The sequence below is a fragment of the Pseudomonas sp. NPDC089401 genome, assembly GCF_044749485.1.
Lineage (GTDB): Bacteria > Pseudomonadota > Gammaproteobacteria > Pseudomonadales > Pseudomonadaceae > Aquipseudomonas.
In genome coordinates, this window is the sequence record NZ_JBIVIA010000015.1 from 86,468 (window position 1) to 129,659 (window position 43,192).

The 43,192-nt window shown below is 62.1% G+C and carries 40 protein-coding genes and 1 other RNA gene (1 of these 41 only partly in view); 19 read left to right on the forward strand and 22 right to left on the reverse strand.

Annotated features, from left to right (window positions below):
• Nucleotides 1-717 carry the 5' portion of a carbohydrate porin gene (locus tag ACIP21_RS25845; protein ID WP_400693884.1) on the reverse strand. 636 nt of this gene lie to the left of the window's left edge, so only the first 717 of its 1,353 coding nucleotides appear in the window; the start codon lies at nucleotides 715-717; the stop codon falls past the left edge of the window.
• Between the two features lie 262 nt (nucleotides 718-979).
• Between ACIP21_RS25845 and ACIP21_RS25850 the strand changes: the two genes are divergently transcribed.
• Genes ACIP21_RS25850 through ACIP21_RS25860 form a run of 3 tightly spaced genes read left to right on the forward strand, consistent with a single transcriptional unit; the run spans nucleotide 980 to nucleotide 4,700 of the window.
• Nucleotides 980-2,494, forward strand: coding sequence for a GMC oxidoreductase (locus ACIP21_RS25850; RefSeq protein WP_400693887.1), 1,515 nt, complete (start codon nucleotides 980-982; stop codon nucleotides 2,492-2,494).
• Nucleotides 2,491-3,552, forward strand: a complete 1,062-nt coding sequence (locus tag ACIP21_RS25855; RefSeq protein WP_400693890.1) for a sugar phosphate isomerase/epimerase family protein — start codon at nucleotides 2,491-2,493, stop codon at nucleotides 3,550-3,552. Before ACIP21_RS25850 ends, ACIP21_RS25855 begins: the two co-directional genes overlap by 4 nt.
• Nucleotides 3,549-4,700 carry a Gfo/Idh/MocA family protein gene (locus ACIP21_RS25860; protein ID WP_400693893.1) on the forward strand — a complete coding sequence of 384 codons (1,152 nt, stop codon included), beginning with the start codon at nucleotides 3,549-3,551 and terminating at the stop codon, nucleotides 4,698-4,700. The genes ACIP21_RS25855 and ACIP21_RS25860 overlap by 4 nt, the downstream gene beginning before the upstream one ends.
• On the opposite strand, the gene ACIP21_RS25865 is transcribed toward ACIP21_RS25860, so the two are convergent.
• Nucleotides 4,623-5,591: a LysR family transcriptional regulator gene (locus tag ACIP21_RS25865; RefSeq protein ID WP_400693896.1), complete on the reverse strand. Its 969-nt coding sequence runs from the start codon at nucleotides 5,589-5,591 to the stop codon at nucleotides 4,623-4,625. The genes ACIP21_RS25860 and ACIP21_RS25865 overlap by 78 nt on opposite strands.
• Nucleotides 5,573-6,478, reverse strand: coding sequence for a LysR family transcriptional regulator (locus ACIP21_RS25870; protein WP_400693899.1), 906 nt, complete (start codon nucleotides 6,476-6,478; stop codon nucleotides 5,573-5,575). The genes ACIP21_RS25865 and ACIP21_RS25870 overlap by 19 nt, the downstream gene beginning before the upstream one ends.
• Nucleotides 6,479-6,641: 163 nt before the next feature.
• On the opposite strand from ACIP21_RS25870, the gene ACIP21_RS25875 reads away from it, so the two are divergent.
• Entirely contained in the window at nucleotides 6,642-7,268 is a 627-nt protein-coding gene (locus ACIP21_RS25875) for a TetR/AcrR family transcriptional regulator (RefSeq protein WP_400693902.1), read from the forward strand.
• A gap of 95 nt (nucleotides 7,269-7,363) precedes the next feature.
• Entirely contained in the window at nucleotides 7,364-8,596 is a 1,233-nt protein-coding gene (locus ACIP21_RS25880) for a multidrug effflux MFS transporter (RefSeq protein WP_400693904.1), read from the forward strand.
• Between the two features lie 58 nt (nucleotides 8,597-8,654).
• Here ACIP21_RS25880 and ACIP21_RS25885 read toward each other — a convergent pair whose 3' ends face one another.
• From ACIP21_RS25885 to ACIP21_RS25915, 7 genes are all read right to left on the reverse strand, one after another.
• Nucleotides 8,655-9,878: an MFS transporter gene (locus ACIP21_RS25885; protein ID WP_400693907.1), complete on the reverse strand. Its 1,224-nt coding sequence runs from the start codon at nucleotides 9,876-9,878 to the stop codon at nucleotides 8,655-8,657.
• A gap of 101 nt (nucleotides 9,879-9,979) precedes the next feature.
• The gene (locus tag ACIP21_RS25890; protein WP_400693910.1) at nucleotides 9,980-10,372 is read right to left on the reverse strand and encodes a DUF6379 domain-containing protein; all 393 of its coding nucleotides are present in this window, start codon (nucleotides 10,370-10,372) and stop codon (nucleotides 9,980-9,982) included.
• An 11-nt stretch (nucleotides 10,373-10,383) separates the two neighbouring features.
• Nucleotides 10,384-11,394: a sugar phosphate isomerase/epimerase family protein gene (locus tag ACIP21_RS25895; protein ID WP_400693913.1), complete on the reverse strand. Its 1,011-nt coding sequence runs from the start codon at nucleotides 11,392-11,394 to the stop codon at nucleotides 10,384-10,386.
• 21 nt (nucleotides 11,395-11,415) lie between these two features.
• A complete protein-coding gene (locus ACIP21_RS25900; RefSeq protein ID WP_400693915.1) occupies nucleotides 11,416-12,183 on the reverse strand; it encodes a hydroxypyruvate isomerase family protein in 768 nt (255 codons plus the stop codon).
• A 111-nt stretch (nucleotides 12,184-12,294) separates the two neighbouring features.
• Complete coding sequence (locus ACIP21_RS25905; protein ID WP_400693917.1) at nucleotides 12,295-14,766, reverse strand: beta-glucosidase; 2,472 nt, start codon at nucleotides 14,764-14,766, stop codon at nucleotides 12,295-12,297.
• Nucleotides 14,759-15,379 carry an NADPH-dependent FMN reductase gene (locus ACIP21_RS25910; protein ID WP_400693920.1) on the reverse strand — a complete coding sequence of 207 codons (621 nt, stop codon included), beginning with the start codon at nucleotides 15,377-15,379 and terminating at the stop codon, nucleotides 14,759-14,761. Before ACIP21_RS25910 ends, ACIP21_RS25905 begins: the two co-directional genes overlap by 8 nt.
• Nucleotides 15,380-15,394: 15 nt before the next feature.
• The gene (locus ACIP21_RS25915) at nucleotides 15,395-16,492 is read right to left on the reverse strand and encodes an LLM class flavin-dependent oxidoreductase (protein ID WP_400693923.1); all 1,098 of its coding nucleotides are present in this window, start codon (nucleotides 16,490-16,492) and stop codon (nucleotides 15,395-15,397) included.
• A 389-nt stretch (nucleotides 16,493-16,881) separates the two neighbouring features.
• On the opposite strand from ACIP21_RS25915, the gene ACIP21_RS25920 reads away from it, so the two are divergent.
• Nucleotides 16,882-18,414 carry a hypothetical protein gene (locus ACIP21_RS25920; protein WP_400693925.1) on the forward strand — a complete coding sequence of 511 codons (1,533 nt, stop codon included), beginning with the start codon at nucleotides 16,882-16,884 and terminating at the stop codon, nucleotides 18,412-18,414.
• A 186-nt stretch (nucleotides 18,415-18,600) separates the two neighbouring features.
• A complete protein-coding gene (locus ACIP21_RS25925) occupies nucleotides 18,601-20,346 on the forward strand; it encodes an OPT family oligopeptide transporter (RefSeq protein ID WP_400693928.1) in 1,746 nt (581 codons plus the stop codon).
• A 357-nt stretch (nucleotides 20,347-20,703) separates the two neighbouring features.
• Here the strand turns inward: ACIP21_RS25925 and ACIP21_RS25930 are convergent, their stop codons facing one another.
• The 6 genes from ACIP21_RS25930 to ACIP21_RS25955 all read right to left on the reverse strand — a co-directional run bounded on the left by ACIP21_RS25930 (nucleotide 20,704) and on the right by ACIP21_RS25955 (nucleotide 27,818).
• Entirely contained in the window at nucleotides 20,704-21,417 is a 714-nt protein-coding gene (locus ACIP21_RS25930; protein WP_400693931.1) for a DUF4225 domain-containing protein, read from the reverse strand.
• Entirely contained in the window at nucleotides 21,414-21,899 is a 486-nt protein-coding gene (locus tag ACIP21_RS25935) for an Hcp family type VI secretion system effector (RefSeq protein WP_400693934.1), read from the reverse strand. Before ACIP21_RS25935 ends, ACIP21_RS25930 begins: the two co-directional genes overlap by 4 nt.
• Nucleotides 21,900-22,236: 337 nt before the next feature.
• Nucleotides 22,237-22,785 carry a GNAT family N-acetyltransferase gene (locus ACIP21_RS25940; protein WP_400693937.1) on the reverse strand — a complete coding sequence of 183 codons (549 nt, stop codon included), beginning with the start codon at nucleotides 22,783-22,785 and terminating at the stop codon, nucleotides 22,237-22,239.
• A 98-nt stretch (nucleotides 22,786-22,883) separates the two neighbouring features.
• On the reverse strand, nucleotides 22,884-23,270 hold the full coding sequence (locus ACIP21_RS25945) for a cupin domain-containing protein (protein ID WP_400693940.1): 387 nt from the start codon (nucleotides 23,268-23,270) through the stop codon (nucleotides 22,884-22,886).
• 72 nt (nucleotides 23,271-23,342) lie between these two features.
• Nucleotides 23,343-24,152, reverse strand: a complete 810-nt coding sequence (locus ACIP21_RS25950; RefSeq protein ID WP_400693942.1) for an AraC family transcriptional regulator — start codon at nucleotides 24,150-24,152, stop codon at nucleotides 23,343-23,345.
• 72 nt (nucleotides 24,153-24,224) lie between these two features.
• The gene (locus ACIP21_RS25955) at nucleotides 24,225-27,818 is read right to left on the reverse strand and encodes an AAA domain-containing protein (protein WP_400693945.1); all 3,594 of its coding nucleotides are present in this window, start codon (nucleotides 27,816-27,818) and stop codon (nucleotides 24,225-24,227) included.
• 192 nt (nucleotides 27,819-28,010) lie between these two features.
• On the opposite strand from ACIP21_RS25955, the gene ACIP21_RS25960 reads away from it, so the two are divergent.
• Together ACIP21_RS25960 and ACIP21_RS25965 are read left to right on the forward strand one after the other, a co-directional pair.
• On the forward strand, nucleotides 28,011-28,649 hold the full coding sequence (locus ACIP21_RS25960; RefSeq protein ID WP_400693947.1) for an EcsC family protein: 639 nt from the start codon (nucleotides 28,011-28,013) through the stop codon (nucleotides 28,647-28,649).
• A 103-nt stretch (nucleotides 28,650-28,752) separates the two neighbouring features.
• Nucleotides 28,753-29,265 (forward strand): hypothetical protein, encoded by a 513-nt coding sequence (locus ACIP21_RS25965; protein ID WP_400693949.1) that lies wholly within the window; start codon nucleotides 28,753-28,755, stop codon nucleotides 29,263-29,265.
• A 300-nt stretch (nucleotides 29,266-29,565) separates the two neighbouring features.
• Here ACIP21_RS25965 and ACIP21_RS25970 read toward each other — a convergent pair.
• Both ACIP21_RS25970 and ACIP21_RS25975 read right to left on the reverse strand, forming a co-directional pair.
• An RNA gene (locus ACIP21_RS25970) (hammerhead ribozyme type II) lies at nucleotides 29,566-29,633 on the reverse strand.
• Between the two features lie 51 nt (nucleotides 29,634-29,684).
• Complete coding sequence (locus ACIP21_RS25975) at nucleotides 29,685-29,909, reverse strand: hypothetical protein (RefSeq protein WP_400693952.1); 225 nt, start codon at nucleotides 29,907-29,909, stop codon at nucleotides 29,685-29,687.
• A gap of 192 nt (nucleotides 29,910-30,101) precedes the next feature.
• On the opposite strand from ACIP21_RS25975, the gene ACIP21_RS25980 reads away from it, so the two are divergent.
• From ACIP21_RS25980 to ACIP21_RS26005, 6 genes are all read left to right on the forward strand, one after another.
• On the forward strand, nucleotides 30,102-31,265 hold the full coding sequence (locus ACIP21_RS25980; RefSeq protein ID WP_400693955.1) for an AAA family ATPase: 1,164 nt from the start codon (nucleotides 30,102-30,104) through the stop codon (nucleotides 31,263-31,265).
• 130 nt (nucleotides 31,266-31,395) lie between these two features.
• On the forward strand, nucleotides 31,396-31,695 hold the full coding sequence (gene hxsD, locus ACIP21_RS25985; RefSeq protein ID WP_400693958.1) for a His-Xaa-Ser system protein HxsD: 300 nt from the start codon (nucleotides 31,396-31,398) through the stop codon (nucleotides 31,693-31,695).
• A complete protein-coding gene (hxsB, locus tag ACIP21_RS25990; RefSeq protein WP_400693961.1) occupies nucleotides 31,692-33,179 on the forward strand; it encodes a His-Xaa-Ser system radical SAM maturase HxsB in 1,488 nt (495 codons plus the stop codon). The genes hxsD and hxsB overlap by 4 nt, the downstream gene beginning before the upstream one ends.
• The gene (gene hxsC / locus ACIP21_RS25995) at nucleotides 33,179-34,414 is read left to right on the forward strand and encodes a His-Xaa-Ser system radical SAM maturase HxsC (RefSeq protein WP_400693963.1); all 1,236 of its coding nucleotides are present in this window, start codon (nucleotides 33,179-33,181) and stop codon (nucleotides 34,412-34,414) included. Before hxsB ends, hxsC begins: the two co-directional genes overlap by 1 nt.
• The gene (gene hxsA, locus ACIP21_RS26000; RefSeq protein ID WP_400693965.1) at nucleotides 34,411-35,019 is read left to right on the forward strand and encodes a His-Xaa-Ser repeat protein HxsA; all 609 of its coding nucleotides are present in this window, start codon (nucleotides 34,411-34,413) and stop codon (nucleotides 35,017-35,019) included. Before hxsC ends, hxsA begins: the two co-directional genes overlap by 4 nt.
• 94 nt (nucleotides 35,020-35,113) lie before the next feature.
• The gene (locus tag ACIP21_RS26005; RefSeq protein ID WP_400693968.1) at nucleotides 35,114-35,797 is read left to right on the forward strand and encodes a hypothetical protein; all 684 of its coding nucleotides are present in this window, start codon (nucleotides 35,114-35,116) and stop codon (nucleotides 35,795-35,797) included.
• Here ACIP21_RS26005 and ACIP21_RS26010 read toward each other — a convergent pair.
• From ACIP21_RS26010 to ACIP21_RS26020, 3 genes are all read right to left on the reverse strand, one after another.
• The gene (locus ACIP21_RS26010; RefSeq protein ID WP_400693970.1) at nucleotides 35,794-36,447 is read right to left on the reverse strand and encodes a hypothetical protein; all 654 of its coding nucleotides are present in this window, start codon (nucleotides 36,445-36,447) and stop codon (nucleotides 35,794-35,796) included. The genes ACIP21_RS26005 and ACIP21_RS26010 overlap by 4 nt on opposite strands.
• 475 nt (nucleotides 36,448-36,922) lie before the next feature.
• Nucleotides 36,923-37,831 carry a glutaminase B gene (glsB, locus tag ACIP21_RS26015; protein WP_400693973.1) on the reverse strand — a complete coding sequence of 303 codons (909 nt, stop codon included), beginning with the start codon at nucleotides 37,829-37,831 and terminating at the stop codon, nucleotides 36,923-36,925.
• Between the two features lie 537 nt (nucleotides 37,832-38,368).
• Nucleotides 38,369-38,866, reverse strand: a complete 498-nt coding sequence (locus tag ACIP21_RS26020) for a hypothetical protein (protein WP_400693976.1) — start codon at nucleotides 38,864-38,866, stop codon at nucleotides 38,369-38,371.
• 362 nt (nucleotides 38,867-39,228) lie between these two features.
• On the opposite strand from ACIP21_RS26020, the gene ACIP21_RS26025 reads away from it, so the two are divergent.
• Nucleotides 39,229-39,609: a nucleotide pyrophosphohydrolase gene (locus ACIP21_RS26025; protein ID WP_400693979.1), complete on the forward strand. Its 381-nt coding sequence runs from the start codon at nucleotides 39,229-39,231 to the stop codon at nucleotides 39,607-39,609.
• Nucleotides 39,610-39,637: 28 nt separating this feature from the next.
• The gene (locus ACIP21_RS26030) at nucleotides 39,638-41,554 is read left to right on the forward strand and encodes a DNA/RNA helicase domain-containing protein (RefSeq protein ID WP_400693981.1); all 1,917 of its coding nucleotides are present in this window, start codon (nucleotides 39,638-39,640) and stop codon (nucleotides 41,552-41,554) included.
• Nucleotides 41,555-41,637: 83 nt separating this feature from the next.
• Here the strand turns inward: ACIP21_RS26030 and ACIP21_RS26035 are convergent, their stop codons facing one another.
• The gene (locus ACIP21_RS26035) at nucleotides 41,638-41,835 is read right to left on the reverse strand and encodes a DUF1737 domain-containing protein (protein WP_400693984.1); all 198 of its coding nucleotides are present in this window, start codon (nucleotides 41,833-41,835) and stop codon (nucleotides 41,638-41,640) included.
• A gap of 421 nt (nucleotides 41,836-42,256) precedes the next feature.
• Here ACIP21_RS26035 and ACIP21_RS26040 point away from each other — a divergent pair, with 421 nt between their 5' ends.
• Both ACIP21_RS26040 and ACIP21_RS26045 read left to right on the forward strand, forming a co-directional pair.
• The gene (locus tag ACIP21_RS26040; RefSeq protein WP_400693986.1) at nucleotides 42,257-42,499 is read left to right on the forward strand and encodes a hypothetical protein; all 243 of its coding nucleotides are present in this window, start codon (nucleotides 42,257-42,259) and stop codon (nucleotides 42,497-42,499) included.
• Nucleotides 42,500-42,652: 153 nt separating this feature from the next.
• Nucleotides 42,653-42,919 carry a DUF3077 domain-containing protein gene (locus ACIP21_RS26045; protein ID WP_400693989.1) on the forward strand — a complete coding sequence of 89 codons (267 nt, stop codon included), beginning with the start codon at nucleotides 42,653-42,655 and terminating at the stop codon, nucleotides 42,917-42,919.
• Nucleotides 42,920-43,192: the final 273 nt, after the last annotated feature.

Here is a 43,192-nt window from a genome sequence, read left to right on the forward strand (position 1 = left end):
ATGGTTGTACCAGCGCTTGCTGCTGTCGCGGAAGGTGACATCGAAGGCCGGCGTGGGCGCATTCAGGCTCAGGCCCACCTGCACCGGGATCACACTGGTCGGGCCCAGCGCCGCGGACGCCGAGTTGCCGCCCAGGATCATGCCGTAGAACTGGCGGATCAAGGGATAGAAGCCGTATTGCAGTTCCAGCCTGCCATCGTTCAACGGCTGGTTCACGGCAAGGATCGCCACGTTGTTCAGGCGCGGGTAGCCGGCCTCGTAGCTGGACGTCTGCCATTGCGGGTTGAAGGTCAGTTGCGCGCCTTTGCTGAAACCGATGCGTTCCAGGTCATAGGTCAGGTTGAGCGACAGGCTCTGGTTCCAGGTGAAGTTCTGCCCGCCGTATTCTTGCGGGTTGCGGTTCTGGCCCTTGAGGTCGTACATGCCCATCGGGTTCCAGCTCAGCTGCAGGCCGATACCGTGATCGGCAAGGTCGGAGCGCAGCCCACCGACATCGCCCAACAGCGACTCGCAGACCGAAGGCGCACGAATGACCGCGGTGGCCCGCGGGCTGAACTGGTCGAAATACTCGCAGCTGTGGCGTGCAGGAGGCTCGGAGGCCTGCACGGTCGTCTCCGCTTCTTCGCTGGAGACCGCGAAAACAGCAGTGGCGAACAACGATGACCCGAGCAGTACGGCAAACGATGGCAGGCAACTGCCCATTGGACTTTTAAGCACGTCATGACTCCCGAAGTTCTTGTAGTTTTTACGGAAACCGCCGCAACTTGCGGACTTGCGGCATTAGTAGTTCACAGCCGCCGACAACTTAGAAATCGTTTATGACGAGCACTCGCTATCTCGATTGTTTATGCCTCGCATCTTTCAATCAGGTAATCGGATAACGCCGTATCGATATTTATCATGCCCCCCGACAACGCTTCGCTGCGCATACTTCCAGGCTGTTAGCCACTCGCGGAGAATTCCAATAATGCGTAACGCGATGATCGATGTAGATGTGCTGATCGTGGGCAGCGGGCCGGTTGGCGCGACGTGCGCACGCCTGCTGGTCGACGATGGCCAGCTCAATGTGCTGATGGTCGATGCCGGCCCGGCGCTTTCCGGGCGCGCCGGCGAGCATGTGCGCAACCTGCCTGAGCCGGCGCGTGTCGAAGCCCAGGTCGCCGCCCAGGGGCCGACCGCCTTCCGCTACGCCGTGCCCGGCATGCCCGAGCGCGCCAATGCCGCGGTGTCGGGTGACTACCGCCTCGAACACCTGGTGCGGCCTGGCACCCACCTACCCAATGGCGAGCGCTGGGGTGACCTGCCGGCCGCCGCCTGCTCGACCAACGTCGGTGGCATGGGCGCGCACTGGACCTGCGCCTGCCCGACACCGGCCGAGGGTGAAGCGATCGGATTCATTCCCGCCGAGCAGATGCAGGCCGCACTGGCCAAGGCCAGGGAGCTGCTGCAGGTCAGCGCCAGCGCGTATCCGGACACCCCGGTCAGCCAGCGCCTGCGCGAGCGACTGGGCAGCGCCTTTGCCGATGTCACCTCGGCCAGCCGCGCGGTGCAGCGCATGCCCCTGGCGTGCAGCAGCGACCAGGGTCAACGCCGCTGGAGCGGCAGCGATACCATCCTCGGCGCGCTGGCGGAGCCGTCGGGCCGGCCCGAGCGGTTCGAGATCCGCCACGACACGGCCTGCCTGCAGCTGATCGTCAAGCACGACCGCATCGTAGGCGCAGACCTGCTGGACCGCACCAGCGGCACCCGCTACCGGGTCGACGCGAAGACCGTGATCGTCGCCGCCGATGCCTTGCGCACCCCGCAACTGCTGTGGGCCTCGGGCATCCGCCCGCAAGCCCTGGGCCGCTACCTCAACGACCAGCCCCAGGTGGTGCATGCCGTGCGCCTGGACGCCGACGACTGCGGCATCAACCAGCCCGGCGCCGACCCGACCGTTGGCGTGTACTGGGTGCCCTACGACCGCGAGCACCACCCGTTCCACGGCCAGGTCATGCAGATGGAAGCCTGCCCGGTGGCCCTGGCCGACGAGGCCCAGGCGGACGTCGAGCACATCGTCGCCATGGGCTGGTTCTGCTGCAAGCAGGACATCCGCGCCGAAGACCGCGTGCGCTTCAGCGACAGCGAAAAGGACTTCCTCGGCCTGCCGGCCATGACCCTGGACTACAGCCTGACCGCCCGCGACCTGGAACAGGTCGGCAAGGCGCGTGACTTGTTGCAGCGTGCCGGCAAGGCGCTCGGCAAGCCGCTGGGCGAGGCGCCACTGATGCTGCCGCCGGGCAGTTCCCTGCACTACCAGGGCACCACGCGCATGGGCGAGGCGGACGATGGCACCAGTGTCTGCGACGACCATGGCCAGGTGTGGCGCTACCAGAACCTGTACGTGGCCGGCAACGGCGTGATCCCCACCCCCACCGCCTGCAACCCGACGCTGACCAGCGTCGCCCTCGCCGTGCGCGCCTGCCAGCGCATCCTCAAGGAGTGCCGAGCATGATCACCCTCAAGGGCCCTTCGCTGTTCGTCGCGCAGTTCCTGGGCGACAGTGCCCCCTTCGACACCCTCGACAACCTCGCCGAATGGGCCGCCGGGCTGGGCTACAAGGCGTTGCAGCTGCCTTGCGACCCGCGGCTGTTCGACCTGCAGCAGCTGGCGAGCAGCCAGGCTTACGCCGACGACCTGCGCGGCCGCCTGGACCGCCATGGCCTGGTGATCAGCGAGCTTTCCAGCCACCTGCAAGGCCAGCTGGTCGCCGTGCACCCGGCCTACGACAGCCTCTTCGACGCCTTTGCCCCCCGAGCGGTGCGTGGCAACCCCGGCGCCCGTCGGGAATGGGCCACCGAGCAGGTGGCGCTGGCGGCGCACGCTTCTGGCCGCCTGGGGCTCACGGCCCATGCGACGTTCTCCGGGTCGCTGGCCTGGCCCTACCTGTACCCCTGGCCACAGCGCCCGCAAGGCCTGGTCGAACTGGCCTTCAAGGAGCTGGGCAATCGCTGGCGTCCGCTGCTCGACAGCTTCGACCGGCATGGCGTGGACGTGTGCTTCGAACTGCATCCGGGTGAAGACCTGCACGACGGGGTCAGCTTCGAGCGGTTCCTGGAGGTGGTCGAGCAGCATCCGCGGGCGAAGCTGCTGTACGACCCGAGCCACCTGCACCTGCAGCAGATCGACTACCTGGCCTTCATCGACCACTACCATGCGCGCATCGGCGCCTTCCACGTCAAGGATGCCGAGTTCCGCCCCGATGGTCGCCAGGGTGTGTATGGCGGCTATGGCGACTGGGTTTCGCGCGCCGGCCGTTTCCGTTCGCTGGGCGACGGGCAGATCGATTTCAAGGCGATCTTCTCGCGCCTGGCCGCCAACGACTATCCCGGCTGGGCCACGCTGGAATGGGAGTGCTGCCTCAAGCACCCCGAGGACGGCGCCCGTGAAGGGGCGCGTTTCATCGACGAACACATCATCCATGTAGCGGAGCACGCCTTCGACGACTTTGCCCGCAGCGCCGTCGACCAGGCGGCCCTGGCGCAGTTGCTGGGCATTGGCGGTGGACGATGAGTGCGCTGGCACGGCGCCTGCGCCTGGGCATGGTCGGCGGCGGTGACGGCGCCTTCATCGGCGCCGTGCACCGCATGGCCGCCAGGCTCGACGACCGCTTCGAATGGGTGGCGGGCGCCTTCAGCCGCGACCCGGCCCGGGCCGCCGCCAGCGCCCGGGCGCTGTTCATTGCCCCCGAGCGCAGTTACCCCGACTGGCAGGCCATGGCCCGCGCCGAGGCGGCGCGTGACGATGGCATCGACGCCGTGGTCATCGTCACGCCCAATCATCTGCACATCCCGGTGGCCTCGGCGTTCATCGCCCAAGGCATCGACGTGATCTGCGAAAAGCCGCTGGCGCGCACCTATGCCGAGGCCCATGCCCTTGCGCACAGCGTGCGCGCGAGCGAGCGCATCTTCGCCGTCACCCACCCCTACAGCGGCTACCCCATGGTGCGCGAGGCGCGCCGGCTGGTGGCGGCCGGCGCCATTGGCGAGGTGCGCGTGGTGCAGGTCGAGTACGCCCAGCAATGGCTTGCCGAACCGGTGGCCAGCCCCCAGGCGAGCTGGCGTGACGACCCCGCCCAGGCCGGCCCGGCCGGTGCCTTGGGCGATATCGGCAGCCATGCCCTGCACCTGATGGAATTCGTCAGCGGTGTGGCGCTGAGCGAGGTCTGCGCGGACTTGGCCTCGATGGTGCCAGGGCGGCGCCTGGACGATCAGGTGCAGGCCTTGCTGCGCTTCGAAAACGGCGCGCGCGGTGGCCTGTGGGCCTGCCAGGTGGCGCCCGGCCAGGACAACGGCCTGCGCTTGCGACTGTTCGGCAGCAAAGGCTCGCTGGTGTTCGATCAACAGCAACCGGAGACGCTGCTGGTGACGCCAAGCGGCCAGCCCACGCAAATCGTCAAGCGCGGGGCGGGAGAACATGGCCGGCAGCGCGATGCATTGCTGCGCCTGCCCGCAGGCCACCCGGAGGGGTTCATCGAGGCCTTTGCCCAGCTCTACTGGGACTATGCCGAGCGCTGGGCCGCCCGTGCAAGCGGGCGCCCCGCCACCCACGCCAGCCTGCTGTTGCCAGGCTTCGAGGAGGGGCTACGCGGGCTCGCGGCCATCGAAGCCATGCTGCGCAGCCACGCCCTGGGCAGCCAGTGGGTGAAGCTGGAACACTGACTGGCCCTCGCCGGCCGGTGCCTGCAGCAACTCGGCTGCACAGGCGAGCAACTGCTCGCGCAGCCACGCGTGTGCCGGCTCCTGGTCGCGGTGCCTGGGCCATTGCAGCACCTGCCGGCACCGCGGCGCCTGCTGCGCGGCATTGAGCATGCGCAGGTTGGGGTAGCGCTGGCAGAAGCGGCGCGCGATGAAGTCCGGCAGCCGCACCCGCAGGTTGCTCGCCCCCAGCAGCGCCGGCAGTGCCAGCAGGTGGTCGGTGCGCCAGCCTTCGGCGCCTTTTGCCTCCAGGTCCGAGGCGAACACCTCGCCGCCGTCGGCGGGGTCGACCACGAAGCTCGGCTCGGCCGGGCGCTGGCTGACCAGCGTCGCCAACGGCACGTCGAGCAGCACCTGGCTGGCATACGCCGGGTCCTGCTCCTCGCTGGGCACGATCAGCAGGTCGGCGCCATGGCGCAGGAATGCCTCCTGGACCGCGGCCTCGCCCAACTGGGACGTCGACAACACGTCCAGGCGCGCCCCCGGCGCCAGCTTCACCAGGCGCTGGTACAGCAACGGAACGAGAAACCCGGCATACACGTCCGAGCACATCACCTTGAACGATTGACGGGTGCGGGCGGCATCGAATGCCAGGTTGCCGCGGGCTATTTCACCGGCCTGGCGCACGGCATGGCGCACCTTGTCCTGCATCTCCAGCGCCAGTGGCGTGGGGCGCATGCGCCGGCCGTCCAGCGCCAGCAGCGGGTCGTCGAAGTGCTGGCGCAGCCGCGCCAGGCCGGCACTGATCGCCGGTTGGCTGACATGCAGCTGCTCGGCGGCGCGGCTGACGCTGCAGTGTTCGAGCAAGGCATCCAGCACCACCAGCAGGTTGAGGTCTAGAGCCCGATAGCGCATGGCAGCGCTCCTGTGTCCGCCACGCGCACGCCATTGCGGATCAGCTGCCGCAGCCAGTCATGCAGCGGCTCCTGCAGGGCACCGGCGCGCCAGGACAGCCGCTGCACCAGCTTGCTCGCGGCGAAGGGCAACGGCCACACCTGAAGCGGCTTTGTCGTGCGGTACGCGCGGCTCAGGGAGGCCGGCACGCAGGCGATCGCCTCGCCGCTTTCCAGGTAGCTGTCCAGGGCCAGGTAGCCTGGCACCTGCGCGCTGATCTCCCGGGCCTCGTCACCGGCGAAGCGCTGGCCCGCCACGCGCAGGTGCGGCAGGCGGTCGAAGGTGTCCAGGCTCAGGCCGGCCTGCAAGGCGGGGTGATCGGCACGGGCGATGCAGTGCCACTCCTCCTCCAGCAGCACCTCGCTGTGGCTGCCGGCTTCGCTGGCGATCATGAAGTCGATCCGCTGGCGGGCCATCCAGGCATCGAGGTTTTCCGTGCAGCCCCTCGGCGCGGCCAGCAACTGCACCTGCATGGCCGGCGCTTGCCGGCTGATCGCCTGGATCACCTGCGGCAGCAGTTGCTGGGCCTGGTCGTCGGTGCAGGCGATGCGCACCGTGGCGTGGCATTGCGCGGGGACGAAGGTCGAGGGCAGCGCCAGCAGCCCGCCCACCGCCTGCAGCCATTGCCTGACGAGGGGCTTGAGTTCCTGGCTGAGCGCCGTGGGCAGCATGCCGTGGTTGCCCTTGACCAGCAGCTCGTCGCTGAAATGCTCGCGCAGCCTGGCCAGCGACGAACTCACCGTGGACTGGCCAAGGCCCAGGCGCTGCGCGGCCCGCGACACATTGCACTCCTGCAGCAGGATATCCAGAACCAGCAGCAGATTCAGATCCAGTCCCTTCAAACGCATGGGCATCCCTCCATCGGTTCGCGCTTTTTCTTGTTGTGGTGGCAAGCCGCACAGCTTGCAAATAGAACCATAATTCTGGTTCTATGCCTCATAGTTATTTGCCTTTTCATGCCCGTCAAGTTTTTCCTTGCGGGCCACCGGAAAAAACTCCAAGCTTGCCGCCATGACCACATCAAACGTACGCCCGCCCCAGCAAGACCGAAGCCGCCAATCCTTGGAAAAAGTGCTCGCCGCTGCGCGTCAGTTGTTGTGCGAAAGCATGACCGCGGACCTGACCCTGAGTGACGTGAGCAAGACCGCCGGGGTGTCGATCGGCTCGATCTACGGCCGCTTCAAGGGCAAGGACGACCTGCTGCAGGTGGTGTTCGAGGATGCGCTGGAGAAGATGGACCTGGAATGGCAGGCGCTGATGCAGGCGCTCGACGCCCGCCCGCTGACGCTCCCTGAGCTGCTGCCGCAGCTGGTGGACACCCTGGCCGAATTCCTCGCCCGGCATGCGGCGATCCTCAAGCCCTTCATGAACCGCGCCGGCCAAGGCGACATCGTGCGCTCGGGCAAAGAGGCCCACAGCAAGATGGCCGACGCCTTCATCGCCCGCATCAGCGCCCACCAGGATGAGATCCGCCACCCGGACCCTGAACGCGCGGTCCACTCCTGCTTCCGCATCACCTACTCCTCGCTGGCCCGCTTCCTCGGCCTGGGTTCGGCGGCGGATGCTGCCGGCGAAGGTGACTGGAACCACTTGAAAGAAGACCTCAGCACCATGAGCGTGCTGTTCCTGACCCGCTGAGCGCCCTCCCCCGACCCCACTGATCCGAGAGGGGTTGGCGTCGCCGCAAAATTAGAATTAGAATTCTTGTTTTATCCTGACTGGGAGGTAGCCCCTTGAAGGCAATAGACCCGCACGCACGCGCTTTCATCATTCTGCTGGCCGCCGTGAGCGCCCTGGGCGCGCTTGGCATCGACATGGCGCTGCCGGCCAATGGCAGCACCGCTTTCGCACTGGGCATCGCGCCGGAAACCATGGCCTGGTCACTCAGCGTGTTCCTTGCCGGATTTGCCACGGCCCCGCTGCTGGCGGGCCCGCTGTGCGACCGCTACGGCAGGAAACCGGTGCTATTGGTGTCGCTGCTGCTGTTCAGCGTGGCGAGCCTGGGCTGCGCCGGCTCCGACAGCCTGGGCACGCTGCTGGCCTGGCGGCTGCTCCAGGGCATTGGCGGCGGCGCCGGCAGGCCGGTTATCCTGGCGATCATGCGCGACTGCTTCGAGGGCAGCGCGGCACGCAGCAAGCTGTCGTTCATGGCCGCGCTGGGCATGTTGGCGCCGCTGCTGGCGCCCAGCCTGGGGTCGCTGCTGATCGGCGTTGCCCGCTGGCAGATGCTGTACGTGCTGCTGGCGGTCTATGGCGTGGTGGTCGGGCTGCTGCTGGCCCGCGGCTTCACGGAAACCCTCGCCTCGCCCCTGCCCCAGCTCGGGGTGAAGCGCTTGCTCGGCGGTTATGCAGGCGCACTGCGCGAGCCGCTGTTCGTGGCCGGCACACTGGTGACCTCGGCGTCGTTCGCCTCGATCTTCGCCTACGTGGGCGCCGCCCCGAGCCTGTTCATCGATGAGCTGGGGCTGACCCCGCAACAGTTCGGCCTGGCCTTTGGCGCCTGTTCGGCGGGGCTGATCGTCGGCGCGGTCGGCAACGGCAAGCTCAGTGCCCGGCACGTCGATGCGCACACGCTGCTGCTGGCCGGTGCCGGGCTTGCAGTCACGGGCTGCGCCGGGCTGGCCCTGTGCGCGCTGTTCGCTGCCGAATCGATCTGGCCCTGGCTGGCCAGCATCATCGCCCTGACCATGTCTGGCGGGCTGGTGAGCGGCAATGCCACGCAGCTGGCGTTGCAGCCGTTCCGCCAGCACGCCGGTACCGCCAGCGCCCTGATGAGCGCCCTGCAGATGGCCGGGGCGTCGCTGGCCGGGGCCTTGGTCGCAGGCTTCGCGGCCCTGGGCAGCGGGCCTTCGATGGTGATCGTCTGCGCCGCCTGCCAGGCCTTCATGGTCGGCGGGATCGTCTGGCTGCGTGCCCAGGCTGCGCAGGGGCGAACGGCAAACGCCCCGGCGGAACCGCTGCACTAGCCATGAAAAAAGGGCCTCCTGTTCAGGAGGCCCTTTCATGCGTCACCCGGGTGAAGCGTCAAGCCGGGACTTTGCGCAGCGCATGCCCATGGCCCGAAAGCGTGTAGGCAAAGATCGCCGCCCCCAGCACCAGGCCCACGCACCCCAGCACCGAGAACGGCACCAGGATGTTGCCATCGGCCTGCACGCGCAGCAGGTTGACGAACAACGGGCTGACGAACATCCCGGCGAAGAAGGCACTCGACCACGCCCCCATCGCCCGCCCCCGGTGCGCAGGCCCCACCAGCGACGCCACCCAGAAGATCATGGCGCTGACGGCCATGCCGGCACCGACCTGCTGCACCACGGCGCCCACGCCCATGGTCAAGGTACCCTGGGCCAGGCCGATGATGACCATGCCCACGCCGACGAACACCAGCGTGACGCTCAGCACCCGCTCCGGCGTGGTGCGGCTGGAGACGAAACCGAACACCAGCGCGCCCACCGGCACCGCCAACGCCGGCAGCGACATCAGCACACCGATACGCTGGGGCGACGCGCCATCCAGGGCATGGAAGGCACTGCCGGCGTTGATCGTGTAGACGTAGTACACCACGGCGATGACGAAGGTGATCGCGCAGATGGTGGCGATACGCAGCCAGGGGAACACGGTGTCGTCGATCAGCGGCTCGTCATCGTGGCGTTTCTCGGCATCGGGCTCGAACATCCACACCTTCATCGCCAGGCACAGCGGGAAGGCAATGGTGTAGATCCAGAACGCGCCATTCCAGGCCATCGCCGTCAGGTAGCCGGAGCTGGCAATCACCGCGGCCGCCAGCGACGGCCCGACGAAGCCCTGCAGGGTCAGCCAGAAGCGCCGGCGGCGGACGTTGAAGTAGTTGATCAGCATGGTGTTGGCCAGGGTCAGCACCACCGCCTCGGCCAGCCCCACGCCCAGGCGGCTGGCGAAGATCACCGCCAGCGACTCGCACCACAGGGGCATGGTGCCGCACAGGCCGAACAGCAAGGTGGCGCCGATCAGCATGCGTCGGCGCCCCAGGCGATCCGCCAGCAGGCCGGCGAACGGCGCGGTCAAGGCGATCATCAGCCCCGGTGCGGTGATCATCAGCGGGATCAGCACCTGGGCGTACTGCACTTGGGCGAAGTGCTCGATCAGGGTCGGCACCGCTGGGGCCAGCGAGACGATGGCGAGGATGGGCAGAAAGCCCGTCAGCACCATGATGAGCCCTTGCGCCACACCGGCGCGTTGAGCAGTTTCAGTAGCAGAAAGGGTATTTCCCACGACCTTCTCCTTCATTGTTCTTGTGGAGATGAAACAGACTGGGCACGCAGCAAGGCGAACCGGGTCGGCCCGATTCGCCTGCATTCATGTGAACATCGCGATCAGCAGCTCAGCGCGACATCCGCCTCGCAGGTGGTGGTGGGTACGAACGGCAGGTAGGAAATCCGCAGTTTCTCGGCGAGCTTCAGGCGATGCTTGCCCGCGGCCAGGCCACCGGGCCTGAGCACGATCAGCTCGGCCTTCTCGCCGAAGTTCCAGCGGTCGTCGTAGACGGTTTCCAGCTCGTCGAGGCTCCAGCTGCGGCCACGCACGCTGAAGCGGATGTCGCTGCGCTCGACCGCCTCGCCATTCACGCTGATGGCGATGTCCTCGATCATCGACAGGCCCAGGCCGCGGTAGTACGGCAGGCGGGCGAGGAAGCGGAAGCCGGTTACCTCGCCGCCTTCGACGACGTTGCTGAAACCTTCCTGGCAAATCATGTGTTTATCGAACATCGGGGCAATCCTCAGGCAGCCAGCGCGGCGGGCAGGTCTTCGTTGAGCAGTTTGCAGAACATGCGGTGTTGCAGGCGCACCTGGTGCAGGCTGTCGACCTCGAAGGCGTCCTCCACCCAGCGGTTGCCCTCGTACTCGGAGCACAGGTACCCCGCGTAGCCACCTTTTTGCAGCACACGGACGATCTCGTCGTACGGGATCGACCACTCTTCCAGGGCCTCGGTCATCTCGTAGAACTTGGCGTGGATATTGTGGATGCGCGGCATGAAATCGAGCATGCGCTTGGGTTCGAACGCCGCGTTGTGGCGCAGGGTTTCGGCCATCGCGACTTGCGGGCCCGGGCCCCATTTTTCCATCACGTCGAGGATCACGTATTCGCTCAGACGACGGTCTTCATAGCTCTTTTCGATGAAGTCGGCGGCGGCGACCGGGCAGCCATTGCGGATGAAGCGCTCTCTCCACACCCGTGGGAAACGGAACAGGAACATGCCCATGTCCGGCAGGAAGCCCAGGGCCTGGCTGCCGGAGCGCTCGTAGGCTTCGGCGTGGCGGATGATCCAGGGGTGGTCGAAGTGCAGCGGCGCGTGAACTTCCAGCAGAATCTTCAGCCCCAGCTCTTCGGCATAAGGGGCGGCGGCCACCAGCACCTCGGGCTCGACCGAGACCAGCGAACGGACATACTTCATGCCCAGGCGCGCGGCGAACTGCAGGTCGTTGCGCACGCTGCGCACCTGCTCGTCGAACGGCATCGGCCGGCCCTTGTAGCGTTTGTAGTCGAGCATGAAATCGTGGCTGACCGGCACGGTGCCGTGTTTTTTCATCAGGTGATGCCAGTGCTCGATGGCAGTGTCGGCCACGCCCTGCTCCGGCCAGCCGGCAAACGTCTGCTCGCCGACGATCTCGATGCCCAGCGCGCCCATGTCGGCGCAGTGGCGGATGCAGTCGGCCAGGTCCATCTTGCCGAGGAAGGTTTCGTTCTGGAAGCTGTACAGGCTGACGCCGCGTTTGATCTTGTTGTTCATGACGGTTTCCTGGGGGGTGGTTTACAGGCCGGTGGCGAGTCGCGCGCTGGCCAGCGATTGCAGGGAAGGCTGGGTGGGCCTGTACTCGAGGCCGATCGCCTGCTGGTAGCCCAACGCCTTGAGCCGTTGCAGCAGGTCGCTCCAGTCGAGCTGGCCGGTGCCCGGTTCGTTGCGGCCCGGCAGGTCGGCGATCTGTACGTGGCGCACCAGATGCATGCGCCCGCGCAGCACGTCTTCGAGGGATTCGTCCATCACGCTGGAGTGGTACACATCGAACAGCAGCTTGAGGAACGGGCTGCCGACTTCCTCGATGATGTCCAGGGCTTCGCGGGTGTCGTGGAGGAACATGCCGGGGTGATCGATGCGGGTGTTGAGCGGCTCGACCAACAGCTCCACCCCGGCCGCTTCGGCCAGGCGCGCGGCGTCGCCCAGGGCCTTCACCGCCGCGGCACGCTGCTCGGCATGGGGCACGCCTTCGCGGGTGAAACCGGAGGCGACGATCAGCGGTGGCGAGCCGACCTGCCGGCTGGCGGCCAGGCTGTCGCGCACCGCCTCGATGAACTCGGCATGCTGCGCCGGGTCGACCAGGCTGCGGCGCGGGTCGACGCAGAAACTGGTCAGGGTCACGCCGGTTTCGCGCAGGGCTTGCGCCACCTGCTCCATGGGTTTGTCACGCCACAGGTGGAACTCCACGTGGCTGAGGCCTGCGGCTTTCGCCGCGCGGATGCGGTCGGCGAACGCCGGGCAGTCATCCTGGAAGAGCCATTCGATACAGGCTGAGGGGTACACGTCCTACCTCCTTGTGCGGCGGTCATGCTCCGCCATTATTGTTCTGAACAAGTATTCGCGTTCTATTATTTTTTGCAGTGAGCCACAGTTTTCGCGCCGCTGCCCAATCGTTTATTTCGGGGTGGTGGTATCGCCGGCGGCAATACCTTCAGCGAACAGCGAATTCCAGGCGCCCGCGTCTACATGGCCCTTTTCGTCGACGTGCAGTGCCAGTTGCAGCCAGCCCTCGGTGCTCGAGGCGCCCAGCGTCAGGCGATACAGGCCGGGGTGCAGGCGCCAGCGCTGTGCCTGGCAATCCCAGCGGGAGAAACTGCGCGCTTCGAGCACCAGGTTGGCGACCGCCCTGCCCGCTGTCGGTACCTCCACCGCCTGGAAGGCTTCCAGGGAATAGCGAGGGGCCTGACCCTGCTGCGCAGGTGCCTGCAAGTACAGCTGGGGCACGGCTTTGCCTGGGCGAGCCGAACCGTTGAGCAACGACAGGCTCACGCTCAGGGCATCCACATGCGCGCCCGTCAGCTGGGCCACCTCAGGTTCGATCGACGCATAGCCCAGGCCATGGCCGAACGGGAAGGCAGGCTTGAGCGCATTCGCCGCAAAGTGGCGATACCCCACCCACCAACGCTCCTGGTAAAGCAGGTTGCCAGCGGAATCCGGGGTCAGCGACCAGGCCGGGTAATCGCCCTCGCGCTCGGCAAAGGTCACCGGCAGGCGCCCGCCCGGCTCCCGATCACCGGCCAGGACCGAGGCCAGTGCCGGCCCGAAGCCCTGCCCCGGGTACCAGGCGACGAGCACCGCAGCGGCGTGCCTGAGGCACGCGGTGTCCACCGGGTGCGCCACATTGAGCACCACCACCGTGCGCGGGTTGACCTCGCACACCGAGCGGATCAGCGTTTGCTGCGCGGCGCTCAGCTGGGTGGTATCGCGGTCGACGCTTTCCAGACCGGCGTCGGCGGTTTCGCCCACCATCAGCACGACGCTGTCCACGCTGCGCGCCAGCGCCACGGCTTGCTCGAGCAGGTTGCCCGGCTCGGGCGGCCGGCAACCGAACCACAGGCCATGGGCCAGGCTGCGGCCGAGGTTCATCGAGTACTCCAGCGAAACCTGCTGGCCCTCCTCGAGCGCGACATCGACCGTGGTGTGCGGGCTCTGCATCAGCTTGCCCATGATGTCGCCGGACAAGGTGACGCCATCGAAGCTGGCGTGCACCTGCCCGTCGATCGACAGGCTCACCTCGCCCGTACCGCCGAGGAAGAAGCGGTGCACGCCACTGCGCCGTGCCTGCATGACCGTGCGCGCGGTGACGTTGGCGGTGCCTTCGAGCGCCAGCAGGTCGCCCACGCCGGGCATGTGCTTGAACCAGATCAGCGATGAAGCATGCCGCGCTTCTTCATGCACCTGGCGCCCTTCGGCATCAAAGAACGTCACGTTCAGGTTCAGCGGCTCACGCCGTTCGCCGACGTCGCGGATAAGGGGTGGAATGCGGTAGTCAGCGGCCACGCCCTCGGCATACAGCACCTCGGCAAAGCGCGCCGCCAGCGAGGTGACCGGCATCTCGGTGGTCGGGTCGAGCGCCACCTTGGCGAAGGTGCCGCCCTGGAAGCAGGGCTGGACCGCATTGGGGCCAATCACCGCGATGCGTTTCTCCTTGCCCGGCTGCAGCGGCAACAGACCGTCGTTGCGCAGCAGCACCATCCCGGCCGCCGCCGCCTCTTCGAGCACCTTCCTGCGCTCGGCCTCGGCCGCGCTGCTGGTGTCGTAGGGTGCCGGGCTGGCAACGCGCTCGGCCAGGCGCTGCAGGCGCGCCGCAGCCTCGACCACCTGCTTGCCCACGGCGGCACTGCCGCCCACGGCCTCGCCCATATGGCGTGCCGGCCCGGGCATTTCCAGGTCCAGCCCGGCGCGCAGGCTGGCGCTGCCATCATGGGTGCCGAACCAGTCCGACATCACCAGCCCGTCCCAGCCCAGGTCCTTCTTGAGCCAGCCAATGGTCTGGCCCAGTTCGGCGCAGCGCACGCCGTTGACGCTGTTGTACGCGGTCAGCATGCCCCAGGCGCCGCGCTTGGCGGTGTACTCGAACGGGCGGAAATACACCTCGCGCAGGGTCTGCTCGTCGACCTCGACATTCATGTTGCGCCGGTCGGTTTCCGAGTCGTTGCACACCAGGTGCTTGATCACCGAGGCCACGCCCCGTGACTGCACGCCTTCGGCCCAGGCCCCGCCCAGGTGCGAGATCAGCAGCGGGTCTTCGCCGAACAGCTCGAAAGCCCGGCCCGCCAAGGGGCTGCGCATCAGGTTGAGGTTGGGCGCGAGCAGGCCCTGGATGCCCAGGCGCAGCGCCTCGTCGCCCACCACCTGGCCGACCTTGCGCACCAGCGCGCCATCCCAGCTGGCCGCCAGGGCCAGGCCACAGGGCGTGAGCAGGGCCAGGTCGCGCTCGTCCACCCGCCCGCCGGTGATGCCCATCGGCCCATCGGAAAAGCGCACGGACTTCAGGCCGATGGCCGGCAGCGGGTGGGTCGACCACATGTCCTGCCCCGCCGTGAGGTGCGCCAGCTGGCGCCAATCGAACGCCGGGCTACCCATGGCTGATCCTCTTTCCTGCGCCCTGATGCCGGGCCGCCATCGCCAGGCTCTGCTCGGCAAGCGTGGCCAGCGATGCGGCCACTTGCGCGTCAGTGCAACGCCCTTCGCCATCGAACAGCGCGGTGCCGGCGGTATTGAGCGTCACACCCAACGGTGTCGGCCAGCCACGCAGCGCATGGACGATGGCGCGCAAGGCGCCCAGGGTGGTGTTGCAGCCCTGCCAGCCGGCGGCCGTGACGATGCACCCCACCGCACGGCCATCGAGGTACACGCGGCTGTCCTGGCGCAAGTCTTCCAGCAGGTCGATGGCGTTCTTCACCAGGCCCGACACCCCGCCGTGGTAGCCGGGCGTGGCGAAGATCACCCCATCCGCGGCCCGCACGGCCTCGATCAGGGCCACCTCGGCCGGCGTGCGCTCGGTCACCTGCGGGTCGAAACTCGGCAGTGCCGACAACTCCGCGCCGCCGAACAACAGGGTCCGCGCGCCGAGCTGGCGCGCACGCTCCAGGGCACAGCGCAGCGCCTTCTCGGTACTCGACCCCGGCCGTGTGGTGCCACCGATGCCGACGATCAACGGCCGCTCGGCATCATGCAAATGAACGGTACGATTCATGGCTCAAGCCTCCCCTCAGCGGAATTGCGGCATGACATGGCGCGAGAACAGGTCCAGCGACTGGTTGGCAAAGCCGATGCGCTGCTCGGTCAACGGCCCGTTGGTGAAGCCCATCAGCACGTTGCCGATGCCCAGCTGCTGGTGCTTGTGCAGCTCTTCGGCGACCTGCTCCGGGGTGCCGTGCAGGCACCAGGTCTTGATCCATTCCGGGCCGAAGCAGTCCGGGTGCGGGTGCAGCGACACGCCGCTGAGCACTTCGGCGCGCTTGTTGTAGTGGTACTCACGGTCGATGGCCTGCTTGTAGGCCTTGAGGATCTGCATCAGCTCGTCCTCCGCCTGCTCGGCGGTCGGCGCCAGGTGCACGCACTGGTAGGTGTGGGTGGTCCAGGACAGGCAATGCTCGATGACGTCCGGCGCATGCCCGGCGTCGTTGAGCGCATCGCGGTAGCGATGGAAGTACTTGGTCAGTTCCGCAAACGGATCGGCACTGGCGGCCACCGGCGGGGTGAACGCCGGGATGAACGCCGGCCAGCCCGAGTCGGCGGCACGCTGCATGCTGGTTTCGCGCAGGGCCACGGGCATGATGCGGTTGAACTTCTTCTGGTAGGCGGTCGGCACGATGCGCTGCACCACGGCGCCTTTGTAGTGGGCGGTCTCGAAGGTGATCGGATCGTCCTCGATCTCCTTGTCCCAGAGCCGCTGCACCAGGTCGAGGTTTTCCTGCAGCAGGGCCGAGGCGTTCTTGTAGTTGACGCCGAAGCCGATCATCTCCTCCGGCGTGGTGCCACTGCCCACCCCTACCAGCAGGCGCCCATCGGTGAGCTGGTCGAGCAGGTTGACCCGCTCGGCGAAACGCACCGGGTGGTGCAGCGGCACGGTGGTGACCGACATGCCGAAGTGCACGCGCTTGAGTTGCGCCGCCAGGTACGCCGCGAACATGAACGGGTCGCTGGACATCGGCGCGTAGCCGGTGAAGTGGTGGTCCGGCATGAACACTGCGTCGAAGCCCAGGCGCTCGGCGGCGCGGGCGTGGTCCACCAGGGCGTCCATGACGAAACGGTCTTGCTCGGGGGCGGTCGAGCGGCCGACCAGGAAGGCGGAGAAGCGCATCATGTTTGTCCTCTTGTTGTCATGATGAGACGGCTGGGGCGAAGGTCGGTTGCAGCCCTGCAACAGAATCAGAATTCGCATTCCAGTTTTCGAAGAGTAGTCAGCAATTGGACCGGGCGTCAATCGGGGGTTAACGAAAAAGTAGCCGCTAGCGCAGGTGAAAAACGCGAAAAAGCTCGAAATAGAGAGCCCGGGCCAGATGATGATGATTACAGAATGGCCGGCGCTCGCTGGTGCTCGCGCCCGAGAGGGGCCCATCCCGGTGACTGTCGAAAACTGAAGGCAATCTAGGTAGTATTTAGTGGCCTTGTGCCATTTCATCGAACCTCGCTCTTCACTTTCGGTAAAGCGGCCCTACTTTTCTACCCATGCCCTTGGAACGGTGACACGCAATGGATGCCAGCATTCAGAAGATCGAGCTCTACGGCCAATCCCTCGACACGACGCAGAGCAAACTCGAGACAAACCGGGTCAGACAAGCATTCGCGACGATTGCCGCGACGTGGTCGCGGAAAATCAATAGTGGGTTCCACGAGCTTTTTTCCAACCTGGATAGCCTCTACGAAAGCGGCGACGACCTGGCAGACGAGATCCGCAATCAGGCAATAGGTCAAAGTATCAAGCTCACCGTGGCTCACGGTATCTACGATATTGATGAAGAACGCTTCTATGACGTCTTCATGCAGCGCTATGACTCCTGGGACGATGACTTTGGCGTACTGACGGAGCAATACGAGGCTATCGTCGAGCGCTCTGCGGAGCTGGATGCGCATCGCACCAATCGCCGCCGCAGTCGCCGCCAATGGGTAGGCTACGGTTCAGAAAAGGCGGTATACGATGCTGACGCGAAAAACCTGATGTCCAACATTGGTCATGGTGTATTCAACCTCATGGCCAAAGGGGTGAGCGCACTCGGCGACTCGTTCAAGAAAGATGAGATTTTCAAGGACCCGGCAACGCGCAGGGCTTTTGCCGACGGCGCCAGCAATATCGTCAATGCGGCCTATCTGGCGACGCTCGATGCCATCAATGCCGATTCACCCGGGAAGTTGCACGGCTACTCGAAGGATGAGATCAGAAAGTCCCAGGCGATTGCCGAGAATATTGAGAAAGGCCTGATCCCCGACGATGCAGTGCTGATGTCGGCGATCAAGGCGATCAGTGTCTACCCCTACAACGACCGGATTTACCCGATCCTGCTGCGCAAATTCGGCGGTGATCAAGGACGGCTCGACGGTGTCGTGGAGTACTTCGGCATGAGCAGCCTGCTCGGAGAAAAACAAGCGTTGATCCAGGAGCAATTGCGCCAGTGCGACCTCGGTACGATAGAAAGTTTCAACGCCCGGCGACCGGAAATCGAGCGCTATGCGCACTTCATCTGCTATGAGGATTTCAACGAACACTGTGAGCGAGTGATCGCGAAAATTGTGGCGCGTGATTCTCAGGCAAGTGCGCGCTCTGCCGACTCACCCACGGTACCGGGTATTGCGAAACACAGCGACAGCGGATCGAGCGTGGCGACTGCCACCCAAGGCTTCAGGTCCAACGCCGACCACAAGTTCTACGTGGCACCGGACCTGCCTGTAAAGAAAATCCTGGCTTTTGAATCCAAAAACGCGCTGAACATTGCCAAGGACAAAGTGGTGGCGTACTTCGACGAAACGGTGTTCGGTTCTGGCGACAAGGGCGTCCTTGTGGATCTTGAGTATGTCTACGTGTACCTGCAATTCAAAGAGTCGCACCGCGTGCTGTTGGCCGATATCACCGACGTCAGCATCAGCGGACTGATGAACAAAAAACTGACGTTGGCCAAGCGCGACGGAACCCGAGTGGATGTGGTGCTCACCCAGAGCAACAAAGGCGCGACCAGCTTGAGCGAGGTCATTCTTGGGCTTGTGCGGTTGAAGAACCTGGCGGGAAACTGATTCATCAGGCCACCACTCACGGTTGGCCTGATGCTTTTAGACAATGTGAGGGCGCGGCCTGACGCCGCGCTTCAATCAAGGCAATAGGCATATTCAGACCCGAATAGCTCCACGCAGGGAATGGCAATGAACCTTCATGGTTGCCTGGGCTCAGTTCTCCTGAGAGCCTCTCTGCAAAGGACCGCCATGCCGCACACGCCTGCCACTGCCCTCCCCCCGGTCCGCGTCGAGCGCGAACTGAGCCCGCGGGCGGTGCTGACCGGCGCATTGCTGGGCATGCTGCTCACGCCCTCGAACGTGTACGCGGGCCTGAAGATCGGCTGGTCGTTCAACATGTCGATCATCGCCCTGCTGGTCGGTTTCGCCCTGTGGCAGGGCCTGGCGGCGCGCAGGCAAGCGCGCCCGGCGTGGACGCTGCACGAGAGCAACATCAACCAGACCGTGGCCTCGGCCGCCGCTTCGATCGTGTCCGGCGGGCTGGTGGCGCCGATCCCCGCCTATACCCTGCTCACCGGCCAGCAGCTGGACCCGGTGCCGATGATGGCCTGGGTGTTTTCCGTGAGCTTTCTGGGCATCTGGATCGCCTGGTACCTGCGCCCCGCCCTGCTCAACGACCCTGACCTGAAGTTTCCCGAAGGCATGGCGACCCTGGAAACGCTGCAGCAGATCTACAACCAGAGCAGCGAGGCCATGGCGCGGATCAAGGTGCTGTGCAGCGCCGCGCTGCTGGCGGGGCTGGTGAAATGGATCGATGGATTCGTCTGGGCGATCCCGCGCTGGGCGCCCACGCCCGCGCTCGAGCGCCTGACCTTCACCTTCGACCCGTCGCTGATGCTGATCGGCTTTGGCGGCATCATTGGCATCCGCGTCGGCCTGACGCTGCTGCTGGGCGCCGCGCTGGCCTGGGGCGGGCTGGCACCCTGGCTGATCGGACATGGCCTGGTGGTGCTGGCCCCGGACACCCATGGTCCGCAGTTCGCCGCGCTGGTTGAATGGCTGCTGTGGCCCGGTGTGAGCCTGATGGTATGTGCGACCCTGACGTCGTTGGCGGTGCGGCTATTCCATTTGCCAAGGCGATCACCCAACCGCCAGGCACCACGCGCCAGGCTGCGCATTACCCCCTGGCCTGCGTCGGGGCTGCTGCTGTCCATGGCGCTGGTCGTGACGTTACAGGTCCTGCTGTTCGGCATCGACGCGTGGATGGCGCTGCTGAGCCTTCCCCTTGCGGTATGCCTGGCCGTGGTCGCCGCGCGGGTGGTTGGCGCCACCGGTATCGCGCCGATTGGCGCCATCGGCAAGTTGTCGCAGTTGAGCTTCGGCCTGGTCGCCCCGGGCCAGGTGGCCATCAACCTGATGAGTGCCAACACCGCCGGTGGCGCGGCCGGGCAATCGACTGACCTGATGAACGACTTCAAGGTGGGCCTGGCGATCGGTGCGACGCCGCACAAGCAGTTGATTGCGCAATGCATCGGGATCTTCATCGGCAGCGTGGTGGGCGTGCTGGTTTACCTGATGCTGATACCGGATCCGCAGGCCCTGCTGCTGACCGAGCAGTGGCCTGCGCCGGCGGTGGCGACATGGAAGGCGGTGGCGCAGACGTTGACCCAGGGGCTGGGGGCACTGGCGCCGGAGCTGCGCTGGGCGATCGTCGTCGGCAGTGCGGTCGGGGTACTGCTGGGGGCGCTGGACAGCCTGCTGCCGCAGCGGACGGCGCGCTGGTTGCCGAGTACGGCGGCGTTGGGGTTGGCGTTTATCTTGCCGGCTTCGATCAGCTTGATGATGGGGCTGGGGGCGGTGGTTACCTGGGTGGTCGGATGGCGGTGCAAGAGCGTGGCGGAGCGGTTTGCGATTACTGCGGCGGCGGGGTTGATTGCCGGGGAGAGCATCGTGGGGGTGGGGGCATCGTTTTGGGAGATGGTTCGGGGGATATAGATGTGGCCATGGTGTCGCATGACCCTACCCGGCGCCATCGGGAGCGCCGTGGTAGAGCCTCTTGGCATTTATCGCTCTAGTCGTTCATTCGTGAAGCGGCCGCCCACCAATGGAAGAGTATCATCGCACTGCACAGGACAATGACTACCCAAGCCTCTACGATGCTGATTGGACCATGGGAAAAACCGAACAAACCTTCGCCCCCCATAATCGCCAGATAGAAACCCATCATGAACGTAAAGTAACAAGCAGCACACGCCAAAAGCCATCTGTTAGCCAAGTCACTCAAGATGTATCTTCTCACGATCAACCTGAAGATCACGTCACACACAATAAACAATACAAAGCCGAGCAGCTTCATTTTCCGACTTCATTGAGCAGTTGCATCAATGTCACACCAGCCGTGCCACCCTCGAACAACAAGCCTCTCTTTCCCAGCTGCCTGATCTTTAGCTCCTTATCGGCTTCCAGGTATCGAAACAGGCGCCAAGCCCCATTTTTGGGAACTTTGCGTGACCACCCCCACCCCGACATCAGTAGATCCGCACTGTAGTAAGCAATATTTCCTTCACGCTCACCGTAACCCAACTTTTTGGCAGCATCTTGGTATAACTCCCTCACTGGCCCTACGACATCGTTACGATTTTCATAAAGACCCCGACCGTTTTCATAGATGTTATTACTGCCATGCGCTATCAGTGGTGCGCCATGAAATACACATGTGGCACCGAGGCTACCCACGCAACTCGTCACGCCTGTAACAACTTGCGATATGCCACCGGCCATGCCGATAACTTGTTCGGCCATGCGGGGAGCTTCGGCAAGCAGGCTTTTCCCCTCCGCCTGTATAGCCTCCAGCCCCTCCTCCGGGCTGATCCGCCGCTGAGCCACATCATCCAGCACCCGCCGCGCGTAATAAGCCAGCTCCCGGTTGAACTGCATGCGCAACCTTCGATCCTGCAGATACCGCGCACTGACGCTGCAGCCGTAACTGATCAACCCGGAAGCCGCCGCATTCACCTCCCAGTACGCATGGTCCAACCGATCCCCATATTCCTCCTGCTGCTTCATGACAGCGGTTCCCAGGACGCATGCGCAGAGGTCCCGCCAGCATGGTGAAGCCAGCTGATCGTGCGATAGCGCAGGCTTACCCGCTCCACTGCGTCCTGGTCGGACAGCAGGACCGCATGGGGAACGACCATGTCCAGTTCGACGAGCACCGCGCCTTCCAGCTTGATGGTGAAGTACTTTTCCTGGTGGCCGGCGGGGTGGGTGCGGTAGAAGTGGAATACGCAATCGAGCACTTCCTGGCTGTCCATCGCCTGGCCCAGTAACGGGCTGGCCTTGTCGATCAGCTTGGTGAACGACACCGGCTGGTGAGTGGCGCGCAGGCTGTTTTCGGTGTTGATGATGCCTTGGCTGAAGTCCAGGAGGGTGATCTCGTCCTGGTGCGCCAGCTGACAGCGGGCCCCCATGGAAGGCTCCGTGTTGCAGCCTGCCGAGATCAGGCCTTGGCGCTCGCCGCTGATGATCAGGTAACCGTTGCTAGCCATGGGCTCTACTCCTTGTAAGTGAGTGGCCAAGGCTACCGAGGGTGGGAAGGGTTGTATGTCAGACCGCGTCTGAAGTTTTCAACCGGGTTTTAAACATCGCGCTTGGTTGGGGGTTAATGACAGCGGTAAACACATCGCACGCCATCTTCTACACGCTTTGTTTGGTTGATCTGTGCATGCTCAGAGGCTTCTGCAGGGAAATTTCCTACTCCAAACTCACAGAATCAGCGGTGGGTGGCACCGGCTTTGCCGGTGTTCGCGGCTAAAGCCGCTCCTACAGGGGGAGCGGGATTGAACCGCGAACACGGGTCAAGCCCGTGCCAGCGCTGGTATAGCTTCAGCAGATAGAGGACTGCTCCCACTTGGCCCGCGTCAGCGCGTAGCACTTCCAGAGCTTGGCAGCGTTTGACAGGTTCAGCTCCGCGTCATACAGATGCTCGGCGCCCAATTTCATCGTCGCCTTCTGGGAACGGATGTTTGTCGGCGCAATGTGGAAAAACACCCGGTCATACCGCTTGAATGCGTGCTCGACCATCAACCGCTTGAGCTCACGGTTGCTGTCGCCTCCCCAATGCGCCCTCACCAGAAACGTGAAGCCAATGGCGATGCTGTCGGGTTGATCCGGCGGCGTGTAGTAACTCGATCCACCAATCACGCGCCCCTGCTGGACGTCGATCACGGCAAGCGCCTTTCCTGTGGCCAGCAGCGAGGCGAAATAGGGCTCGAACACCGCCCGCTCGAAGCGATCCCTGGACGGGTGACCTTCCCAGATCTTCGGGTCGCCGGCGGCCTCCAGCATCGCCTCGAAATGAGACTGCGCGAGCGGTTCGAGCCTGAGCGTGTTTCCCGACAGCACGGGCTGGCAGTTGAAGTCCTTGTTCGACATGGTCTGTGTACACTCGCCTGTGTGGTTGGACGGCCGAGTCTACAGCCATGGCATGCCCAGGAAAGATCCAATCAGCGGCACTTGCGGGGTGCCAACACTCAGATCCAGACGTCGTTCAACGCCGTCCGCTCTCCCCCTTCATGGCCGGTATTGAGCACACCCCGCGGCTCGATCATCATCAGCTTCGCTTCCCCCTGCGCCGCCGTCCGGTGCTCCACGCCACGCGGTACCACAAACAACTCACCCGGCTGCACCTGCACGCAGCCCTCGGGCAGGTCGATACGCAACGTGCCTTCCAGCACCAGAAACGCTTCGTCGGTTTCCGGGTGCGAATGCCAGATGAATTCCCCTTCGATGCGCACCACCTTGAACTGGTAGTCGTTCATTTCCGCGACCACCCTCGGGCTCCACTGTTGCTCGATCAGTGAGGCCTTCTGGACCAGGTTCACAGGGTGCGATGTGTGTTGCTGATGCGCGTCGGTCATGTCCGATCCTCTCTAGGTTGGAGTGATCAGCCTATCGAAGCGAAGGCAGGCGCTCTTGTACGATCCTGCAAGTCAGCGGGTAGGCCGCAAGCGCTCCAGCCAGCGCATGGGCGACACGCCATAGCTGCGGGTGAAGTGGCGCGTCATGTGGCTCTGGTCGTGAAAGCCCGCAGCGAGGGCTGCGTCGACCAGGGTGAAGCCATCGAGGATCAGCCGGCGAAAAGAGTCCAGGCGCCGCAGGGTGACGAAGCGATAGGGGCTGGTGCCGTACAACGCCCGGAAGTCCCGCGACAGGCTCCACTGTTCACGCCCGCTGGCCTGCTCGAGCATCTCCAGGGTGATGCCCTGGTGCAGGTGCTCCATGATGAACGCCCGGGCGCGCTCGGCCGAGCGGTAATCCAGGCGCTTGCGACCGCGAGGCTTGCCGCCGACGGCACGCAGCGCCATGGCCAGGTCGTAGACGGCGTCCTGTTCTTCCAGGGTTTCCAAAGGGTGGTCCAATGCCTGCACGAAGGTTTCGCTGGCGCGGTACAGGCGCGGGTCGCTGGACAGCCCGCCGGCGATGAAGGGCAACGGCTCGCCGCCGAGCACGTTCTGGATCAGCGCAGGGTCGATGTAGGCCATGCGGTAGCGAAAGCCCGCCTCGGTGCCGGCCATGCCGTCATGCACTTCGTCGGGGTGCAGCACCAGGGTGTTGCCCGGTATGCCGTGGCGCAGGGTGCCCTTGTAGTGGAAGCTCTGCACGCCGGCGAGGGTGCGGCCGATCGAGTAGGTGTCGTGGCGGTGGGGGTCGTAGCCGTGGCTGCCGAACCAGGCTTCGATGCGCTCCACGCTGCCGGGGTGGGCGCTGCGGATGACCCAGTCGGAAACGGCTTTCCCCATCGATGCAATCCTTACCCAAGAAATCGGCAAGATGCCGAACAGTAGACCGATTCAAACCGGCGACGAGCTCGCTCAGCCCATGATGCGCGCTTTGAACAATGCAATCGAATGAGGGTCACGCAACTCCACACTGGTTTCCCGCCGCAAGGTCAGATCCGGTCCATCGGGCATGGCGCAATAGCGATAGTAACTGTGCGATAGCCAGTTCCAGCTTCCCACCGTTGCTATCTGGTCGTCGACCAGAAGCAACTTCTCGTGAGTACCCTCGGGCAGACGGATGACATTCTCATCACCCAGCTTGTCGCGATAAGCCAGGATAAGACCCGGCTCTCCATCATCCGCATTTTCATGCTGAACGTGGTTGTAGCCGTAATAAACGGTGACTGCCACACCCCGTTTCCGGGCCGCATGAAGCAACGTCAGGGGCGGATGATTGGAGCTGGAACCCTGACGAATCCAGGGCACCACCACCGTGAACGAATGCCTGCTCGACGCCACCAGCGATTCGAACGCCGTGATGTGCTGGCAGTCATGGTAATGCTTGACACCCTGAGCGCTGGCCTGCTCGAAAGAGGGACTTTGATGCTCCATGCTGACCAGGAACGAGGCGGCGCACATCTCCGTCATGCGTGCCAGGGACTTGCCCGCACTCAGCAGGCGTTGCTGGTTGCCGACAACGATGAACTGCTGCTTGGCCCGCGACACTGCCACGTTGACGAGATTGGGCTTGCTGTTCTGAAATGCATCGCGGTCGGTACGCTGGAAGATCACCGGGGAGTAGATGATCACTTCGAAGCCGACACCCTGGAACTGATGCACCGAGCCGATCTTGAGCGCCTGACGATGGCCAAGGCGTTCACCATAGGCCTTGATGAGCAGGTTCTTCTGGTTCGAGTAAGGGGTGATGATGCCCACATCCCGGGTCAGGTCGTACCCCGCTGCCTCCAGCTTGTCCAGCAGCGAACCGATGGCGTCCACTTCGTCCAGGTTGGTGTTCGGCATCGGGCCACGGCGGCCTTGAACACTGTAGAACATCAGGTTGAAGCCGCCCATCCTGGCACAGGCGGCCTGAATTCTTGGGGCAGGATCTGCGGTGCGCACTTGCACACCGCTGTACTCGGCAATGCTCATGAAAAGTGCAGCGATCGGCGCCTGGCAACGTCGGTGCTCGTCCAGCACGATGCCATTGCCAATATCGGTAACGCTGCCGGTCTGGGTGCCCGCCGCGCGATGATAGGCCGTGACCAACATCGGCGAGACCGCCTCGTACAGCGTGTTGGATTCGAAATACCGGGCTTTGAGCTTTTCCGCTGACGCTTTATCCAGGGACCGTATAGGTTCGATCTGCAAAGGGTCGCCGACTACGATCGCCCTTTGACTGCGCGCCAGCAGCGGAACCAGCGACTCCACAGACACCATGCCGGCCTCGTCCACCAGGCTGAGTGGGTATGGGACGAACCCATCCAGATCCTTCAACTTGTAGCCGGCCAACTTGTGCGTCGACACCAGGGTCGATGCCATGACCGGATAAGCCAGGGTGAGCAGCCGGTAAAACTCCTCCAGCTTGTCTTTCCATCGGTAAAAGCCGCTGTCTGGTTTGCCACTGAGCATGCTGCTCCATAGCAACAGCACCTGGCGCACCGACGCCTTCTCGCGCAACAATGCCTGCCAGAGGTATTCGATTGCACACTCGAACAGCGCGCGCTGTTGCTCGATGAAGCCCATACGCAGCAATTCGAATCGATCACCCTGGGGAAACTCGCCTTGCAACGCGTGCTTCGCCTCTTCATGGCGCGCCACATTGGCATTGCGCGATGCGAGTTCGACCAGGTCGATTGAAAGCTGCTTCAATGCCTGCTCCCGCTCCCGTTCTGCCTCGGTCTGCTGCCATCCCGCGGTTTTGATTTGCTGAACGGCATCCGCTTCAGCGAGTAATGTCTTGCGGTTGCGCGCAAGCTTCGCCAACTGATCATGGCCAAGATCCTCCAAGCCATAACCCGCGAAATCTTCTGGATAGACCTTGCACATGTGGTCCCTGGCCGCTCGATGCTCGCGGCCAAAACACTTGGCGACCAACCGCCCCAGCCAGCTCGTTGGATACTCGGCAAAATGGTCTTGAAGATTTTCGCTGAGTGAACAATCCAGCCACTCGCGGTAACGTTCCAGAGGAAACGGCGCGCCCACCAATTTGCCATAGCCGCCAGACAGCCATTTGCTGGCACGTGCGAAATCGGCCTTCTGCTCGTCGATCCGGGCGATCTCAGCATCACACTGCGCAGCCATGCCGGCGTCGCTCTCGGCGGGGAAGCCCAGTGCCGAACACCGTTCGGACACATCGTCCTTGAACTGCTTCAGCTGGCACTTGTAGTGTTCGGGCGAGGTGCCCTTGAACGGCAGATTCGCCACATCGAGCTGCTTGCTCAGCGCCTCGAACAGCGCCATCCGCTCATCGATGATGCGTTTGTGCTCGACGATGCTCGCGGCCAGCTCGTCCTGCCTGGCCTGATCGTGCAGCTCGGTATCGAACTCGTGCAGCAACGCGCTGACGCGCTGCAGCTCACGGGTTGTCTGGTCCTTGTCCCCGCCCTGGAAATACAGCCAGTTGAGGTTCGCAAGCGCTGCATCGTCGCGCAGGTCGTCGATGACATTTTCCACCGCCTTCTTGGCGGTAGAGGTGACGACAAGCCCGAGATTGCGGTCTTCGCCCGCCATGCAGGCCAGTGCCCGCTCAACGATCCGGCTGGCAATCAGCGACTTGAACAAGGTGGTCTTGCCCGTGCCTGGTGCGCCCTGGACAGCCAGCAACGAAGCGCCGCCAGCGACTTGGGCAAGCGCCATCATCTGCCCACGGCCCAAGGGGTATTCCCGCTCGAAGAGGCCATAGGGATAGCGCAGGGGCGACGCAGGCTCTGGGTCGGTACCGCCAGCGCGGTGCTCGATGTACTGCTTCAGTAATGGCGTTTGCTGAAGGTCAGGGCGTTGCAGCAGCAGCTTGTAGTCTTTCAACTGCTCCCTGGTGATGAAGTCGGAGTTGACTTCCGGGCTGATCACCGCGGTAAACGCCCGTTCCAGAGAGGCCGTCGCACCTCTGCCGGTGCTGGTGCCCAGGTCATCGAGACGCTTCTTTACCCAGTGCAGGAATGCCTTGAAAAGCGCAACGAAACCCTCTGGCGCATCGCCCATGCACGCCGCTGCGATACTCATCATGTGCCGCTCGGCACCCAGCTCCTGAACGTCGATATCCAGGTACAGACGGAACGCATCGATGTTCGGTGCGACATCGGCGCCTTGCTTGACAGGTACGGTCAACGGCGGCGACTGCTCGTCGATCCAGTGGTCTGGCAAGGAAAAGCGAAACAACGGAATGAAAAAGGTTTTCGACCCCTCCACCACGCGCAGCAGCGGAAAGCCAAGCTGAAGCGGTTCGGGGTGCACTGAGCCCTGCTCATCGGTCTTGGCGAAGCGCGCCTTGAGGGTGTCGACCTGAGCGGCGGACAGGGAAAAGCAGAACCCCTGATCGTTCTCCTGCAGGCTTTCGCTCCTGAGTTTGATCTGCTGATTTTCGTGGACATCAACTTCCTTGATCCGACTCTTGGCTATCCCGGCCGCTTCGACAAACGCACGCCAACCCTCCAGAACCTCCATGTCTTGCTGCTTGCCTTGCATTGACCTCATCCGGGCTTGAGCGAATATCGACGTGGATTCTACGACAAAGCCAGCTTCGTAGCACAAGGCCAGTCCCTGCCATCGCATCGAGGTGCTGCGCGTCTGGCTGAGAAAATTTAGGCCAGACGGCTAATGCAGGTCGCTGCGCAGGCATGGCATCATAAGGCCATCATCCGCGCACTGAGACTGAACATGGAACTGATTAGTCAAGAAAAGATCATGCAAGTCCTTGATTGGGCATATGAAAGATCCGTGAATGGCTTCACCGGCCTGGACTCTGCCGAAGAGCTCGCCGCCAGCTACGCCGAAGAAGACTGCTCTGCCTACGATCAAGCCAATTCCCTGATTCGCTGGCAGAACACCAAATCGGCCACTTCCGGTTTCATTACTGGCCTGGGCGGGTTGATTACCCTGCCCGTCGCGCTGCCTGCCAACATCACCAGCGTGCTGTTCGTGCAGATCCGCATGATCGCCGCCATTGCCCACCTGGGCGGTTACGACGTCAAGGACGACAAGGTCAAGGCCCTGGTGTTCGCCTGCCTCACCGCCAACTCCGCCAAGGAAGTGCTGAAAGACATCGGTATCGTCGTGGGCAACAAGCTTGCGATGAACGCCGTGAAGTCGATCTCGGGCAAAACCCTGATCGAGATCAACAAAAAGGTCGGCTTCAAACTGTTCACCAAATTCGGTGAGAAAGGTGTGATCAACCTGGGTAAAGCCGTGCCCCTGCTGGGCGGCCTGATTGGCGGAAGTTTCGACGCCTATACCACCAACGCCATCGGCAACGTGGCGCGCGATACCTTTACACCTAAAGAAGTGGCGTCGGCCTGACGATTGCGGGTTGGTGCAGTGGCGGTGCGCCCGCTCCGCCACGGCCTGACCACAGCAAGCACTGCACGGTTACATCACCCTCTACCACGCAAGGAGCACGCCCGTGACCCTGGATGAGTTCGTACAAATTCTGGAAACCCACTTTGCCCCCAAGGCACGTGACATCACGCGTTTTGCGAGTACCGGCTACTCCTTCGAGGAGTGGTTCAACTGGGAGCTGTTCAGCGCCTTTACCGCCCGCGCATTCGGCTGCCTGCCCAAGCCGGGTTACAAGGCACATTTTGCCGAGCACGCGGCGGCCCAGTTGGGCGACCTGGTGATCCGTGCGAAAGATGAAACTCCGTGGCTGGTCGAAACATCGCTGGTGCATAAATTCACCCAAAGCAAATGGAAAGCCAAGATCACGGAAGACCGGGCAAAACTTCAAGGCGCTGTTGGCGAAGGCGTGCGGAAGGTGCAGTTGATGGTGTTGTGCAGCGATGTTGAGACCGACCTTCAGGGCAAGTGGGGCTACTGGTTCGAGGAGATGCCCTTCTGGCCCACGCCGGATGCGAAGTTGTGCTTGGGGGATGGCGAGCTGGGCGAAGTGTGCCTGCTGCTTTGGGAAGTGGCCTGACGACGTGTATAGCTGGCGGCGGTCAGATACGCGTTACCGACCCTCGCCAGCATGCAACCTTACTCTCAGTTCCCTTTTCGCTTGAGTTTCACAAGCTCTTCAGCAGGCTCTGCCTGGAAGGGAGGTAGGCCTCCAGAGACGCGATGACGCGACTCGAAGAACATTTAACGCATGCCATTGCCTCATGAATCGCCTTCTTGACCATACGCAAATCCTCCATAGTGACTGTTGACAGATAAGAAATAGCTTCCGAAATCATAAAACCTGCAAGAAAACTTGTAGGACCCATAAACAGGAAAACCAAGCCTGCCATCATCAGTCTCAGGAGGCCACCTCTGAGAGACGTAGTTGCTCAATACGTTTCGGCGTTGGGGATGTTACCAGAAGCCCCCGGTAAAACCGAATATTCAAAAAGCCCGTTACACGACACGTATCTGCGAAAAACCCAAGACCTCGGCCTGAGCCATTACTTCCTCAGGCCTGGCATCGGCGGGCGGCAGAACCAGGTTGTTCTCGCCATCACCGAAGTGCAGCAGCATCACATGAAGTGCTGCCTCGTGAAGATCCAGCGCAGCCTGCTTCAGTTCGAAGGTGTGCGTGGATGGCTGGCCATTGAGCAGGTAGCAAACGGTGAACGCAGACATGAGCACCTCGAAAAACGGATAAGCGACTCACTACCTGACCGGCTGGGCAAAAATTAATTCCGGCGACCGCGCTGCCTTGAGGTTGACCCCACTGCCCCTGATACAGTCGGATCTCAACCCGGAAGCCACGGTGGTAGCAAGGGAGGCCCTATTGATCCAGAATCGGTCACTTGGCTCTAGCAAGGACGCCCCATGCTCACCACCCTCGCCATCGGCAACTACCGCTCGATCAACCACCTGGTCCTTCCCCTGGGCCAACTCAACCTGGTCACCGGCGCCAACGGCAGCGGCAAGTCCAACCTCTACAAAGCCCTGCGCCTGCTGGCCGAAACCGCCCAGGGCGGGGTGATCGAAGCCCTCGCCCGCGAAGGCGGCCTGGACTCGACCTGGTGGGCCGGCCCGCAAGCCAGCGCGCGGATGAAGCGCGGCGAGGTGCCGATCCAGGGCCAGCACCCGAGCGAGGTCAAGCGCCTGCGCCTTGGCTTCGCCACCGAGGATTTCGGCTTCGCCATCTCCCTCGGCCTGCCGCTGCCGCTGCCCTACCCGACCGCCTTCAGGCTCGACCCCGAGATCAAGTGCGAAGCCATCTGGGGCGCCGGCGCCTACCGCCCCGCCTCGCTGCTGGTCGAACGCCGGAACGCCATGGTGCGCGCCCGCGAAGGCAACAGCTGGACGGTGCTCGACCAGCATGCCGACAGCGCCGAGAGCTTTTTCAACATCGTCGGCCGCCCCCGCCAGGCGCCGGAGATCGGGGAGATTCGCGCGTTCATCAACAGCTGGCGGTTCTACGATCACTTCCGCATCGACCGCGACGCACCCTGCCGCCAGCCCCAGCTCGGCACCCGCTCGCCGGTGCTGCACCACGACGGCCGCAACCTTGCCTCGGCGCTGCAGACCATCATCGAGATCGGTGAGGTCGAAGACCTGGTCGCTGCGCTGGAGGACGCCTTCCCCGGCAGCCGTCTGGAGATCGACGCACCACCGGGCGGGCTGTTCAGCGTGCGGCTCCATCAGCACGGGCTGCTGCGCCCGCTGGGCGGGGCCGAGCTGTCGGACGGGACACTGCGTTATCTGTTGCTGATGGCTGCGCTGCTGACGCCACGGCCGCCGTCGCTGATGGTGCTCAACGAACCGGAGACCAGCCTGCATGTCGACCTGCTGCCGGCGCTGGCGCGGTTGATCATTCGGGCTTCGCAGAGGAGCCAGGTGTGGGTGGTGTCGCACAGCCGGGCGTTGATCGAGGCGTTGACGGCGTGTGAGGGGTGCAATGTGCTGGAGCTGGAAAAGAGCCAGGGTCAAACCGAGCTGCGAGGGGTTGGCTTGCTGGATGAACCGCTCTGGCGATGGCATGACTGAGGCAGGGTTCGACGCTCGGCCGACTCCATGACGCCAAAAAGTGTGTGCAAATGTAAAAATTATAGTGGCACTCTGCCTCATCAATCGGCAAAATCCACACGCTCCCAATGGATTTCAAGGACCGGTTCCGATGACATGGCCAGTCACGCTGCACCTCGACAGCGCCGCCTATCCGCTCAGCGTTGTGCAACGCGCCGCGTATGCCTTGGCCGGCACCATCGCGATCCAGATCGCTACTGAAGCCAGCCAGATCAGCCTCACGGCCTTGCCCGCTGAAGCCAAGCTGACGCTTTCCCCGCAGGAGGCGCACTCGCTGATCCTTCAGCACTTGAACGACTTCGCCCTGCGTGATCACATCAACCGCGAAACGGCGGGGTTGCGCGAAGTACTGGCGCGGGCGGCGTTGGCTGGATGTGGGATCGCGCAGTGACAGTCATCGCGACCGACGCCAAGCGCTACCGCTTGCTGCCCTTGCGTTTCATGCGCATGAACACGGGGCATGATCGAGACATCCTGCTCACCGCCGATACGGGCGAGTACATGCACGTGAACGATGCTCAGCTACGTGCCCTCTGTTACTTCGACGTTGAACCAGGTACGGCTTTCTACAAGGACTTGCTCGCCCGTCACTTCATCCAGGAGCCTGGCCGCCACGACCCGTTTCCGGAGATGGCCGCGCAATATCGCAGCCGCAAGGACTTCCTGTTCCAGGGCCCGGCACTGCACCTGTTCGTTGTGACGCTGCGCTGCAACCACACCTGCCAGTACTGCCAGGTGTCGCGTGCCCCGCTGGGCGGAGCGGGACACGACCTGTCGGAAGCGGACGCAAGGGCTGCTGTCGATCGCCTGTTCGAATCGAACGCCCACGCCCTGACCGTGGAGTTTCAAGGAGGCGAGCCGCTTCTGGCCTTCGCGCGCGTGCGCCAGATTGTCGAATGGGTGGTTGAGCGGAACGTGGTCGAGCAGCGGGATATCCAGTTCGTCATCACCACTACGCTGCACCATCTGACAGACGAAATTCTCGACTTCGCAGAACAGCATCGCATCCAGTTTTCCACCTCGCTCGATGGGCCGGCGCCCTTGCACAACGCCAATCGCCCTACCCCGTCACGGGATTCCTACGCGCGCACGGTGGAAGGCATCCAGAGGGTCCGCGAGCGTCTTGGTCATGACGCGGTTTCGGCGCTGACCACCCTGACGTCAAGAAGCCTCGAACAACCCGAAGCGATCATCGACGAGTATGTAAAGCTGGGCTTCTCCAGCATCTCGCTGCGGCCGCTGAGCCCTTACGGCTTCGCCACCAAGAGTGCCCATCGGCTGGATTACCCGATCGAGCGATACCTTGCCTTCTACCAGAAGGCACTGGCCTACCTGCTGGAGATCAACCAGCAGGGCGTATACCTGTCGGAGAGTTACACGAGCCTGCTCCTGAAGAACATGCTCACGCCTTTTTCTTCGGGCTATGTCGATTTGCGCTCCCCCGCCGGAGCAGGTACGGCGGCGCTGGTCTACAACTACGACGGTTACGTCTACCCCTCTGATGAAGCGCGCATGTTGCTGGAGATGGGCGAAGACGGCTTGAAGCTTGGTAGCGTCCAGCAACCCTTGCCCGAGTTGCTGGCATCGCCCGTCATGCAGGCGCTGCTTGCCAGTGGTGTGGCAGAGGCCTTGCCCGGCTGCTCGGACTGCGCACTGGTCCCGTACTGCGGCGCGGACCCGGTCGAACATTTCGCACGCCAGGGTGACCCGATCGGACACCGGGCGTTCAGCAGCTTCTGCAAGAAGAACATGGGGTTGTTGAAACATCTGTTCGGCCTGCTTCGCGATGGCGACGACAACGTGCAGCGGGTGCTGTTGTCCTGGTTGAACAGGCGCGCTTACAGCGATGTTCGCCTCCCGGGTTACAGGGGCTGATGGCGATGCTGCGCAAAGATACCCACTTTGAAATCCAGCACCTGCATGAGCCAAGACTGCTCAAGGTCATTACCTTGGAGGAGTTCATCGAACAAGGCCTGGCCGTGTGTGCCGGCAGTGCCGACTTTGGTGACCTGCTGCTGTGGCTGCCAAATGCGCAACGGCAGCGAAGCCCGCACTTGCTCTCCTTGCCGGTGGGCGGTTTTCTGACCCCGGAGCCGTTGTTTGGCGACTTCACGAACGAGCGGCTGCACCTGCATAGCCCTAAAGATGCCGATGTCGTGCAACCCGGCGATGTCGTTGCCATCACACCCGGCAACCCACTGGTGCGCGTGCTCTATCGACGAGGCTCGGACAGCAACCTGCTGTTCATGACCGATCGTTGCAACAGCCTCTGCCTGATGTGCTCGCAGCCGCCGAAGGATGTCGATGACCGCTGGCACATCGAGGAAAACCTTCGCTTGATCGACTTGATGGACCCGGTCGAGGAGAACCTGGGCATCAGCGGCGGCGAGCCAACGCTGTATCGCGAAGGCCTGCTGGAAATCCTCGCCAAGTGCAAAGCCGTTCTGCCACAGAAGTCCGTCCATGTGCTCAGCAACGGGCGCTTGTTCAAGGATCCGAGCTGGATCGCGGCGCTCGCCGCCATCGACCACCCGCAGTTGAGCTGGGGCATTCCGCTGTATGCCGACAATGCCGAAGACCATGACCATGTGGTGCAGGCCCCAGGCGCGTTCAGCGAAACCCTGCAGGGCCTGTACAACCTGGCCCGCGCCAGGCAGATCATCGAGATACGCGTGGTGCTCAGCCGCCTGACCACGCCTCGCTTGCCCGAGCTGGCGCACTACGTGTTCAGGAACCTGCCCTTCGTGCGGCATGTTGCGCTGATGGGCATCGAAAGCACCGGCCTCGCCAGGAAGCACTACGAAACACTGTGGATCGACCCACTGGACTATCAGGACGCGTTGAGCCAGGCCGCGTACTTCCTGTTCAACCGTGGGGTGCCGGTCTCTATCTACAACCTGCCCCTGTGCCTGATCCCTCCCCACCTCTCGCGTTTCGCCCGCCAGAGCATCTCGGACTGGAAGAACCTGTTCATCGATGCCTGCCAGCAATGCGCTGCCGTCGAACATTGCTCCGGCTTCTTCAAATCCCACACCGACCGCTGGCAGAGCCGCGGCGTACAACAACTATCGACCGAGGCCTTTAGCGCCTACGCAAGGAGTGCACTGTGAAACTGCTAGACCGCTGGAAAGTCCTGATCAGTGGCATCAGCCTGCTGCCGATGGCAGGTACCACCCTGGCGCAGGCCAGCCACATGCCGCTCGCCGATGCGAACTGGCAGCCTGCCGACAAGTTGCAGCCGCCGGTGTTCGCCAATACGCTCAACGCGCCAGACGCCGTCAACATCTATGCGGCGCATCGCTCGCACAGCTCTCATAGCTCCCACAGCTCGCACAGTTCTCACTACAGCAGCTCGGGTGGCAGCTATAGCTCGCCTCGCTACTACAGCCCGCCCGCTACCAGTACCCGCAGCTACAGTGCGCCGAGCACTTCGAGCAGCACATCAAGCAACAGCCTTTATCAGTCGTCTGGCACCACCAGCGGAGCACGTTCGAGCACCTCAGGTACACGTGCGACCAACGAACAGAAAAGCAACCTGGTCACCCGTGTGCAGACCGCGCTTATGGTGCGCCAGTATTACCAGGGCACTATTGATGGGGTGATGGGCAAGGCGACACGGGGAGCGCTGATGGCCTTTCAGATGGACAGTGCACTGAGCGTGAATGGCCGGATGGATACGCCATCGCTGAATGCGTTGGGGATCAAGATTCCATAAGCCGCTTCAGGTTGATCAGCAGATGACGGCAGCACAGCACCCCGTTCGATTCGCACCCTGGGTGGGCGCCCGCTACACCGAAGGCGTCCATGGCTTGCGCGTGCTGTTGGTGTGCGAATCTCACTACGGTAGCAAGGAACATGAGCGCCCGACCGTTACTGCGGAAATCATCAAGGCACTTGCACTGAGGCAGGTGCATCCCCAGGCGACTGGCAAGCTGCGCAAGCATGCGCACTTTGCGAAGATCAGAACCGCGGTCAGCAAAGCGAAGCCTGGTGGCGCAAGCCTCGGCAGGCAGGCATTCTGGGACACCGTCGCCTACTACAACTACTTGCAGGAGTTTGTCAGTGCCAGCCGCAAGGCCCCGCCTCGCGACGCATGGGAACGGAGCAGAACTGCCTTTTCGCAGGTAGTGGAGGTGTTGGCACCGGAACTGATTGTGTGTTTCAGCATTCGCAATGGGGAGCAGATCTGCAAGCTGTCGACTGGGATTCCAGTTGCAGTGGTGAACCATCCTTCGTCACGGTTTGCGTACAGCACGGTAGTGCCAGTTATTGCCAAGCAGATCGAGGTAGCACTTTCACGCGTTGACCATGCATCTGCCTTCATCACCAGCCCCTTCTATGAGGCTTGGCGCGGGGCCACGATGTCTGCCCTTCCAACCCCTGGCTCCCATCTTTCCGGACTGAATGCGAATGAACTGCGTCAGGCTCGACAAGCAGCAATGAAGGTTGTAGACGAGCTCCACTCACGCCCCCATCGCTGCTCGGCCACCTAGCGCTTCTTTTTTCGGCGCTTTTTGCCTGCCACTTGTTGTCGACTTTTTTGGAAAACCAATTTATTCCATTTTTCAGCCTGGGGTTCCATTTCTCGATAGATACCGCGGCTTAGTGGAAATGATTCGAGAACCTCAACAATTACTGGTGAAATTTCCATTCGCTGCTTTTTCAGAATGAACACCATTTGGTGAGCAAAAATACACCAGCAAAATGAGCTCAAAAGCAACGTGCACTGAATCCATAATGACGCTTTGGCCGAAAACTCATTGGAACTTATTTTTACAAGGTAATAAGCATAAATGCTTAAATTGATAAAAAACAAGAATAGAAGCGCGCGCGTCATTGCAATAGGCAGCCTATTACCAGCAACCTTCCGAGCCTTCAAACTTTGAAGTGCGATGAAGGTCGAATATAGAAAAGGCGCCCCAGTGTAGCCAATATCTATATTCGACAAGCTGTACGCAGTCGAAGAAAGCATCAAAATGACGCCCAACCCTACTGCCAAAATTAGGGTGCTTTTGATGTCGGTTTTCAATTCTCCGTAGAATTCACACATGTAAGGAGAGTTACTCCCACGCATGGCGCGGATAAAGTCATAGGTGTAGAGTGCACCTGTCATCCAGGAAATGGATATTACTGAAAAAAACATGAACTGCCACCACGACTGCTGCGGGAAGCTGAATTGCCAAATAGTGGAAATCCCGAGGGGTATAAGAATTAAAAATTTCATCAGTGTAAAGAGTTTCCGCTGTCAGTCATTTGTTCTCATTATTGTTCGAAAGCTCATGAAATAGCGAGCGTTCAATAAATCTGGAAGGGCCTACCCTGCAAGATGACGTAATCTGATTTCTCTTCTCTGGAACATGTGGAGGGATGCGGCTGATCGAGCGACACTGCAGTCACGAAGCCCTAAGTTCTGTGTGAAAAGCCCTGATACTCGGTGATGCTGCGTTGATAACAGCCCCGGAATGCTCATTTACAACCCATAAGCTCCGCTTCCTCGGCTGTTTCGACTTGCCTGATCTTCGCCTCAAGACTTTTCACACAAATTCTATATAGGAGTGAAATGGGCCTGCTGCTGTGGACCAGTCGACACAACTGGTTCAGAACAACCCTTTCACCGATCAGAACACCGACCACCCAATCCGTGAACTAAGCAACTCCAGCGCCGCCATCCCGGCCAGCGAGTTGCCCGTCGCATTCAGCTCCGGCGACCACACGCACACCGTGAACTGCCCCGGCACGACCGCCACGATCCCGCCCCCCACGCCACTCTTGCCCGGCAGCCCCACCCGGTAGGCAAAATTCCCCGCTTCGTCATACAGCCCGCTGGTGGCCATGATCGAGTTCACCTGCTGGGTCTGGCGCGGGGTCAGCACCTGCTCGCCGCTGTGCTTGCAGAACCCATCGTTGGCCAGGAAACAGAACGCCCGGGCCAGGTCGAGGCAATTCATCTGCAGTGCGCAGTAGCTGAAATAACTGCGCAGCACCGTCTCCACTTCGTTATGGAAGTTGCCGAACGATTGCATCAGGTACGCCATGGCCGCGTTGCGCGCGCGGAACTGGTACTCCGAATCCGCAACGCGGGCATCGATGGCGATATGCGGATTGCCCGACAGCCGCCGTACGAAATCGCGCATCGACAACGTCGGGGCCGCGAAGCGCGACTGGTTGATATCGCAGATCACCAGCGCACCCGCGTTGATGAAGGGATTGCGCGGGCGGCCGCGCTCGAACTCCAGCTGCACCAGCGAGTTGAACGGCTGGCCGGAGGGCTCATGGCCAAGCCGCTCCCAGATGGCTTCGCCGGAGTGGCCGATTGCCTGAACCAGGCTGAACACCTTGGAGATACTCTGCACCGAGAACGGCACCAGGGCATCGCCTGCGCAGTGGTAGCTGCCATCGTTGCCGTAGACGGCGATGCCCAGTTGGTTCGCCGGCACATCGGCCAGGGCGGGGATGTAGTCGGCCACTTTGCCTTTGCCGATCAAGGGGCGTACTTCTTCGAGAATCTCGTTCAACAGCGTTTGCATGGGAGGCCCTGTATCAGTTACCCGGAGACGGCTTGGGGTCGCATTCTTGACGTAGGTTGGGTGGGAGAGATCACACATTTGGGGAGAAATGGCAGTGCTGGCACTCGCACCTCTGAAAACCCGAGACGTTGGCCAAGGCGACTATCTCCTGAGGCATACCTCGCCTGGAGGGAGCACAAAGTTGTTCTCGCCATCAACGAAATACAGTAGCTTCACGTGAAGCGCCGCTTGGTGAAGAACAAGCTCGGCTTGCTTCAGTTCGAAGGTACGAGTGGCTAGCTGGCTTTCGAGCACATAGCGAACAGTGAATGCGTCGTCGACGGCATGTAAGGGGAGCACTGTGCTCGAGCTGGAGAAGCACCAGATGTATACGAAGTTGCGAGGGATAGGTTGCTGGATGAGTTGTTGTGGCGGTATGTGGATTGATTTGCTTAAGCTCGAAACGCAGCGGGTCACCAGCGCAACCCCGCTGCGGGCATTTACCAACCTCCAGCACGCGGTATCCGACCACGGAGGTCAGGGTGTGCGTGCAGTCGATCAGTTAACCGGGACGAGTCGCTCGCGCTGAGCAGCGGTCAACTCGTCGATAACGCCAACTTTCAGGGGCTGTTCGCCGGCCTCTGCCAACGGCTTGCCCATATCAGCAGAAGCGGTCTCCGGCAGCTTGTACATGGCGCCCGTAAGCGGATCGACAATGAGCATGCCGATAAGGCCGCCGATCAAGATATTCCCCCAGTACCAACCGCTGAGGCTTGAATCCAGTTCCACGGTCTTATCTGGGTAGCCTTCCTTTTTGAATCGTAGGGTATAGGTCTGCCCCGAGAAATAGCCTTTACCCGACTTCAGGGTAACGGTACTTGGAGTATTGCCAGTGTGTACGACGGTACCGTTCTTGTCAGTGATTTCAAATGACGCACCAACCGGCGCACTGGATACCGCTACAGGATATCGCGACTCTCCAACGATGCTCGCACAACCCTGAGTACCCACCAAAGCTATGGCGACCGCTGCCCCAATCAACTTCCGAACCATCATCAGGAGTGCTCCATTGCGCCGTCATTGGCAAGGCCGGTCATCGGCCGAGCGCAACTATATCCAAAGTGACATCACTTTGATACTACTGACCACGCCATCCATGAGTCACTCGTTTGCAGGCCATTTCAAGCGGTAAAAGTCCGCCCTGCAACACACCTTCACGCCCCCGCCCATCCGCCACCTGATACTCATCAGATCCCGGCATCAAGCCCTGTAAGGAGCACGCACGCTTACAGACCACTCAGAATTCTCCTACGCCCTTTCTCATTCCGTCTGTAAGAAGTATGGTGTCGAGCATCCGCAATGAAGGCTAAACGGTGGCTCACATCCGCCCTGTTGGCCTGCCAAAACAGGACGCTCTAGTGACAACCCCCGCCGCTTCATCCCAGCTCGTCGATACCACCCGCCTGGCCCAGGCGCTCGAGCAGTTCGCCAGCGACCGCAACTGGGCCCAGTTCCACTCGCCCAAGAATCTGGTCATGGCCCTGAGTGGCGAAGTCGGCGAACTCAACGAGATCTTCCAATGGCTCAGCGAAGACGCCTCCAAATCCGCCGCCCATAACCCGGAAACCGCCCAGGCCGTCGAGGAAGAACTCGCCGATGTCCTCATGTACCTGGTCCGCCTGGCCTCTGTCCTCGGCGTCGACCTGGACGCCGCAGCCCAACGCAAGTTACGCCTGAACGGCGAAAAGTACCCGGTCGAAAAGGCCCGCAATTCCGCCAAGAAGTACGACCAACTCTGATTGCCAGTTTCAGTAAGGAAGATGGATCTTGATCGTTTACCAAGCGACCAAAGCGCAGTTTCTGCACGATAACGACTACAAATTCATCGAAAAAGTCATTGAAGAGGAATATAACGCTACGACTGGCAAGTCAGTGGCAGCCTCTGAGAAAAATGCCTGGAAGAACTCCCTGAAGGAGATGGCCAGGGTACTCGAAGACACCGAGCTACCTGAGACGATGGGCGTAGCGGTAGAGCTGCATATCCCCCAAACCTCGAAGCGGGTCGATGTAACCCTGACTGGCTTCAACGCCGCCCACCAGCGCAGTGTTCTATTGGTTGAACTCAAGCAATGGAGCGAAGCGAAAGCTACCAGCAAAGATGGCATGGTCCGCACGGTGCTGGGCGGCAATGAACGTGAAACCGTGCACCCCTCGTATCAAGCCTGGTCCTATGCCAGCTTGCTTCATGGTTTCAACGAAGCCGTTCACACCGGTGGCATCAAGGTGAATGCCTGTGCCTATCTGCACAACTACGTATCTGATGGTGTGCTCGACGCCCAGCAGTATGAGCATTACACCAGCCGGGCTCCGCTGTTCATGAGGGGCAAAGAGCAGCTGGAGCAGCTGCGTGCATTCATCAAAACGCACATCACCGAGGGTGATGAGCTAAGTACGCTGCACGAGCTGGTAAACAGCCCCATTCGCCCTTCGAAGGTACTGGCTGATTCACTGAAGGCCAATCTGAAAGCACAACCTGAACTCATTCTGATCGACGACCAAAAAGAAATCTTTGAAGCTGCGAAGGCCGCTGCCACCGCCGCACTTGCCGATAAACCGCGGGTGGTGATCATCCAAGGTGGCCCCGGCACCGGTAAAACGGTCGTAGCGCTCAACCTGCTGGCAAAGCTCAGCCTCAAAGGCTTGAACGGCAGGTACGTGTCCAAGAACGCCGCGCCACGCAAAGTCTATGAAAGCAAGCTGGTGGGCAAGGACCTGATGAAGCGCAGCGAGTTCTCCAACTTGTTCGCAGGGTCAGGCTCCTTTGTCGATACCGGCACCAATGCCTACGACTTCCTGGTGGTCGACGAAGCCCATCGCCTGAACGAAAAAAGTGGCCTCTACGGCAACCTGGGCGAGAACCAGATCAAAGAGCTGATCAACGCCTCGGCTTGCACCATCTTCTTCATCGACGAAGATCAGCGCGTCACCCTGAGCGACATCGGCAGCCGAGAAGCAATCCGCGAATTTGCCGAAGCCAAGGGCGCAGAGGTCGAGGAATACACCCTCGCCTCCCAGTTCCGCTGCAATGGCTCGGACGGTTACCTGGCCTGGCTGGACGACGTGCTGCAAGTACGCCCGACCGCCAACCGGTACCTGGACAGCAGCCTCTACGAGTTCAAGGTTTTCGGCACGCCCGAAGCCCTTCACGCGGCAATCAAAGAGAAGAACAGCCACAACAAAGCGCGTGTGGTTGCGGGTTATTGCTGGCCCTGGACCAGTAAGAAAGAACCTTCGGCTGATGACATCGTCATTGGCGAACACTACCGTCGCAAATGGAACCTCGACCAAGACGGCAGCTTGTGGATCATCGCGGAGAACTCGGTCGAGCAGGTCGGCTGCATTCATACCTGCCAAGGGTTGGAAGTCGATTACATCGGCGTGATCATCGGCCCGGATCTGGTGATTCGCGATGGCCAGGTGTTGACCGACCCAAGCAAACGGGACAAGCAGGATCGATCTATTCGGGGCTACAAGACTCGCATGAAAACGGCCCCCGAAGAGACCCGTGAGCTGGTCGACCTCATCATCAAGAACACCTACAGAACCTTGATGACACGTGGGATGAAGGGTTGCTACATCTACTGCAGCGACGAACAGACTGCGCAGTACTTCCGCAGCCGGGCGAGACTGATCGATCTGATTGCGCCGAAGGCAGAAACGGAGTTGCTAGCCTCCGTATCTTGAGCGGCGGGAATACGGGCCGGTTTGGCGAAAGCCAAACTGCTCGGACCCGATGCGGGATGAAAGCAAAAGGCCCGAGCGTGCTTTCAAGGCGAAGCTTCGTGCGCATCCGACCAGATAACAGCCTGCGCCACGATCACATCCTTTCCGTTGAACGTGAGTGCAGGCCCGCCATGGAGTTGATATCCCAGCTTCAAGGCATCACTGACCTTGTGGCAAAAGGAGGCATCGTCGGGGCCGGTCAGCACCCGGTAAATCGGCAATCCATCCGGTGGTTGAGTCATCTGTTCGGTCCTTGCGGTAGTAAGTGTATATTTCGAGAGTACTGTTAACTATTGGGGTAAGGCTACCCGCCAGATCATTTCCGAAACAGTCCCGCGATACATGCTGTTACGTCTAACGGCTAAAAAAATCAGACTTAGCCCCTTCCTTGTAGGACCTTTCCCAAAGATACTGCCGACGCCCATTTTTCGTTGCACATGGTCAATGTGGATCCTAGTCTCGGTCGGTCGCTGCCAATTCAGCGACCGACCTTGACGGGCCGTTGATCGTTGTTCGTGTGCATACGCTTATGGCGGCTGTACGTACGGGCACATTGAGTGCGCCGAGTGCCAACGATCTCGGTCCGTCAACCTACGTACAGCTGCCACCCTTCTTGCTTGACGGCTAATTGGTGTGCAGCTCAACCATCGTTGGAGCACCTGCATGCTGAAGATCGTCCCCGATCCACCTCACAACACACTCTCCCTGGAAGACACACTGATTCAGGCTACGGACTACGCGCTGTGCGCGGCTGCCGTGGTGCATCAGGCATTGTTGTTGCAGCCCAAGTCACCAGCGTCGATTCTGATGATGACATCGATACATGAGATGGAAGCGCTTCGGGCTTTGCTTGAGTCTGCGTTGATCCAAATACAGATGCCCGCTGAGCCAAGGACATTGCACTAAGGCTTCAGTGATGTGGTACCTGGGCTAGCCCTCTCGCCAGTACGGCAGCCCCACTGGGGCCAAAGCTGCCAAATCCTAAAGCCCATGCAGAAACTGCAGGGCTTGCCAGCGAGAGGCCGGCCCAGGCAAAGGAAATGTCAGGGAGATTGAACAATGACCGCAGACGACACCAACTTCACAGTCGGCAAAACCACCTTCTACCAAGGTGAAAACCAGACCCATCCCCTCTTCCGTATCGAACCCGGCATCCCTTGCCAAAGCGCCCGCGAACAGGCCTCAGAACTGATGGGCTACGTCCGCGACATGACCATCGACGGCCTGATGGAAGACAAACCCCAACTGCTCTGGGCCTCGCACTACCTCAGCGCCCTGGCCAAGGCCCTGCTTGATGATGCCGAACTGGGCATGATGAAAGATTGAAACAGACTCACCCCTCAGCACCAGCACCGCCGCTCCACCATGTGGGAGCCGCGCTTGCCGGCGATGGGCCGCAAAGCGGCCCCACAATCCAAGCCCCTGCTCCAACCTCTAGGCTCTGTACGAAATCCCGAGAAACCTAATCTTCTCTCCTCCAGCGCTGAGATTTTGTAGAGTCACGCGCCATTAACGGAAAGGAATTCTGTGATGGCAAGGCGCTACGAACTCACGGACGAGGCCTGGGATGTGGTCTCCGATCTCTTCATCGAAACCCAT

What these genes read in the sequence shown, in the direction of transcription:
- ACIP21_RS25975 (WP_400693952.1), bottom strand. Translation starts at nt 29,909, where the DNA reads ATGTCTGCGTTCACCGTTTGCTACCTGCTCAATGGCCAGCCATCCACG.
- ACIP21_RS25905 (WP_400693917.1), bottom strand. Translation starts at nt 14,766, where the DNA reads ATGGGTAGCCCGGCGTTCGATTGGCGCCAGCTGGCGCACCTCACGGCG.
- ACIP21_RS25945 (WP_400693940.1), bottom strand. Translation starts at nt 23,270, where the DNA reads ATGACCGACGCGCATCAGCAACACACATCGCACCCTGTGAACCTGGTC.
- ACIP21_RS25955 (WP_400693945.1), bottom strand. Translation starts at nt 27,818, where the DNA reads ATGCAAGGCAAGCAGCAAGACATGGAGGTTCTGGAGGGTTGGCGTGCG.
- ACIP21_RS25875 (WP_400693902.1), top strand. Translation starts at nt 6,642, where the DNA reads ATGACCACATCAAACGTACGCCCGCCCCAGCAAGACCGAAGCCGCCAA.
- ACIP21_RS25930 (WP_400693931.1), bottom strand. Translation starts at nt 21,417, where the DNA reads ATGAAGCAGCAGGAGGAATATGGGGATCGGTTGGACCATGCGTACTGG.
- ACIP21_RS25915 (WP_400693923.1), bottom strand. Translation starts at nt 16,492, where the DNA reads ATGATGCGCTTCTCCGCCTTCCTGGTCGGCCGCTCGACCGCCCCCGAG.
- ACIP21_RS25950 (WP_400693942.1), bottom strand. Translation starts at nt 24,152, where the DNA reads ATGGGGAAAGCCGTTTCCGACTGGGTCATCCGCAGCGCCCACCCCGGC.
- ACIP21_RS26040 (WP_400693986.1), top strand. Translation starts at nt 42,257, where the DNA reads ATGCTGAAGATCGTCCCCGATCCACCTCACAACACACTCTCCCTGGAA.
- ACIP21_RS25935 (WP_400693934.1), bottom strand. Translation starts at nt 21,899, where the DNA reads ATGGCTAGCAACGGTTACCTGATCATCAGCGGCGAGCGCCAAGGCCTG.
- ACIP21_RS25855 (WP_400693890.1), top strand. Translation starts at nt 2,491, where the DNA reads ATGATCACCCTCAAGGGCCCTTCGCTGTTCGTCGCGCAGTTCCTGGGC.
- ACIP21_RS25920 (WP_400693925.1), top strand. Translation starts at nt 16,882, where the DNA reads ATGGATGCCAGCATTCAGAAGATCGAGCTCTACGGCCAATCCCTCGAC.
- ACIP21_RS25890 (WP_400693910.1), bottom strand. Translation starts at nt 10,372, where the DNA reads ATGTTCGATAAACACATGATTTGCCAGGAAGGTTTCAGCAACGTCGTC.
- ACIP21_RS25870 (WP_400693899.1), bottom strand. Translation starts at nt 6,478, where the DNA reads ATGCGTTTGAAGGGACTGGATCTGAATCTGCTGCTGGTTCTGGATATC.
- ACIP21_RS25850 (WP_400693887.1), top strand. Translation starts at nt 980, where the DNA reads ATGATCGATGTAGATGTGCTGATCGTGGGCAGCGGGCCGGTTGGCGCG.
- ACIP21_RS25865 (WP_400693896.1), bottom strand. Translation starts at nt 5,591, where the DNA reads ATGCGCTATCGGGCTCTAGACCTCAACCTGCTGGTGGTGCTGGATGCC.
- ACIP21_RS26020 (WP_400693976.1), bottom strand. Translation starts at nt 38,866, where the DNA reads ATGATGGTTCGGAAGTTGATTGGGGCAGCGGTCGCCATAGCTTTGGTG.
- ACIP21_RS25980 (WP_400693955.1), top strand. Translation starts at nt 30,102, where the DNA reads ATGCTCACCACCCTCGCCATCGGCAACTACCGCTCGATCAACCACCTG.
- ACIP21_RS25925 (WP_400693928.1), top strand. Translation starts at nt 18,601, where the DNA reads ATGCCGCACACGCCTGCCACTGCCCTCCCCCCGGTCCGCGTCGAGCGC.
- ACIP21_RS25960 (WP_400693947.1), top strand. Translation starts at nt 28,011, where the DNA reads ATGGAACTGATTAGTCAAGAAAAGATCATGCAAGTCCTTGATTGGGCA.
- ACIP21_RS25895 (WP_400693913.1), bottom strand. Translation starts at nt 11,394, where the DNA reads ATGAACAACAAGATCAAACGCGGCGTCAGCCTGTACAGCTTCCAGAAC.
- hxsC (WP_400693963.1), top strand. Translation starts at nt 33,179, where the DNA reads ATGGCGATGCTGCGCAAAGATACCCACTTTGAAATCCAGCACCTGCAT.
- hxsD (WP_400693958.1), top strand. Translation starts at nt 31,396, where the DNA reads ATGACATGGCCAGTCACGCTGCACCTCGACAGCGCCGCCTATCCGCTC.
- ACIP21_RS25910 (WP_400693920.1), bottom strand. Translation starts at nt 15,379, where the DNA reads ATGAATCGTACCGTTCATTTGCATGATGCCGAGCGGCCGTTGATCGTC.
- ACIP21_RS26045 (WP_400693989.1), top strand. Translation starts at nt 42,653, where the DNA reads ATGACCGCAGACGACACCAACTTCACAGTCGGCAAAACCACCTTCTAC.
- ACIP21_RS26035 (WP_400693984.1), bottom strand. Translation starts at nt 41,835, where the DNA reads ATGACTCAACCACCGGATGGATTGCCGATTTACCGGGTGCTGACCGGC.
- ACIP21_RS26010 (WP_400693970.1), bottom strand. Translation starts at nt 36,447, where the DNA reads ATGTTTTTTTCAGTAATATCCATTTCCTGGATGACAGGTGCACTCTAC.
- glsB (WP_400693973.1), bottom strand. Translation starts at nt 37,831, where the DNA reads ATGCAAACGCTGTTGAACGAGATTCTCGAAGAAGTACGCCCCTTGATC.
- ACIP21_RS25860 (WP_400693893.1), top strand. Translation starts at nt 3,549, where the DNA reads ATGAGTGCGCTGGCACGGCGCCTGCGCCTGGGCATGGTCGGCGGCGGT.
- ACIP21_RS25940 (WP_400693937.1), bottom strand. Translation starts at nt 22,785, where the DNA reads ATGTCGAACAAGGACTTCAACTGCCAGCCCGTGCTGTCGGGAAACACG.